This window comes from Neisseria sp. (assembly GCF_030523955.1).
In the GTDB taxonomy this organism is placed as follows: domain Bacteria; phylum Pseudomonadota; class Gammaproteobacteria; order Burkholderiales; family Neisseriaceae; genus Neisseria.
The window spans coordinates 1-54,317 of record NZ_JAUNHL010000017.1; the positions used below are offsets into that span (position 1 = coordinate 1).

The following is a 54,317-nucleotide window of genomic DNA, read 5'->3' on the forward strand; positions in this document are numbered from 1 at the left end:
TCGTCGTCGCGGCCGATAACGGGGTCGAGCTTGCCTTCGCGGGCGCGCTGGGTTAAATCGAGGGTGTATTTTTTCAGGGCTTCGCGTTGGTCTTCGGCGTTGGGGTTATCCACAGCCGCACCGCCGCGCACCGCATCAATAGCGGCATTGATGTTTTGTTCGGTGGCACCGGCGTTTCTCAGGATTTTGCCGGTGGTGTCGTTCTGCTGCACCAGCGCCAGCGGGAAGAGTTCGCTGGCAATATAGGCATCACCGCGTTTGGTGGCGGCTTTATCCATCAGGTTCAGCACGGCCTGCAATTCGCGGCTGGGCGGAATTTCGCCGCCTTGGCCGGACACTTTGGGCAGGCTGTTTAAGGTTTGCTGCAACTGCTGTTTCACTTGGGCCACGTTTACGCCGGCGTGGGCGAGCAAGGCGGTGATGCCGCTGTCGTCATCCAGCAGGGCTTTGAGCACGTGGCCGGCTTCGAGATAGCTGTTGTCAGCGGCAAGCGCCAAGCTTTGGCCGTCGGCAAGGGCTTGTTGGAATTTTGCGGTTAATTTATCGAATCTCATGTTTTTTATTCTCCATCCAATATGATTGGAAATTTGCCGGAATATGGGGATAAACGGCAAATTGTTTATTAATTAAAAATACTGTTGCACTGTATATGCGGCGCCTGTGGATAACTTCAACGGCATAGGGCAATTATTTTTATAAATATTTGACAAACAAAAAATTATTTTCGATTGGTTAACGGCATTGCCCGTTGCGGCAAACATTGGTAGAAGGTGAGGTCGAAATGCGCGGCGTACCGGCCGGCGGGGTAGTTTGCCGGTTATTGTTTAACTGCGGCGGCGGATAGGCAATGCGGCCTCCTGTTTCGTTGCGCGGGCGTGAGGAAGGCGGTTGGCGGCTGTCTTCGCGCCGCAGAATATCGTTTTGCCGGCGCATATTTTCGCGTTGCCGTTTCAGCTGCTCACGCCGGCGCAGTTCGTTGCGCAAGCGTTGGTTTTCCAATCTTTCTCGATTCACCAATTGATCGTCATAATAGCGTTGGCGCTCACGCTGCCGCTCCTCCCATTCCCGCTCGGCGCGTGCGCGTTGTAGTTCGTTCAAACGGCGTTGCTGACGGATAAGATCGTTGTTTACGCCTTCATCGTAAATAATGATGGAAGCGGGCGGCACGGGATAATAATCGCGGTAAATCACGGTATTACCTTCATAAACGCGGCGCACGGGTTGCGGATAAAGCGGCTGTTCGCCGGCAACGGTGTCCGGCGGCACCACCACACAGGCGCTCAGGGCGGCGGTGGCACACACCAGCAGGGTGTGGCGGATGGTTTTCATGATGATTTCCTCCCGGGTTGATAATTTATCATGCGCCAGATAGCGGATAACTGGCAAGTAAAGGAATGCAAGCTTTGTCTAAAATCCGTGTACGCCATTTGGGTTTTCTTGAAAACAGCCGGTTGCTGCCGGAATGCCTGTCTGAAAATGTTACAATCGCTTTTTTCAGACAGGCATTCTGTTTGTATCGAACTTCTTCCCAGCAAAATTTTTTCAGACAGGCATACGAACATTATGGCAAAAGCCCCGAAAACCGTTTACCAATGCAGCGAATGCGGCGGCACTGCGCCCAAATGGCAGGGTAAATGCCCGCATTGTGGCGAATGGAACACGTTGCAAGAAAGCCTCGCCGCACCCGAGCCGAAAAACGCACGTTTCCAATCGTGGGCGGCGGATACGGCGCAGGTGCAAGCGCTCTCCGATGTTACTGCCATCGAAGTGCCGCGCAATCCTACCGGTATGGGTGAACTCGACCGCGTGTTGGGCGGCGGTTTGGTGAACGGCGCGGTGATTCTGCTCGGCGGCGATCCGGGTATCGGCAAATCCACTTTATTGCTGCAAACGGTAGCGAAAATGGCGCAAAGCCGCAAAGTGTTATACGTATCGGGCGAGGAATCGGCGCAACAAGTGGCCTTACGCGCCCAGCGTTTGGAGTTGCCCACTGAAGGCGTGAACCTGTTGGCCGAAATCCGCATGGAAGCGATTCAGACGGCCTTAAAACAGCACGAGCCTGCGGTGGTGGTTATCGATTCGATTCAAACCATGTATTCCGACCAAATCACTTCCGCACCCGGCTCGGTGTCGCAGGTACGCGAATGCGCCGCCCAGCTTACCCGCATGGCCAAACAGATGGGCATTGCCATGATATTGGTCGGCCACGTTACCAAAGACGGCGCCATCGCCGGCCCGCGCGTGCTGGAGCACATGGTCGATACCGTGCTGTATTTCGAGGGCGACCAGCATTCCAACTACCGCATGATACGCGCCATCAAAAACCGCTTCGGCGCGGCCAACGAATTGGGCGTGTTCGCCATGACCGAACACGGCTTGAAAGGCGTGTCCAACCCCTCGGCCATCTTTCTGGCCAGCTACCGCGACGATGTGCCCGGCTCGTGCGTGTTGGTTACGCAGGAAGGCAGCCGCCCGCTGTTGGTGGAAATTCAGGCGCTGGTGGATGACGCGCACGGCTTCACGCCCAAGCGGCTCACCGTCGGCCTCGAACAAAACCGCCTCGCCATGCTGTTGGCCGTTTTAAACCGCCACGCGGGCATCGCCTGCTTCGACCAAGACGTGTTTTTAAACGCGGTGGGCGGTGTGAAAATCAACGAACCGGCCGCCGACTTGGCGATTATCCTCGCTATGCTCTCCAGCTTCCGCAACCGCCCGCTGCCCGAAAAAATGGTGGCTTTCGGCGAAATCGGTTTGAGCGGCGAAGTGCGACCCGTCGCGCGCGGGCAGGAGCGGCTGAAAGAAGCCGAGAAACTGGGGTTCAAACGCGCGGTGGTGCCGAAAGCGAATATGCCGCGCAATCCGAAAGAGTTTTCCGGATTGCAGATTTTCGGCGTAGCCAGTTTGCAGGAAGCGGTGGATGTGTGCAGAAATGCGGATTCGTGAAGGCTTTTTATGGTGGCTGCGTTTGATGTTCGACAAGTCGGTATAGCGGATTAACTTAACTTTCGCGAAAGCGCTGCCGCGCCTTGCTCTACTATAGTCGATTCAAATAAAATGTCCGGTAGAGCGCGGACGTTTTCGTCCGCTTTTTATGTAGGATTCTGGATATTTTACGGACGGGGACGTCCGCGCTCCAATATCGGAGTTTTATTTTAAATCCACTATACTTGTATTGTCTGCGGTTTGCTGTCTTGTATCGCAGTCATTCAACCCGCTATAGTGTTGAAATGAAATTTCATCGCAAGAAAAAACGCATCCTTTCGGATGCGTTTTTCGGTTTCAGACAGGCATTCAACAGCATTTCCCGCCGTTACTGCCGCAACGGCGTTTGCTGCAATAGTCTTGAAACTGCTGCTCGCTCATCACCGGCGCGTTCGGATTGTGTCGGCGCTGACGTGCCACATAATTGGCATAATCCGGCAGGCCGGCCATCAGATTGGCGGCTTGGCGCAGAGCCTGCCAGCGTTGGCTGAGCTTTTGCTTAAGACTCATGCTGTCCGACCTCGTTGCGGAAGGTAGCCGGTACTTCTTTCGAAGTCGGCCAAGCCACTTTGCGGGCTTTTAACGCCACGCGCAGGCCGTGGAAGGCGACGATGACCACAACTGATAAGAACAACACGGCCAATCCGGAATTAACGTAATCGTTAAAAATAATACGCGACATTTCGGCGGCATTCTTGGCCGGAGCCAATACTTTGCCTTCGGCGGCGGCGGCACTGTATTTTTGTGCGTGTGCCAGGAAGCTGATGCGCGGGTCGCTATGGAACAGTTTTTGCAAACCGGCGTAACAGGTTACGAACAGTACCGCGCAAGCGGGCACCAAAGTCACCCATACATAACGCTCGCGTTTCATCTTCACCAATACCACGCTGCACATAATCAGCGCCACGCCCGCCAGCATCTGGTTGGCGATGCCGAACAGCGGCCATAAGGAGTTGATGCCGCCCAGCGGATCGGTTACGCCTGCATAGAGGAAATAACCCCACAGGGCAACGCCGAGGAAGGTTGCTACCAAGTTGGCCGGCAGGCTGTCGGTATTGCCGAACGGTTTATAGAACACGCTACCCAAGTCTTGAATCATAAAACGGGCGACACGGGTGCCCGCATCGACTGCGGTTAAGATAAACAAGGCTTCAAACAGCAACGCGAAGTGGTACCAGAAGGCCATCATGCCGGGGCCGGAAACCAGTTGGCTCATGATGTGCGCCATGCCGACCGCAAGTGTCGGCGCACCGCCGGCGCGGGAAAGAATGGTGTTTTCGCCCACGTCTTTGGCCATTTGCAACAGGGTGGCTTCGGTAACCGGGAAGCCCAGTTTATTGGTAATCACCGCAGCGGCTTGCGCGGCATCGGTACCGATTAAGGCTGCCGGGCTGTTCATGGCGAAGTAAACACCGGTATCCAGTGAAGCGGCCGCTGCCAGCGCCATGATGGCGACAAAGCTTTCCATCAGCATACCGCCGTAACCAATCATGCGCACATGGGTTTCGTTTTCCACCATTTTAGGCGTAGTACCCGAAGAAATCAGCGCATGGAAGCCGGAAACGGCACCGCAGGCAATGGTAATAAACAGGAAGGGGAACAGTGCGCCGGAGAATACCGGGCCGGTACCGTCGATAAATTTGGTTACCGCCGGCATTTGCAGCGTCGGATTCACCACCACGATACCGATAGCCAGCGCCACGATGGTGCCGATTTTCAGGAAAGTAGAGAGATAATCGCGCGGAGTCAGCAAGAGCCAAACCGGCAATACGGCGGCGACAAAGCCGTAAATCATAATCGCCCAAGTCAATTGTACGCCGTCCAAATCAAACCAATGACCGAACGAGCTGTGCGCCACGTCTTCGCCGTAGATAATCGCCAGCATCAGCAAAATCACGCCGACAATCGAAATTTCGCCGATTTTGCCGGGGCGGATAAAACGGGTATAAATACCCATAAACAGTGCGATCGGAATGGTGGCGGCGATGGTGAAGGTACCCCACGGGCTGTGAACCAAAGCTTTCACCACAATCAGCGCCAATACCGCCATGATGATGATCATAATCATCAGAATGCCGATGGAAGCGATTACGCCGGCTACCGGGCCGAGCTCTTGTTTCACGATATCGCCCAAGGATTTGCCGTCGCGCCGCATGGAAACGAACAGCACCACCATATCTTGCACGGCACCGGCAAACACCACGCCGAAAATAATCCATAATGTTCCCGGCAGATAGCCCATCTGAGCGGCCAATACCGGGCCGACCAGAGGTCCGGCACCGGCGATGGCGGCAAAATGGTGGCCGAACAGCACGCCTTTGCTGGTCGGCACATAATCCAAGCCGTCGTTATAGCGTTCGGCTGGTGTTAAGCGGTTGGGATCGAGTTGCAAAACTTTTTTGGCGATATAGAGGCTGTAATAGCGAAACGCGATGCAGTACACCGAAATGGCGGCACTCACCATCCAAATCGCACTGACCTGTTCGCCACGGCTGAGCGCCAGCGTGGTAAAGGAGGCAACACCCACCAATACCACGAGCCCCCACACCACAACGGATCGAAGCATATTCATGAATATATCCTTGGCTTGTATCGTAAAATAATGTTGAGAAAATGGTTTTGCGGGTTGTAATTGAATGTAACCGCAAAACACGCCGCCAGATTAACATAAACGGCGGAAATGTTAAATATGTCTTTACATTGAAGAATGCCTGTCTGAAAGCCTTGCAGCCCGCAAATGTTTTCAGACAGGCATTTAGTTTTCAGACAGGCATTTAAAGCAGATTTTGATATAATGGCGCACTTTTCCGCTTGGTTGCCTTTCGCATGAACAAATCCTTACCGTCCCGCCGTTTATCGGTTGCCCCCATGCTCGACTGGACCGACCGTCATTACCGCTATATGGCGCGCCAAATCAGCCGCCACACCTGGCTTTACACCGAAATGATTAATGCCGGTGCGATTATCTATGGCGATCCCGAGCGTTTTTTATTGAAAAACGACTGCGAAAATCCGGTGGCGTTACAACTGGGCGGCAGCGAACCGCAAGCGCTGGCCGCCGCCGCGCAAAAAGCGGCGGCTTGGCATTACGATGAAATCAACCTCAATTGCGGCTGCCCCAGCCCGCGCGTGCAAAAAGGCGCGTTCGGCGCCTGTTTGATGAACGAAACCGCTTTGGTGGCCGATTGTCTGAACGCCATGCAGGATGCGGCACCGGAATGCGTGGTTACCGTCAAACACCGTATCGGCGTCGATAAGCAGACCGATTATCAGGTAGTCGCCGATTTTGTCGGCACTTTGCGCGAGAAAACCGCCTGCCGCACCTTTATCGTGCATGCCCGAAACGCTTGGCTCAACGGTTTGTCGCCCAAAGAAAACCGTGAAATTCCGCCCTTGAAATACGATTATGTATACCGCTTAAAGCAAGAATTCGCCGACTTGGAAATCATCATCAACGGCGGCATCAAAACCAACGAAGAAATCGCACTTCATTTAAACCACGTAGACGGCGTGATGATAGGGCGCGAGTGTTACCACAATCCCATGATCATGCGCGATTGGGATAATTTATTTTACAGCGATACCCGGCCGGCAATTGAATACGAAGAGTTGGTATTACGCTTGCAAGACTATGCCGCCGTTCAAATCGCCGCCGGTCGCGGTACCATCTTGCGCCATATGGTCCGTCATTATTTGGGGTTGATGCATGGTTTGAAAGGTGCGCGTCAATGGCGGCGTATGTTGTCGGATGCCCAATTGTTGAAACCCAACCGCCCGGAATTGATTGCCCAAGCATGGGCACAAGTGGTGCAGGCCGACGGGCGCTTTGCCTCATAGAGAATAGCGCGGAATGTTTTCAGACAGGCATAGGCAAGAAAAATACAGCGGTCGGCAGAATACCGGATATTTTGCCCACATCATCAGGAAAAATCACATGAAACAATATCTCGACTTAATGCGCCATGTCATGAAGGAAGGCCACGACAAATCCGACCGTACCGGCACCGGTACCCGTTCGGTATTCGGTTATCAAATGCGTTTTGATTTAAGCGAAGGCTTCCCTTTGCTCACCACCAAAAAATTGCACCTGCGCTCGATTATTCACGAATTGTTGTGGTTTTTAAAAGGCGACACCAACATCAAATATTTGAAAGACAACCAAGTATCGATTTGGGACGAATGGGCCGACGAAAACGGCGATCTGGGCCCGGTTTACGGCTATCAATGGCGCTCTTGGCCCACGCCCGACGGCCGGCACATCGACCAAATCCAAAACATCATCCGGCAAATCCAAAGCAATCCCGATTCGCGCCGCATCATCGTTTCGGCCTGGAATCCCGCATTGGTCGACCAAATGGCGCTGCCGCCTTGCCATGCGCTGTTTCAGTTTTATGTGGCCGAGGGCAAATTATCCTGCCAGCTTTACCAGCGCAGCGCCGATATTTTCCTCGGCGTACCGTTCAACATCGCCAGCTATGCTCTGCTGACCATGATGATTGCACAGGTATGCGATCTAGAAGCCGGCGAGTTTATCCACACCTTCGGCGACGCCCATATATACAGCAATCATTTCGAGCAAGTGGCCTTACAGCTTAGCCGCGAACCGCGCTCATTGCCGCAAATGAAGCTTAATCCGGCGGTAAAAGATTTGTTTGACTTCAAATTCGAGGATTTCGAGCTTACCGGTTACGATCCGCATCCGCATATCGCCGGCAAAGTAGCCGTATAACCAACACTAATAATCTGCAAAGGAGAGACTTAATGACCACCAAACCCCGCACGCTCGCCTTATTCTGTACGCTTGCTTTTCTCGCTGCATGCGGTCAATCGGAAACCGCCGATAAACAAAAAGGCCTGTCTGAAAACCCAAATACCGGCAATACGATTACCCGTAACAACACCGCCGAGCCGCAGTCTTTAGATCCGCACCAGATTACCGGCATTCCCGAAATCAACATCATCCGCGATTTGTTCGAGGGTTTGGTGCAAACCGATGAGAAAGGCGGGATCCAGCCGGCCATCGCCAAATCATGGGAGAGCAAAGACAACAAAACCTGGCTGTTTCACTTGCGCGAAGACGCCAAATGGAGCAACGGCGAGCCGGTAAGCGCCGAAGATTTCGTTTACAGCTGGCGCCGTTTGGTCGACCCGAAAACCGGCTCGCCTTATGCCTCTTACCTGCAAGCGGCCAAAGTGGCCAATATCGACGACATCATCGCCGGCAAAAAATCGCCCGATACCTTGGGCATCAAAGCACTGGACGCGCATACGTTCGAAGTAACGCTGGATGCGCCGGTACCGTATTTCCCGAAACTGCTGTTTCACGCCGCCACCAAACCCGTGCCGAAAAAAGCCGTCGAACAATTCGGCAACAAATGGACGCAACCGGAAAACATGGTCAACAACGGCGCCTACAAACTGAGCAAATGGGTGGTGAACGAACGCATCGAACTGGTAAAAAATCCGCAATATTATGATGCGGCCGCGGTAAAAACCGACAAAATCGTTCATCTGCCGATTAGCTCGCAAAGCGAAGACGTGGCGCGCTATCAGGCCGGCGAAATCGACATCACCGATGCCTTGCCGCCCGAGCAATACGCCAAAATCAAAAGCGAGCATGCCAACGAGTTGAAAACCAGCCCGATGCTGTGTACTTATTATCTGGAATTGAACAACAGCAAAACGCCGTTTAATGATGTGCGGGTACGCAAAGCCTTGTCCTTAGCGTTGGACAGAAACACGCTTGCCGAAAAAGTGCTCGGCCGCGGCGAAGAGCCTGCTTATAACTACACCCGCGTCGGCACCGCAGGCTTCGTGCCCAACGTGCCCGAATGGAGCCGCTGGGATTACGCCCGCAGAGTTGAAGAAGCGAAGAAACTGCTGCAAGAAGCCGGTTACAGCGAAGCCAAACCGCTCACCTTCAGCTATCTTTATAATACTTCCGAACAGCACAAAAAAATCGCCGTAGCCATCGCCTCGATGTGGAAGCAAGCCTTGGGCAATGTGGATGTGAAACTGGAAAACCAGGAATGGAAAACCTATACCGACAGCCGTCGCAACGGCAACTACCAATTGGCGCGCGCATCTTGGTGCGGCGACTATAACGAACCCTCCACCTTCCTGAATACTTTAAGAAGCGGGCACAGCAGCAACCGTGCCAAATACAGCAATCCCGCCTACGATGCCTTGCTGGACCAGACCCTGCAAGCTGGCACGGATGACAATACGCGCAGCAAGCTTTATACCGAAGCGGAAGCCGTTATCGACAAAGATACCGCCATTATCCCCACCCACGGTTTTGTCAATTCGCGCTTGGTTAAAGAACGTATCGGCGGCTATTCGACTGAAGACGTATTAAACGAATTGCCGAGCAAGAGGTTGTTTGTGAAATAAGTTTTCAGACAGGCATGGCATAGATGGAATGATTTCGGTGCAAAACGCAAAAATAAGATTTAGATTTTTATAATGATTTTTGTGTTTTGCAGAAATCTTTGCCTGTCTGAAAAAACATATCCGTTAAAAAAAACATATCCGTTTAAACCTCAATAAAAAACCGCTTCGTATCAAACGAAGCGGTTTTTTGCTTAGAAAGCTTCCGATTACAGTTGCGGAGCAGAAGCAGGAGCCGGTTGTTCAGCGCCTTGAGGTGCAGCAGCAGGACGCTCGAAACCTTTAGCTTTCATACAAGCGTCAAATGCAGCGCGGTCGGCAGTTTCGCCAACGGTTTGACGGCACTCTTGCAGCGCAGTTTCAACGCTGGCATTAGCTTGCGGAGCAGCTTGAGTGTCTTCTTGCGGAGCAGAGCTGCTTGAACAAGCGGCCAACATCATAGCGGCAATAGAGGCAACCAATAATTTTTTCATGATTAACAACCTTTCTCTCTAGTTTGGGATTTTTTCTCGTCTACGGCCAATAGAGGCCGGCAAACAAAAAAGCATTCAAGTGTTTCTCTAGCGTTCTGATAGGTTGAAAGGCAATTTAGTTTCAAAAAACAAGTGTAAAGGCGAGATTATGCTATTTGAAAATCGCTTAAGTTGATGCAATTTCTGGAAATTTCTACCATTTTCATTCAATGAAAACATTTGTAAAGGAAGAGGGCATGCAACGGCGCTGCCTGAAACTTAGCGTTTTATGGCATAATGCCGTTTCAACAAAATACACGACGAAATACCTTTCAGACAGGCATTGTCTACCGGTCTGAAATAAATAAACGGAGAACCTCTGTGAACCAATTTTCCAACCTCGGCCTGGGTAACGAAATCGTATCCGCCTTAACCGAGCAAGGCTATGAAACGCCCACGCCCATCCAAGCTGCGGCGATTCCCAAAGCATTGGCAGGGCACGATCTTTTGGCCGCCGCGCAAACCGGTACCGGCAAAACCGCCGCCTTTATGCTGCCCAGCCTCGAGCGGCTGAAGCGCTACGCCACGCCCAGCACCTCGCCGGCCATGCATCCCGTACGCATGCTGGTGTTGACGCCCACCCGGGAATTGGCCGACCAAATCGACCAAAACGTACAAAGTTATATTAAAAACCTGCCGCTGCGCCATACGGTGCTGTTCGGCGGTGTCAATATGGATAAGCAAACCGCCGATTTGCGCGCCGGCTGCGAAATCGTCGTCGCCACCGTCGGCCGTCTGCTGGATCATGTCAAACAGAAAAACATCAACCTGAACAAAGTCGAAATCGTGGTACTCGACGAAGCCGACCGTATGTTGGATATGGGCTTTATCGACGACATCCGCAGTATTATGCAAATGTTGCCCAAGCAGCGCCAAACGCTGTTGTTTTCAGCTACTTTTGCCGATCCCATCCGCAAACTCGCCCGTGATTTCATGCACAATCCCGAGCAAATTGAAGTGGCTGCGCAAAATACTACTAATGCAAATGTAGAGCAGCACGTGATTGCGGTGGATACCGCCAAGAAGCGCCATCTGCTGGAGCGGCTGATTCTGGATTTAAACATGAATCAGGTCATCGTGTTCTGCAAAACCAAGCAGAGCGTTGATCAGGTTACCCGGGATTTGAAACGCCGCGAAATTGCCGCGCAAGCGATTCACGGCGACAAATCGCAACAAACCCGCCTGGAAACGCTAAGCGCATTTAAAGAAGGCAGCCTGCGCGTTTTGGTGGCGACCGACGTGGCAGCACGCGGTTTGGATATTGCCGAATTGCCGTTTGTGATCAACTACGAATTACCGACCCAAGCCGAAGATTATGTGCACCGTATCGGCCGCACCGGCCGCGCAGGGGCAGACGGCGTGGCCATTTCGCTGATGGATGAAAACGAGCAGAAAATGTTTGAATCCATTAAGGAATTAACCGGAAATGATATTCCGCTGGAACGCATCGAAGGTTTTGAACCCCGTTGGTGGCAACAGGAAGAGGGCGGTAGCGTAGCAACGGCATCTGCCCGTGAAACCAACCGCGAACGCGGTAACCGCAATACCGCGAAAACCGCTGCCGGAAAAGAAGGTCGCGAAAACAACCGCCGTGAACGCAACAGCGAACCGAAAGACGCCGGCGATGCCTGCGGCAAAATTGCCGGCCGCAGCCGCAGAAGCCGTCGGGAGCGCCCGAAATGTGCGTTGGTGCAACCGAATTACGGCGCATAAGCCAAAATCTAAGCAAACAAATGCCTGTCTGAAAACAAAGCGTTTTGTAACGCTGCTTTCAGACAGGCATTTTTTAATCACGGCGTGGAAAACCGAAACCGATTGTTTGTTAAACTTCCAAGCCATTCAAGCATGAATTTTTATATTTCCCCATGATTTGCCAACGGAAAATAACACGTAGGCAAGCTTACAGCATCAGCGCTCTGTGTTAAAATCCCGCCCTTTCCATCCGCCATTTTTCTGGTCGAACCATGCAAACTTCCGTACAAAATATAGTAGTCGGTTTATCCGGCGGCGTTGATTCCTCTGTTACCGCTTATCTTCTGAAGCAGCAGGGGCATCAGGTGCGCGGAGTATTCATGCAAAACTGGGAAGACGATGATAATGACGAATATTGCAGCATCAAGGAAGATTCTTTCGATGCGATTGCGGTGGCCGATATTGTCGGCATCGATATCGACATCGTCAATTTCGCCGCGCAATACAAAGACAAGGTTTTTGCCTATTTCTTACAGGAATACCGCGCCGGACGCACACCGAATCCGGATGTGTTGTGCAATGCAGAAATCAAATTCAAAAGTTTTCTCGATTACGCGCTCGCAGAAGGCGCGGATGTGATCGCTACCGGCCACTATGCGCGCAAAGAAGTACGCAACGGCATACATTATCTGCTCAAAGGGCGGGATGCCAATAAAGACCAAAGCTATTTCCTCTACCGCTTGCAACCGCATCAGTTGGCACGTGCCATTTTCCCGCTGGGTGATATGGAAAAAGGCGAGGTCAGACGGCTGGCCGCCGAAGCCAAACTGCCGACCGCAACCAAAAAAGACAGCACCGGCATTTGTTTTATCGGCGAGCGGCCGTTTAGGGCGTTTTTACAGCAATATCTGCCGACCGAACCCGGCGATATGGTAACGCCGGAGGGTAAAAAAGTCGGCAGCCATGTCGGCCTGATGTTTTACACTTTGGGCCAGCGCAAAGGCTTGGGCATAGGCGGGGCGGGCGAGCCGTGGTTTGTGGCGGGGAAAAATCTGAAAAGCAATCAGTTGATTGTGGTTCAGGGGCACGACCATCCGCTGCTCTATAGCAACAGCCTGACCATGAACGATTTGAGTTTTACCTTGCCCGAGAGGCCCGCTCCGGGGCGCTACAGTTGCAAAACCCGCTACCGCATGGCCGATGCGCCTTGCCAGTTGCGCTATCTCGATGAGGATACGGCGGAGCTGATATTTGACGAACCGCAATGGGCGGTTACCCCGGGCCAGTCGGCGGTGTTGTACGACGGCGATATCTGCTTGGGCGGCGGCGTGATTATGGCTACCGACAAACCGGCTATCGTAGAATAATCTTTATTTAAGCAAAACATATGCCTGTCTGAAAAACAGGAAAACACATACAGGAAACATTATGGAAAAAATCTGGCTCCAAAGTTACGAAGCAGGTGTAGAAGCAGAAATCGATGAGAAGCGTTTCCACTCGATTGTAGACGTGTTCGAACAGAGCGTGGAAAAGTTCGGCAGCAAACCCGCCTTCCAAAACATGGATAAAACCTTAAGCTACACCGAAACCGGAAAATTGGTGACCGATTTTGCCGCTTATCTGCAAAATGAATTGAAATTACCGCGCGGCGAGCGGGTAGCCATCATGATGCCCAACGTGCTGCAATATCCGATTGCCTTATTCGGCGCACTCAAAGCCGGTTTGGTGGTAGTCAATACCAATCCGCTCTATACCCCGCGCGAACTCGAACACCAGCTCAACGACAGCGGCGCCACCACCATTATCGTGCTGGAAAACTTTGCCAATACATTGGAATTGGTGCTGCCGCGCACTCAAATTAAAAACGTGATTATTGCCAGCGTCGGCGATATGTTCGGCTTATTCAAAGGCGCTTTGATGAATTTTGTGATTCGCAAAGTGAAAAAAATGGTGCCGCAACATCAAATTAGCGGTTTTATTCCTTTCAGACAGGCATTAAAAGCAGGTGCTGCACACACCTTCCAACCCGTATCGATCGATTTGGACGACACCGCTTTCCTGCAATACACCGGCGGCACCACCGGCGTGGCCAAAGGCGCGATACTCAGCCACGGCAATATCTGCGCCAATATGCAGCAGGCTGCCGAGTGGATTAAAAACCTGTTGAAACCCGGCGAGGAAACCGTTATCGCCGCACTGCCGCTTTACCATATTTTCGCTTTAACCGTAAATCTGATGATTTTCACCCAAGCCGGCTCGCGCATTTTGCTGATTACCAACCCGCGCGACATGAACGGCTTTATCGGCGACATGAAGAAAAACCGTATCAGCGTGTTTATCGGTGTCAACACGCTGTTTAACGGCCTGGTTAACCAAGCGGCTTTTGCCGAAGTCGATTTTTCCAAACTGAAGCTGACCTTGGGCGGCGGCATGGCTACCCAACGCGCGGTTGCGGAAAAATGGAAAACAGTTACCGGCACGCCGATTGTCGAAGCCTACGGTTTAACCGAAGCCAGCCCCGGCGTGTGCTGCAATCCTTTGAATATTCCCGCCTATACCGGCAGCATCGGCCTGCCGGTACCGTCTACCGAAGTTGAATTGCGCGATGCCGAGGGCAGCGAAGTGCCGCAAGGGCAGCCGGGCGAGATGTGGATACGCGGCCCGCAGGTGATGCAGGGCTATTGGCAGCGGCCGGACGAAACGGCCAAAGTTATCGACAGCCGCGGCTTTCTAGCCACCGGCGACATTGCGGTTATGGATGAAAAAGGCTGGTTCAAACTGGTGGACCGCAAAAAAGATTTGATTGTGGTTTCCGGCTTTAACGTCTATCCCAATGAAATCGAAGATGTGGTGGCCGCCCACCCGAAAGTAATGGAAACCGCCTGCATCGGCATTAGCAGCGAAAAAACCGGCGAAGCGCTCAAGCTGTTTGTGGTGCGTAAAGACCCGAGCCTGACCGCCGAAGAATTGATCGACTACTGCCGAACCCAGTTAACCGGCTATAAAGTACCGCGCGATATCGAGTTCCGCGACGAGTTGCCGAAATCCAATGTGGGTAAAATCCTGCGCCGCGAACTGCGCGATTCGGTGCAAAAGAAATAAATAAAAATATTGGATAGTCGAAAATGCCTGTCTGAAAAACAAAAAAAGGTTTTCAGACAGGCATTTTGCTTCTTTAATCATCAATAAAAGTTATGCCGAGACCTTTGCAAAATTCAAATTGCTATCTAAAAAATCTGAACTCCGTCATTCCCGCGCAGGCGGGAATCCAGACGCTTGGCATCCAAGTATTTGTTTAATCAATGCTTCAATATTTCCATCTGGATTCCCGCCTGCGCGGGAATGACGGGATTTAAGCATTTCAGACGGCTTTAAAGTATTTTTGCAAAGGTCTCATGCCGTCTTGGCAATTAACCGTTAAAACTATAAGATTAAATTCATTTATCCGAATAGAAGGGGAATGCGATGAGTTCGGAAAACCGCCGGCCGATTGCGGCGCGGCAAAACCGTTTGAGTCAGCGTTTTGCGCATTGGCTGGCGGTGAAAAAAATCTTAACGCCCAACCAAATTTCGCTGTTAAGCATCGTGTTTGCAGCAATCGGGGCGCTTTGTTTATGTTTGAGCGCTTATCCGGCTGCATTGGTTGCGGCGGCGTTGTGCGTGCAGTTGCGGCTGTTGTGCAATTTGTTTGACGGCATGGTAGCGGTGGAGGGCGGCATGAAAACGCCCGGCGGCGAACTTTTCAACGAATTTCCCGACCGTGTGGCCGACAGCCTTCTGCTGGTGGCCTTGGGTTATGGTGCAGGTTTGGGCTGGCTCGGCTGGCTCTGTGCTTTGTTGGCCGCCTTGACCGCTTATGTCCGCATTTTCGGCGGAAGTTTGGGTTTGGTACAAAGCTTTCGCGGGCCGATGGCCAAACAACACCGGATGGCGGTGCTTACCGCCGCCTGCCTGCTGGGTGCTTGGGAAGCAGCAGCCCATCAGAGTGTTTATACTTTGCAGGTTGCCGCCTGCCTGATTGCCGTCGGTAGTGCGGCGACTTGCTGGCTGCGCAGCCGCGATATCTACCGCGAACTGCACCGCCGTGCAGCCATTGCTCCGCAGGAGGCCGCCGAATGAAAGCGCGTGTCAAAAAACATCTGGCTTGGTTAGTCGACCAAGCATTGTGTCTATTCGTTTCCTTTATCACCGGCGTGCGGCCCAAGCGGGCGGCTGCTCTTTCATTTGATACCCGGCAAAAAGTGTATTACGCCAACCACGGCAGCCACGGCGATTTTGTGTTGGTATGGATTTCGCTGCCGCGCCGCTGGCGCATCCATACCCGACCGGTGGCCGGTGCGGACTATTGGCTGACCGGCCGTTTCAAGCGTTTCATTATCCAGCAGGTATTCAATGCCTTATTGATTCCGCGTAACAGCGACAATCCACGCGCGATTACCGACCAGATGCGCGAAGCGCTGGAAGCGGGCGATTCGCTGATTATTTTTCCGGAAGGCACCCGCAATACCGACGATCAAACGCAATTGCTGCCGTTTAAAACCGGCATTTACCATTTGGCCGCCAGCCGGCCGGATACCGAGTTTGTACCGATGTGGATACACAATATCAACCGTGTGCTGCCCAAAGGCAAGGTCTTGCCGGTACCCTTGCTGTGCGATGTACGCATCGGCGAGGCGTTGCGCCTTCAGGAAGGCGAGGGCAAAGAAGCTTTTTTGGAACGCAGCCGCAATGCCTTGCTGGCGCTGGCACCGCATGATCCGCGCCCGTCGGCACCGGCGCCTGCATTAAAAGAAGGGGGAGAGCGTCATGAATAATTCGCACGCAGTACTGGATGCCGCCAGCCAGCCGCCGCAAATCGCCACGATTTTTAGTGCCGTTTTTGCGGTATTGTTACTGGCCAGCGTAATCGGCCAGTTGCTCAAACGCCGCCACGGTGCCAACAATGAAACCATCAGCAATTTGAACAGCCGCATTTACGCTTGGTGGTTGATGAGTTTAGTGCTGCTGTTTGCCTTCTGGCTCGGTCGTATCGGTACCACCATTTTATTTTTCCTGATTTCTTTTGCTGCGTTGCGCGAATTCATGAGCTTGGTATACAACCGGCGCAGTGATTACAACAGCATGGTGATGTGCTTTTATGTACTGTTGCCGGTGCAATATTATTTTGTACTCGACCAATGGTACGGCATGTTTTCCATTTTTATTCCGGTATACGGCTTTTTAGTGCTGCCGATTATCGCCAGTATGAGCGGCGACACTTCCGCTTTTCTCGAACGTACCGCCAAAACGCAATGGATGGCGATGGTTTGCATTTTCTGCCTGTCGCACGTACCGGCACTGCTGTTTCTGAATCTGGACGGATTCGATAATGCAAATAACATTTTGCTGTTGATTTTTATGATAGGCGTGGTACAAGCCAGTGATGTGTTGCAATATGTGTGGGGCAAATTGGTGGGCGGGCCCAAAATTATGCCCAGCCTGTCGCCCTCGAAAACCGTTTCCGGCACCGTCGGCGGGATTGCTTCGGCAACAGGACTGGCCGCATTAATGGCACCGATTACTCCGTTCTCTACCGGCGAAGCTGCGATAATCGGCCTCATCATCTGCCTGATGGGCTTTTTCGGCGGGTTGGTGATGTCGGCCATCAAACGCGACTACGGCGTAAAAGACTGGGGACAAATGATACAAGGCCACGGCGGTATGCTGGATAGGGTGGATTCCATCTGCTTTGCCGCACCGGTGTTTTTTCATATCGTGCGTTATTTTTGGCACGGATAAAAGCTACAAATGAAATGCCTGTCTGAAAAGTTTTCAGACAGGCATTGTTTTATGAGAATGTTTGCATTTAACACAAAACGATTCATTATGGATACCTATTTGAAAGAGCGGCGGCATTTATTGTTTCCAAACGGCTCCGTGCCATTTCGGTTAAAATACTGCTTTTCCCCATTAACCTGCGCCATCCCCATGATCGAACTGAAAAACCTCACCCTGCAACGCGGCCTGAAAGTGCTGCTCGACAAAGCCAACCTCACCGTCAACCCCAGCTGGCGCGTCGGCCTGATCGGCAAAAACGGCACCGGCAAATCCAGCCTGTTTGCCCTGATTAAAGGCGAAATCACGCAGGACGGCGGCGACGTGCTGGTGCCCAAACATTGGAAAACGGCGGCGGTGGCGCAAGAAACGCCCGCGCTGGATATTTCCGCACTCGATTATGTGTTGCAGGGCGATGCCGAATTGCAGGCTTTTCAGACGGCCTTGGCGCAAGCCGAAGCGCAAAACGACGGTATGAACATCGCCGAATACCACGCCAAACTGGAAGAAATCGACGCCTATACCGCGCCCGCACGCGCCGCCAAACTGTTAAGCGGCTTGGGCTTTTCGCAGGAAGAACACGGCAAAAGCGTCAAAGCCTTTTCCGGCGGCTGGCGGATGCGCCTGAACCTCGCGCAGGCGCTGATGTGCCGCGCCGATTTGCTGCTGCTCGACGAGCCGACCAACCACCTCGATTTGGAAACCGTGCTGTGGCTCGAAAACCACTTGGCAAGCCTGCCGTGCACGCAGATTATCATTTCCCACGACCGCGATTTTCTCAATGCCGCCGCCAGCCACACGGTTGAATTGTCCGGCCAAAAACTCACGCTCTACGGCGGCAACTACGATTTCTACCAAAACGAACGCGCCCAACGCTTGGCGCAACAACAGGCCGCCTATACCAAACAGCAGGCGCACATCAAACACTTGCAATCGTTTATCGACCGCTTCAAAGCTAAAGCCACCAAAGCCGTGCAGGCGCAAAGCCGCATGAAAGCCTTGGCCAAGCTGGAGCGCATCGCCCCCGCACATCTCGACAGCGAATTCAGCTTCGAATTCGAAAGCCCCGCCCACCTGCCCAACCCCTTGTTAAAGCTGGATCAAGCCGATTTGGGCTACGGCGGCACCACCGTTTTGCACGGCATCAGCCTCTCGCTCGAAAGCGGTGCGCGCTACGGCTTGTTGGGCGTGAACGGCAGCGGCAAATCCACCTTCATCAAAGCCTTGGCGGGCGAACTGGCTTTGCAGGGCGGGCAGATGGTGAAGTCCGACAAACTCAATATCGGCTATTTCGCCCAACACCAGCTCGACACCCTGCGTGAAGACCAAAGCCCGCTGTGGCACATCCAGCAGCTTTCGCCCGAGGTGCGCGAGCAGGAAATCCGCAACTTTCTCGGCGGTTTCAACTTTACCGGCGATACCGCCCTGCAAAAAATCGCGCCTTTTTCCGGCGGCGAAAAAGCGCGGCTGGCGCTGGCGATGATTGTGTGGCAGAAGCCCAACCTGCTGCTGCTCGACGAGCCGACCAACCACCTCGATCTGGATATGCGCCACGCCCTCACGCTGGCCTTGCAGAGCTTTCAGGGCGCGCTGATTGTGGTGTCGCACGACCGCAGCCTGCTGGAAGCCACCACCGACAGCTTCCTGCTCATCGATAAAGGCCGTCTGAAACCTTTTGACGGCGATTTGAACGATTACCGCCTGTGGCGGCTGGCGCAGGAAAACACCGCCGCCGCGCCCGCCGCTTCCGCGCAGGCGCAAAGCCGCAAAGACACCAAACGGCAGGAAGCGCAGATGCGGCAGGAAAAAGCCCGCCGCATGAAGCCGATACAGCAGAAAATCGATAAAGTTGAAAAAGAAATGGCCGAGTTAGGCATTCGGCAATCCGAATTTGAAGCATTTTTGGCACAGGAAGAAGCTTATTCCGAGGAAAATAAAGTAAAATTACAGCAAACACTTAGCGAGTTGGCGGCGGTCAAAGTAAAATTATCCGAATTGGAAGAAAATTGGTTGATGTGGCAGGATGAAATGGAAACCGTTTTACGGGAAATCGGGGAGAATTTATCCTAAAAGCCGAAATTCAGCCGAATCACAAGCTGCTAAAAACAGTACTCAAATTCAATCAAATCAATAATAAGTAGGGAAAAATGAAGAAATTCAGTCAACTTTCACTGATTTTTGCGTCATTACTGCTCGGATGGTCTGCTCAGGTCGCAGCCGGTCAGATTTATGAATGCAACGGGATTTATACGGACAAACCCAGCGCCAGTTGCCGTAGCGGAGGCGCTGCCGATCTGCCGCCGATAGGCCGTTACAGCTCGGCGCCGGTGGAGCGGGTGCGCAGTAGCGTCCAGTTAACGGACAGCAGTAACAGTCCTTCTAAAAGCCAGGGCAACAGTGTACGCCGTGCAGTGGCAAATGCCGCTGCACCGGCTAAACAGAATGTGCGTCCGGCAAGCTATACCACTCCCGCAGTACCAACAGCCGCACCTGCTGCTGTTCCTTCCAATGCCAAACCCAGCGGCAGCAACGGCCGACGCATGATTCTGGAGCAGGAGTTGAAAAACGAGCGTTTGGCGCTGGCAGCTGCACAAGCCGAATTGATTCGTGCCCGTGCGGTAAAAAACGGCAGTTCGGTTGATGCGAACCGCGTAACTGGTTTACAAGGCAGCGTGCATGACCGTCAGCAAAATATTCAAGCCTTGCAGCGCGAACTGGCACGTTTGTAAAATAAGAGCGACAAAGATAAATGCCTGTCTGAAAAGCATAAATACTTTTCAGACAGGCATTTATCTTTGTAAAAAACGTCTCTCCAATCCAAAATGGAATTGAATCCGCTACAGTACGGAGCCGATTCTGTTGCCGCTTCAACGGCTTACGAAATCGGTCCTTTGGGCTAAGGCGGGGCAAAGCTTTCTGGCTACACGCCCCAGGGGCTGTTGACAATTAGCTAGCGAAGCGGTTTTTTGAGACAAAACCGCGTATGCAAGGCAAAAGCGCAGCAAGGTTTGAACACCTTGCGAGCATTTTCGCTTCGCAAGTCCGCTACGCTACCTAACGCGGCAGATGGGGATTTTTGACCAAAAACACCGCCGTTGCGTTGTGTCAACAGACCCTAAGCCACTATATAGTAGATTTAAAATAAAACTCCGAGATTGGAGCGCGGACTCCTTGTCCGCAAAATATCCAGAATCATACATAAAAAGCGGACGAAAACGTCCGCGCTCTACCGGATATTTTATTTGAATCGACTATAAAAAAGAAAAAGCCGTTTGAAGTTCATACTTCAAACGGCTTTTTGTCGTTTATTTCAAGCCATCCGGCACATCCGGTGCGGTTAAACGTTTGAGGCCGGTGCCGTTCAAATCGATTTCCTTGCCGAAACGCGGGCTGAAATTATTCCAATCGCTTACTGCGCGGCAGAGCGCGTCGCGGCTGTCGGCCACGAAATTCCACCAAATCAAAGTTGGGTGCGGCAGCGGTTCGCCGCCCAGCAGCATAATATGGGTGCCGGCTTCGGCGCTAAGGGTGAAGTTGCCTTCGTGCTGTTCGATAAACAGCAATTCGTCGGCTTCGGCTCGGATGCCGTCGGCGCTGGTAACGCTGCCGGCAATCACCAAAACGCCGTATTCCCAGCCTTGGTTGGCCGGAATATCTAAGGTTTTCGCGCTTTGGAATTGAATGTCTACGCCTACCAAGGGGCTGTATTGGGTGGTGGGGGCGGTGCGGCCGGCGAAGCTGCCGGTGGTCAGCACGTAGTCTGCGCCGTTTTCGCTCCATTGGGGCAATTCGGGATAATGCTCGAAATTCGGCTCGATTTCTTTATGGGTGGGCAGTGCAATCCACAATTGTACGGCGTGCAGACTTTTCATGCCTTCCGGCGTTTGTTCGGTGTGGGCGATGCCGCGGGTATCGCCGGTGCCGGCGGTCATCAGATTGACTTGTTTGGGGCGGATAAGCTGGCGGAAGCCCAAGCTGTCTTGATGCCATACTTCGCCTTCCAGCATCCAAGTAAAGGTTTGCAGGTTGGTATGCGGGTGCGAACCGACTTGCAGGCCGCGGGAGTCGGCGGAAAACTCGGCGGGGCCAGCATGGTCGAGAAAACACCAGGCACCGATGGTGCGGCGGGCACCTTGCGGCAACAGGCGGGCTACGGGAATGCCGCCTACGTCTTTGGTGTTGGCCGTAAGTTTGTGTGTAGTCATTTGTGGTTCCTAACGGGAAATTAAGTATAGGCCGGATTATAGCAAGTTTTTTCAGACAGGCATGGGCGCCGGTGCCTCCCTTTATATATCATTGTTTTACGATGCAAATGGGTGGCAGGCTATTTCGGTGAAGGCAAATGCCTGTCTGAAAATTAGGTGGCGCCCTATGACAGAAATAATCGGCTTTCTGCTAATCATTTGTTTGTACATATTTTTTATGTTTTTCTAAGCCGGATAATATCTTCTCAGACAGGCATCGGTTGTTCACGGCAAGTGTGCTATGGCGTTTTATTCGGCTTCGGCAACACCGCCGCCGGCGGCTTTATACAGCGACACCAGGCCGGTGCGCAGGCGGGTGGTGCTGGCGGTAAGCTCGCTTTCGGTTTGCAGCAGGGTTTGTTCGGCCTGCAACACCGGCAGCTGGTTGGTTAAGCCGTTGCGCGCCCGGGCCTGGGCGTGGCGCAGTGCTTGTTGCTGCTGGGCGTAGCGCGCTTTGAGTTGGCGGTTTTGCTGCTGTTCGGAAGCGTAGCCGGCCAAAGCGTCGTCCACTTCCCGCCAGGCCGACAAAACGGTTTTTTGGTAGGCAATGGCGGCTTCCTGCTGTTCGAGTTTGCGCAATTCGACGGTGGTGCGCAGGCTGGCGCGGTTGAACACGGGCAGGCTGAGCACGGGGCCGATCTGCCAGTTGCGCGCTCCCCAGTCGGTGAAGTTGCCGCCGCTCACGCTTTGCAGGCCGGCGCCGGCGCTGAGGGTGATGCGCGGGTAGAGGTCGGCCACGGCCACGCCGATGTTGGCGGTGGCGGCGTGCAGCTTGGCTTCGGCGGCGCGGATGTCGGCGCGGCGGCGCAGGATTTCGGAAGATATGCCGAGGGTGAGGCCGGGCAGTGCGGCGTTATCGGCGGCGGGCGCGGCCAGCCGTTGGTTCAGGCTGCCGGGTTCGGTGTTCACCAAGATGCCGATTTGATTGATGAGGCTGCCTTCCTGCGCCTGCAATTGCGGCAGGGCGGCGCGCAAATCGGCCAGCCGGTTTTGGGCGGACAATACTTTATCTTGATCAATCAGGCCGTTGCGGTATTGGCTTTGCAGCAGGCCGGTTTGGCTTTCGGCTAGGCGGATTTGGTCGGCGGTTTGTTTTTGCTGCTGCTGCACTTGGCGCAGTTGGAAATAGGCTTTGGCTAACTCGGCCGACAGGGTCAAGTGCACGTCGCGTACGGTGGCGGCGGCCGCGGCGCTGTCGGCGGCGGCGGCTTCGTTCAGACGGCGTACCCGCCCCCACAAATCCAATTCCCACGAGGCGTCGAAACCTGCCTGATACAGCGAATAGGGTTGGCTCACCAATTTGGTCAACGATTCGTTGCCTAGGGCGTTAATCATACGGGTTTCGCTGCCGTATTCGCTCACGCGGCGGCGGCCGGCCTGTGCGCTGGCTTCCACCTGCGGCCCGCTTTGGGCGGCGGTGATGCCTTGGCGGGCGCGGCTTTGGGCAAAGCGCAGGGCGGCGGTTTGCAGGTCGGGGCTGCCAGCGAGCAGTTGTTCCTGCAAGCCGTTGAGGGTGCCGTCGCCGAACACCGTCCACCATTTTTCAGGCAGGCTTTGATTGCTGATGTTTAGGGTGCGGGTTAAGGCGGGCGCGCTGCTGCCTTGGGTCGGCACGGCGGTGGCGGCGTTCGGGGCTTTGAAGTCGGGGCCGACGGCGCACGCGCCAAGCAATAGGGCGGTGCAGATGATATTCAAACGGGCAATTCGGGTAGTCGGTTTCATGGTTTTTCGCATATTCAGTTCAAACGGTTACGGAACAGCCAGGCGGCCAGCGGCATGGACAGCACGGCGATGCAGAAGAGCGGCAGGAAGTTGTGGCTGATGTCGGCGAGCGACGCACCTTCCAGATAAATGCGGCGCACCATGTCGATGGCGAAGCGCAGCGGGTTGGCATAGGTGGCCGTCTGTAAAATATCGGGCATGTTTTCCACCGGCGTGGCGAGACCGGAAAGCAGCGTCATCGGCATAATCAGCACGAAGGTGTAGAGCATGGCCTGCTGCATATTGAGCGACAGCGCGGAAATCGACAGCCCCACGCCCACCACGGCGATATTGAAGGCGGCCAGACAGCCGTACAGCGTGAGCAGGTTGCCGGCGAACGGCACGCCGAACCAGAAGCGTATCAGCAGAAAAACCAAGGTGGACTGCATCAGTCCTACCGCCACCGAAGGCACGGCCTTGCCGAGCATAATCTGCGCCGGTGTGGCGGGGGTAACCAACAATTGGTCGAACGTGCCCTGCTCACGTTCGCGCGCCACCGAAAGCGCCGCCAGCATAATCACCTGCATCATGCTCAGCGAGGCAATCAGCGCGGGCATAATCGTCCAGCGTGATTCCTGATTGGGGTTGAACCACACGCGGCTCTGCACGGTAAGCGGCGCCGCTTGGGTATGGGGCAGCGTGGCATTGAATTCGCCCACCACCGAGCCGAACTGCGACAGCGCATTGCCGGCGGTGGTGGAATTGCGCCCGTCCACAATCGCCTGCACCGGCGCGCTTTGCCCCGCCGCGAGCCTGCTTTCGAAGTCGGCGGGAATGTGCAGCACCAGCAGCGCCTTGCCGTCGTTAATCAGCTCCGCGCCCTGCTGCGGGTTTTGCAGGTTGGCGATGCGGTGGAACGAGCCGGTGCCGTCCAGTTTGGCCAGCAGTTGGGTGGACATCGCGGCGCGGCTTTGGTCCAGCACCGCATAAGGCACGTCTTTCAAATCGTAGGTCGCCCCGTAGCCGAACAGCAGCCCCTGCATCAGCGCCGGCGCAATCAGAATCGCGCGGTTGGCCGGGTCTTTGAAAATCACCAGAAATTCTTTGTGGCACAGATTGAGAATCTGGCGCCAATAATCACGCAGGCGTTTCAGCATCATCGCTCCTTAATCCAGGCGTTTGCGGGTAACGCGCACCGCCAGACCCAACAGCAGCACCGCATAAACGGCCAATACCGTGCCGTTTTTGATAATCGTCGGCCAGTGGTCACCCGCCAGAAACAGCGTTTTCACCAGTTCCATAAAATAAGTGGCGGGCAGCATATGGCCAACCACGTTGATGGCTCGGGGCACGTTGCGCAGGTCGAACATAAAGCCCGACAGCATCATAGCCGGCAGAAAACTGGCCAACAGCGCCACCTGGCTGGCGACAAACTGGTTTTTGGTGGCCGCCGAAATCAACAGCCCCAAGGCCAGCGACACCAGCATATACAGCATGCCGCTGCCCATCACCAGCCACAGCGAACCCTGTACCGGCACATGAAACAGAAAGCGCGCCGCGGCGAGGCACATCACCAGCCCCACCATGCCCACGCAGAAATAAGGCACGATTTTCGCCAGCAGGATTTCCACCGGATGCACGGGGGTCACGAACAGCGATTCCAGCGTGCCGCGCTCCCATTCGCGTGCCATCACCAGCGCGGTGAGGAACGCGCCCACCAAAGTCATAATCAGCACAATCAGGCCGGGTACCAGATACCAGGTGCTCGAATTGGCGGCGTTGAACCAGATGCGGTCGACCACCGTTACCCCGCCCGAGCCGCCGGCAAGCCCCTGTTTTTGCAGCCAGAGGTTGACCGCACCGTTAACATAAGCAAGCAAGGCCTGCGCGCGCGACTGGTCGCCGCCGTTGACCAAAAGCTGCACCTTCGCCGTGCCGGCCGAAAGCTGCGGTGCGAAATCGGGCGGGATATACAGCATACCGCCCGCCTGATGGCTGCTGATCAGTTCCTTCGCAGCCTGCTGCGAGGCGACTTGCTTCACGGTGATATACGGCGAGCCGTCGACCGCCTCGATCATCTGCTGGCTGACGGCCGACGGGCTTTGCGACACCACCGCCAGCGGCACGTTTTTCACGTCCAGCGTGATGCCGTAGCCGAAAATCAGAATCAGCACCGCCGGCAGACCCAAGCCCACCATCAGGTTACTTTTGTCGCGCACCAGCTGGCGGAATTCTTTTTTAATCAGCGCGGATAAACGGCGCACCATGCCGTGGAAGATAAACGGTGTCATGGGAAACTTTCCGTGGTTTTGTTTTTTCAGACAGGCATTCGATATCTTTTCAGACGGCCTTTGGTTTTTCAGACAGGCATTTCAGGCTGCCTGAAAAGCTTGTTGCGGTTTCAGCAAACCATGCAAGCCTTGCGGCTTGCCGCCCTCTCCCTAACCCTCCCCCGCAGGGGAGGGGACGGCGCACTGTCGGGTTTGCGTTAACAGGCTGAAACAACCGTTTGGGTCTGCCTGTTATCTCTAAATCACACCTGTAATCTCACCCCCTCCCCCGTGGGGGAGGGCCGGGGAGAGGGCCTGCCTGAAATTCAGTTATGTTTTTTGCGGTAAAACATAATTCCGTACACGTTAAACACAGCTTATCGGCATCAAAACGCCCACCTTTCAGGCCGTCTGAATCATGTTGTGTTTGTTTTTCAGACAGGCATTTCAGGCTGCCTGAAACATTACTGTTTCCGCTCCGCACGGGCTTTTTCAACGATACCGATAAATGCCTGCTCCATATCCAGTCGCTGCGCATCGGTTTCGCCGGCCTGACGGCGCACTTCGGCGGGTGTGCCCAGCGCGAGGATTTTACCGGCGTCCTGAATCACCATGCGGTCGCAGTATTCGGCCTCTTCCATAAAGTGGGTGGTGATCACAATGGTGGTGCCGCTTTGCGCCAGCGCGGTGATGCGTCGCCAAAATGCGCGGCGCGCCAGCGGGTCGGCGCCGCTGGTCGGCTCGTCGAGAAACAGGATTTCCGGCTCGTGCAGCAGGCCCACCGCCATCGCCAGCCGCTGCTTCAGGCCGCCGGCCAGCTCGCCCGCCCGCTTTTGCTCCCAGCCGCGCAGGTCGAGCTGGCGCAACACGGTTTCGCTGCGTTCGCGCAGGCGTTTACCGCGCAAGCCGTAGGCCTGGCCGAAAAAATGCAGGTTTTCCAGCACGCTCAAATTGCCGTAGAGCGCGAATTTCTGCGACACATAGCCGATGCGGCGGCGTGCGTCTGCGGCGGCGGTGCGCATGTCCAGCCCGGCCACTCTGGCTTCGCCGCTGCTGGCGGGCAGCAGGCCGCACAACATGCGGAAAGTGGTGGTTTTGCCCGCGCCGTTGGGGCCGAGCAGGCCGAAAATTTCGCCGTGCGCCACGTCGAAGGTGGTGTGGTCCACCGCCACGAAATCGCCGAAACGGCGCACCAAATCGTGGATGGCAATCGCGGGGGCGTCGTCGCGGGCAAGCGGTGCGCCGCTGTTTTCGATGGCGGACACATCGGCGCCGGCATCGTTTTCCTGCCGTGCGCGCAACAGCATCATAAAGCTGTCTTCCAAGCCCGCCGCCACCGGCGTCACGCGTTCGGGCGCCAACCCCAGGCTTGCCGGCACCTGCGTGCCGCGCACGATAAAGTGCACCTGCCCGGCGTGAGGCACGGCGTCGATGACTTCGGCGGTGTTGTCGAGCAAGGCTGCCTGAACGGTGCGCGGCGGCACGTCGGGCGGCGGCGTGTAGCTGAAACAATGCCCTTCGGCCTGCCGGCGCAGGCTTTGCGGCGTGCCTTCGGCCAAGAGCTGCCCTTCGTGCATCACATACACTTGGGCGCAGCGTTCGGCTTCGTCCATATAGGCGGTGGCCAGCACCACCGACAGCGATTCTTCACCCACCAGTTGGGCGATGATTTCCCATAATTCGCGCCGCGATAGGGGGTCGACGCCCACCGTCGGCTCGTCGAGCAGCAGCAGGTCGGGCGAACGCACCAGCGTGCAGGCCAAACCGAGTTTCTGCTTCATGCCGCCTGAAAGTTTGCCGGCCGGCCGTTCGGTAAAACGCGCCAGATCGGTCATTTCCAGCAGGCGCGCAAAGCGTTCGCGGCGCACGTCCTGCGGCACGCCGTGCAGGTCGGCATACAGGTCGAGGTTTTCCTGCACGCTCAAATCTTCATACAGGCCGAACTTCTGCGGCATATAGCTGATGCGGTTCTGGATTTCCTGCGGCGAAGCGGCGGCGTCCACTCCCAACACGGTGAGGCTGCCGCTGTCGGGCAGCAGCAGGCCGGCAATCAGACGCAGAAACGTGGTTTTGCCCGCGCCGTCCGGCCCCACCAGCGCGGTTACGGCGCCGTGCGGCACGGTCAGGCTGATGTCGCGCAAAGCCTGCGTGGTCTGCTTGGTTTCTTTGGTGTAGAAGCTGCGGCTGATGCCTTGCGCCTGCACCGCCCATGCGCCTGCGTCCATCAATGCGCTCCCGAAGCGGCGCGGCTTTCAGACGGCCTGTTGCCGGCGCTCTGCTGCAAATCGATGTCCACCGTGGCAGGCATGCCGGGGCGCAGACTGTCTTGCGGGTCGTCCACCAGTACGCGGATTTCATACACCAGATCGGTGCGCAAATCGGTGGTCTGTACGGTTTTCGGCGTAAATTCGGCCACCGACGAAATGTAGCCGATGCGGCCGGCAATGGGTTTGTCCGGCGCGCTGTCGGTGCGCACTTGCGCCTTCATGCCCGGGCGGATTTTGCCCAGCTGCGGCTCGTTGACATAAGCGCGCACCCATTTCGGCTCGGTCAGCGCCAGCGTATAGGCGGGGCGCTGCGGCGAAGCCATATCGCCCGGCTCCAGCAGGCGCGCGCGCACCACTGCGTTTTGCGGCGCTTTCAATTCCGACTGGTCGATGTTGTATTGCAACAGCGCCGCTTCGGCCTGTGCCGCCTTCAGCTGCGCCTCGGCGCGGGCGACATCTTCTTTACGCGTGCCGACGCGCATCAGCCGCAAACTCTCGCGGCTGGCCTCCAGCCTCGCCTGCGCCTCTTTATATTGCGCCCGGGCGGCATCCAAATCCTGCTTGCTGACCGCACCCTCGCTGTCGGCAGCCGTGTTCTGCAAACGGCGCAACTGCAACTGCGCCTGCTCGGCCTGCGCCTGCGCCGCTTTCATGTTGGCATCTGACTGGCGGATTTCTTCCGGCCGGTTGCCGTTGCGCAAGGCCGCCAAACTCTGCTTCAAGGCTTCGGCCTGCGCCTGTGCCTGCGCCAGCTTCAGTTTGTTATTTTGCGAATCCAGCACCGCCAACACTTGGCCGGCCTTCACATGATCGCCTTCATACACGCGCATTTCCGCCACGCGGTCGCTGCCCTCGAAAGCGAGCGAAATCTGGCGGATATCGACATTGCCGTACAAAGTTAAATGATTTTCCGCATCGCCTGCCTGCCAATACGGCCGGCCAAACCACACGCCCGCCGCCACCAAAGCCAGCACGCCCAAGCCCAAAGCCGTTTTTTTGATATTCATTGCAAAACCTTTATCGATTGGATGGGCGGAAACCCTTTGCAGATTTCCGCCTTGGTTGGAAACGGTATTTCACGATTTTTAAAATTGTAATTTGAATTTAAATTTAAAACAATGAAAATTTAAATTTGAATTTAAATTTTTGACTGAAATCAGGGAAAGCTTGTTAAAATAGCGCGGTCACACCGCCGATTAACCGCCCCGCACAACCCAACCATGAACATCACCGCAACCACCCGCCAAGCACGCAGCGACGGCGACCAAACCCGCGCCGCCATCATCGAAGCCGCCGGCATCCTGTTCGGCGAGCAAGGCTACGACCGCACCACCGGCAAAGCCATCTGCGAGCGCGCGCAAGTGAATATGGCCGCCATCAACTACCACTTCGGCAGCCGCGACGGCCTCTATCTGGCCGTGCTTAAAGAATTCCACCAGCGCATGTTCAGCATCGACATGCTGCGCGAACTGCTCGACCGCGACTTACCGCCCGCCGAAAAACTGCGTATCCTCATCCGGCAGATTACCGGCTACGTTACCGACCGCCAGCATTGGCCGATGCGCGTTTGGCTGCGCGAAGTCATCAACCCGTCCCCGCTGTGGCCGCAGATAGTGGAGGAAAACCTGCAACCCAAAGTCGATTTGGCCTTCGGGCTGATGTCCGAACTCACCGGCCTGCCCGCCGACAGCCCGGATTTGAAACCGCTGCTGCTCGGCACCATCGCCCCGTTTATAGCCTTGGTGGTCGTCAGCGGCTCGCCCGGCCATCCGTTGCAGGAATTGCAGCACAGCAACAGCGAACAACTCGCCGAACAGATCTGGCGTTTTATCATGGGCGGGTTGATGGCGGCGGGGAGTGTTGTTGCTGAGCAGAAATAAAAGAATGCCTGTCTGAAAATTTTTTCAGACAGGCATTTTCTTCAGGTATATCCAAGCGGGCCGTGCATGGTTACCGGAGCAATCATGGGTATTTCAAACGAATAATCCCGATTCGTCCCAATCGGCTTCTTGCAAATACGCACTCAAGCGGTTGCGTATCCATCGTGCTGCGGGAGCGATTTCGCCGGCCAACATGCCGGCGGGACCGGTTTGGCAGTCGCGTAACACATCTACCGCCGCCGCTGGTCAGGCCAAATGGTTTCCGACGATGCCGGCATCGTGCTGTTGCCCTGTTCGACAACATGCTGCTCGAAGACTGGGTGCGGCTGCTGTCCGCAGGGGTGCCTGTCTGAATTCGGGTGGTGGGATTTTTTTAATGAAAATTAAACAAAAAGCCCGAAAAACAGTTAGTTAAAGGCTGTGCAGCGCCAAAACGGGGATCACCAAATCTTCTTCGTCGGCCAAATGGCGGTAGAGCCATTGGCCGCCTTCTGCTACCGATGCGGCCAGTTTTTCCGCCAGCTCGGGATCGGCTTCGGGGCGGTTTTTCAGCTGCAAGAGCAGGGCTTCGGTTTCGTGCAGCAGGCGGTTGATGTGCGTGTGGTCGCTGTCGAGCACGTCGAAGCCTTGCGCCAGCTTGGGTTCGAGCCGGCGGAATTTGGGGAAGTAGTGCGCATCTTCGACGCGGTGGTGGCCGTGCAGGTGGCCGTAGTGCAGTTCGGCGGCGGTAAGCAGGCGCGTGCGGTAGTCCGACCATTCGAGGCGGTGGTTTTGGTATTCGCGGTTGAGGTGGTCGAGTTCGCCTTGCCCGCGGCGCAGGCTGTGGTGCATGCCGAGCCAGGAGGTGGCGGAGCCGAAGCTGGGCAGGGCGTACCATTTGGCGGGCGGCATTTGTTCGTGCAGGTAGAGCCAGCCGCTTTGTAGTTTGCTGTTGATGTGGGTGGGTTTGAATACGGTGTTGCTCATATTATTTTTTCAGACAGGCCTTTCTGAAACCTTTCGTGCAATAGATGGCTTATGTTTGAAGGTTCGGGCGGTGCGGCATGGAAGATTTTTTCTTGCGATTGCACCGGATTTATACGTTTAATATAATTGTTACATTATTATTTAACAAGTACGAACATTTTTTATACTGTTAAGTGCAGAAAAGGCCTCTGAAATACCCATCGCCGTTATATGGATTCACTTAACTTTCTCTACGGCTCTGCTGACGTTTTAGTTTGAAGAGAAAGATTTTGTCAGCCGCTAAAACAGCCACAGAATCGGTTCCGTACTTATTTATGTACCGCCTGCGGCTTGCTGTCTTGTATCGAAGTATAGTCGATTCAAATAAAATGTCCGATATAGCGTGGACGTTTTCGTCCGCTTTTTATGTATGATTCTGGATATTTTGCGGACGAGGACGTCCGCGCTCCAATCTCGGAGTTTTATTTTAAATCTACTATAATTAAACCCGCTATATTATTTATGTTTTATTTTTAAGGCATGCAGCCTGTCTGAAATCATTGTAATGATAAATTTTTTCAGCAGATGCCGACTTGGGATTTGTGCGTTTAAACCGCGGGTTTACAAACCGAAAATCAGCTGTTCGGTAAATTTTTTACGTGCGGAAGGCAGGCTGTCGAGCAGGCTCATCACGCCGCTGCGGCCGAGTTTGAGAACGAGGTCGGGATGGTCGAACAGGGTGACCAAGCTGTGGGTGAAGCCGACGATAGCATGGGCATCCAAACGGCGACTGGCGGCGTAGTGTACGGCCAAGTCGGGTTGGTTTAAGTTGCGTGCTTCGCCGAGCAGGCGGGAGACGGCCAAGGCATCGCGTACGCCCAGATTCAAGCCTTGCGCGGCGACAGGGTGCATGGTTTGAGCGGCATTGCCGATGCAGATAACGCGGCCGCTGTATACTTTGTTCAATTGTTTGAGTTGCAAGGGGAAAACTGCTGCTTCGCCACGCGATTGCAGTGCCCCCAAACGGCTTCCGAAAGCCGCTTCGAAACGGCTGGCAAATGCTTCGAAGGGCATATCTTTGAGGGCGATTGCATCCTCGGGGCTGCGGGTCCAGACCAAGCGCCAGGCATCGTGATAGGGCAACAGGGCAAACGGGCCTTCGTCGGCAAAACGTTCGTAAGCGGTGCCGTTGCCGGCTTGTTCGAAGGTGAGCGTGGTAACCAAGGCACTTTGACGGTAATCGTAGCTGTGCCGTTGCAGGCCGGGCAGGCCGTCGGTCAGGTGGCCGCCTTCGGCGAGGATTACCCAGTCTGCGGTGAGTTGGTGGCTTTCGCCGTTATGCTCCAGCGAGAGTTCGGCGAAATGTTTTAGGGTGCGCACCCGGCGTACTTGCGTATCCCATAATACGGGCGTTTCCTGTTCAATAAGCGCGGCTTCGCATTGGCGCATCAATACCGCATAATCCACCGTGCGACCGAGTGCGGCCACGCCCATATCGGCGGCGCGCAAAAGGGTGCGGCCGAACAAGCCTTGTTGGGAAATATGCACATCGATAATCGGCGTGCTCTCATCTTGCGGTAATTCGATGCCCGCTGCGGCAAAGGCGGCCACGCTGTTAAAGGATAAAGCCAGCGTGCGCTTGTCGCGGATAACGGTGTGCTGCGGTCGGGCCTCGATCAACAAAACCTGTTTGCCTTGACGTTGCAGCGCCAAGGCGGCAAGTACGCCGACGGGGCCGGCGCCGATAACGGCGATTTGGGTATGCAGGGGCGGGGTATGCATGGTGGTCGGAGCCTGTCATTAAGTTGTGCCGCTATATTTTAATGGATTTTGTATGGCAGGCGATACGTTCGGAATCAATAAAATCTTTGCTGCGGGTGCAGTTGGTGTGTGAAATGGTTTGAATTGCATATTTAAATGCCTGTCTGAAAGTATTTTCAGACAGGCATTTACTTTTGCGAGGTAGGGTGACGGAAAGCTATTTAAGGTTTAACCGTTTTACCGTTGATTTTGATGGATTTCAGCTGTAGGTCATAAGTTTTACCGTCGTCGGTATAACTGATTTGCGCCGGTACGTTGCCTAATGCTGGAGCAAATGAATAATTAACAGTGCTGTCGCCGCGCTGTACGCGATATTTGTTAATGGTGGTGGAGCCGCCGCCTATGCGGTATTTGGCGCTACCGGCGCTGCTTAAGCTGCCGGCATTGTACAATTTTTTGCCGTTGGTGATTTTCAGGCCGCCGGGAAGTTTGCCGTCGCTGGCTGCAAGTTGCCAAGCCAGGGTGAATAAGTCTTGGATGGGACCGCTTACGCTTTCGGTTTTTTGCTCGCCGGGCTTGCCGTAGGTAACGCGGTTGCCGCTGAATTTGGCTTCAACATAGGTTTTGCCGCCGCGCACGTCGCGATAGTAGCTGGGGGTGAGGGTGTTGCCGTTGATGATACCGCCGCTTTCGAAGCGGATGTTGTAGATCGGCACTTTGATATTGGAAACGATTTTGTAGTTGTTGCCGCTGCGGGTGAAGGTCATGGTGGCGGGAATGCCGTAAGAGCCGGAATATTGCAACTCGGCAGATTGCGGCAATTCGGCGGCATAAAGGCCGGAAGAGGCGGCGGCCAGTGCGCCGAACATCAGGGGGCGAATCGATTTCATCATTATCCTTTCTGAAAGGGCTTATCCGGTTGTTGGCGGAGAAAATCAGGCAAGGAGTCGGGCGCTGGCGGTAGCTGTGTTGCCGCTGCCGTTCACTCGGTGGCCTTGTATATGCAGTTTGCCGTTAACAAAATCGGCAACCGCTTGGGGAAACAATTGGTGTTCGACTTCTAATACGCGCGCGGCGATATCATCGGCGCTGTCGCCTTCGAGTACAGGTACGGCGCCTTGCGCAATAATCGGCCCGCAATCCAATTCGGCGGTTACAAAATGAATGGTGCAACCGGCGATGCGGCAGCCGGCTTCCAGCGCGCGCTCGTGGGTGTGCAAGCCGGGAAAGGCCGGCAGCAGAGAGGGGTGGATATTGATTAAACGGCTTTCGTAATGCTTGCAAAATTCGGGCGTGAGAATGCGCATAAAGCCTGCCAATACTACCAAATCGGGCTGGTAACGATCGATCAGCTTAATCATTTCGTTATCGAAAGATTGGCGGTCGGCAAAATCTTTGTGGTTGAGCGCTTCTGTGGCAATGCCGCGCTCGGCCGCCCAAGCAAGGCCTGCGGCATCGGTTTTATTGCTGAGCACGGCTGCGATGCGGGCGTTCGGAATCTGGGCGTTGACGATGGCTTGCATATTGCTGCCGCGGCCGGAAATCAAGATAACAATGTTTTTCATGATGGCGGATCGAATCGGATTGGTTATAAAGGTAAGGCTGCCTATCTTGCCGAACAAGCACTTTAGCGTGATTTAACCGGAATTTAGGCGGTCTGCATAATCAGGTATGTTAGGGGAACGATTGTAAAGGAAAAGACGGTTTGGTGTAACCGCCTTTTCCATTCATGTTTTTCTATTATTGGCCGTACCAAGCCTGGCACAGTAGCATAACGGCCAGATACAACATCATCAGTGCAATCAGGCTGTCGAGCAACTGCCATACCTGTTCGCGTTTGAACAGCGGCAGCAGCAGGCGGGCACCGTAGCCCAGCAGCGAAAACCACAGGCCGGAGGCCAGCACTACGCCGGTTAGATACTGCCATTTGCCGGTAAGGTCGAAATTGGCCGAGGCGCCACCGATCAGCATCACGGTGTCGATATAAACGTGCGGGTTGAGCAAGGTCAGCGCCAGAGTGGTGGCTGCCGCTTTGCCGGCGCTCATGCCGGGGGCATCGGGTTGCGATGCTTCCAAATGGCCGCCGCCTAGCCAGGCGCGGCGGGCGCTTTTGGCAGCGTAGGCCAAAAGGAACAAGCCGCCGGCCAAGGCAAGAAAGCGGGAAGCGCTCGGATGGTCGGCAAACAGCCGGCTTAAACCGAACACGCCTGCGCTGCTGAGCAGGCAGTCGCACAGCCAGCAGAGAAAAATCACCAAACCGACATGTTGGCGCAACAGCCCTTGGCGTAATACGAAAGCATTTTGTGCGCCGATGGCGACAATCAAGGCCATCATCAGGCTGAAACCGGAGAAAAACGGATACATATTAGTCAACTCTTGCTGGCAGTGTTGGAAAATGCTGCGTATTATGTCGGCAGCCCGGATGGTGGGCGAGCAATTTAAAAAAATTTCAGGGTAGTTTAATTTTTTTCAGACAGGCATGGCAGGCATGTGGGACAGCAAACAATTGGATGCTTTGGCGGCGGTGGCTTCGCAAGGCAGTTTCGAGCAGGCGGCGGAAAAACTGGGTTTGACCGCTTCGGCGGTATCTCAGCGGATACGCGCTTTGGAAGAGGAAACCGGGTTTCCGCTGGTTACCCGTACCCGCCCGTGCCGGCCGACGGTGCAGGGGCAGAAGTTGCTTCGCTACATCCGCAGTTTGGAATGGCTGGAGCGTGAAACGCGCAACGAATTGGAACAAGCCGGCCGCCCCTATATCTGGCCGATTGCCACCAACTACGATTCGTTGGAAAGCTGGTTGCTGCCGGCGTTGGCCAAAGTGGCGGAAACGGAAAACCTGTTGCCGGATATTCAGGCCGATAATGAAGAGCATACCCACAAATGGATGAACGAAGGCCGGGTGATGGCGGCGGTGAGCACCCGTGCGCAGGCGCTGGCCGGTTGCGAAGTGCATCTGCTCGGTTATCTCGAATACCGCCTGATGGCCGCCCCTTCGTTGGTAGCACGCTATTTCGCCGACGGTGTTCAAAAAAGCAGTTTGAAGCGTGCGCCGTTATTGGTGTTCGACCGTAAAGACAATATGCAAACAGAGTTTCTGCGTCTCTATTTCGGCCTCAATGCAGAGCGTTGCCCTACGGTTTATATTCCGGCTTCCGCGCCGTTTTATCAGGCCGCACGCTTGGGCTTGGGCTACGGCATGATTCCGGACGGGCAGGGAGCCGCTTCGCTGGCGGAAGGGAAAATGGTGGATTTGTGCCCCGGTAAAAGCATGCGGCAGAATCTGTATTGGCATTGCTGGCCGGCGGCTTCGCCCCGCTTGGCGGCGTTGAACCAAAAATTGGTGGCGGCTGCCAGAAGCTTGTTGCAACAGCCGTGATTTTTTAAAACATCAAAATGCCTGTCTGAAAACTTTTTTCAGACAGGCATCGTTTTGTGTTAAAGGTTTACTTCAATACTTCGGCAAAAGCGTTGGCCACATAATCGATGTTCGCTTCGTTCAAGCCGGCCACGCACATGCGGCCGGAGGCAACCAGATAAACGGCGAATTCGTCTTGCAGGCGCTGCACTTGCTCGGGCGTTAGGCCGGTATAGCTGAACATGCCGCGTTGTTTGATGAAATAATCGAAGTTTTTCTGCGGCAATTTGGCGCTTAAAACGGCGTGCAATTTTTGGCGCATGGCGCGGATACGGTCGCGCATTTCGGCGACTTCGTTTTGCCAGCGGGCGAACAATTGCGGATCGTTCATCACTTCGGCGGTGATGAAGCCGCCGTGCGCGGGCGGGCTGGAATAGATGCGGCGTACGGTGAATTTGAGTTGGCCGAACACCAGCGCCGCTTCTTCGGCATTCGAGCAGACCACGCTCAAGCCGCCGACGCGTTCGCCGTAGAGCGAGAGGTTTTTGGAAAATGAATTGCTGACAAACAGCGGCAAATCCATCGCCACGGCTTTGCGAATGGCATAGGCGTCGTGATCCAAATCTTCGCCGAAACCTTGGTAGGCAATATCCATAAAGGGAATCAGCTTGCGGGTTTGCACCACTTCCAACACGGCATCCCATTGGGCATGGGTTAGATCCACGCCGGTGGGGTTGTGGCAGCAGGGATGCAGCAGCACCACGCTGTTTTCAGGCAGGCCTAATAAAAAAGAGAGCATTTCTTCGAATTTCACGCCCACGGTTTCGGGGTCGTAATACGGATAAGTGCCGACTTCAAAACCGGCGCCTTCGAAAATGCTGCGGTGGTTATCCCATGTGGGGTCGCTCACATAAACCTTGGCCTGTGCAAACCAGCGGCGCAGAAAATCGGCACCCACTTTCAGCGCGCCCGAGCCGCCCAGTGTTTGGATGGTGGCGATGCGGTTTTCGGCCAGCGCCGGATGGTCTTGGCCGAACAACAGGTTTTGTACCGCGCTGCGGTAAGCCGCCAAGCCCTCCATCGGCAGATAGGGGCGCGGCAGCGCTTGGGCGGCACGGCGTACTTCCGCCTCGCGCACGCTGCCCAATACCGGCAGTTTGCCTTCGTCATCAAAATAAATGCCGATGCCGAGATTCACTTTTTCGGCGCGATTATCGTTGTTGAAGGTTTCGACGAGACCCAGTATCGGGTCGCCGGGATAGAATTCGACGTGTTGGAACATGGGAAGTCTCCTGAGAAAAGCGGGAAATATATAGCGGATTAACTTAACTTTCGCTACGTCGTTGCTGCGCCTTGCCGTACTACTTGTACTGTCTGCGGCTTGCTGCCTTGTATCGAAAATTAATTAATCCGCTATAGTAGCTTAAATTCACAATAGTACAGCGTTGCCTCGCCTTGTCGTATCATGAGTTTAAGCCACCATAACAGTAACGATTTTACGCGATTAAAACCGTTTTTGCAGAATGCCGCCGCGATTTTTTGCGCTGCCGGTTAAACACAATGCCTGTCTGAAAAAGATTTCGCGCGGAAAGTTTTTCAGACAGGCATCTTCATACGGCTAAGCGTGGTTTGTTATTCGTAACGCAAGGCTTCGGCCGGGCGGGTTTTGGCGGCGCGCCAGCTCGGGTAAAGCGTGGCAACAAACGACAAAAACAGCGAAAAGGCGGCTACAGTGAGCACATCGGGCAGATTAACGTCACTGGGTAGATAGTCGATGAAATAAATTTGCGAATTAATCAGCTTGAAGTCGAATGTTTTTTCGAAAAAGCCCAACACCGTGCCGATATAGTTGCCGAATAAAACGCCGATAATCACACCGAACAGGGTGCCGAAGAAACCGGCGACCATGCCTTGCACAATGAACACACGCATCACACCGCCGGGTGATAAGCCCAAGGTACGCAAGATAGCGATGTCCGCCTGCTTGTCGGTAACCGCCATCACCAAGGTGGAGACCAGATTAAAAGCCGCCACGGCGATAATCAGCGTGAGGATGACAAACATCATTTTTTTCTGGAATTCGACGGTGGCGAAGAAGGAGTTGCTGCTTAAGGTCCAATCACGCACCCACACGGCGTTGTCGCGATCACGGGGCAGATTCAGGCTGCCGGTAAAAGCGGCGGCTTCCAGCGGATGGGCGAGTTTCAGGCGGATGCCGCTGATCCGGTTGCCCATTTGGTATAATTCTTGGGCATCCTGAAGGTGGATAAGCGCCAAGCCTTTGTCTACCTCGAAAACACCGGTTTTGATAATGCCGGCTACGTGAAATTGCTGCAACTGAGGTTCGACGTTTTCCGGATTGGTATCCCGCGAAGGGGTGATTACGGTAATCGTATCATCGACTTTGGCATCCAGTTGTTTGGCCAGCTCCGCTCCCAAAATGATGCCGGACTCGCCGGGTTTCAGATCGTCAAAGCTGCCGCCGGCCATTTTCTGCCAGTAATCGACCACTTTTTTTTCTTGAACCGGATCGATGCCGTTGATTTGTGCGCCTTGCACTTCGCCGGCGTTTGCCAGCAGCGCATAATCGGAAATATAAGGTGCATCGGCCACTACTTCGGGGTTGCCGGCGTAGATTTTGCGCAAATCCTGCCAAGGTTTGGTGTAGTCGGGCGAATAATAGCCAAGCTCCGCATGCGGGGCGACATTGAGCAATTGGGTGCGGATTTCTTTTTGGAAACCGCTCATCACTGCTAATACGGCAATCAGCGCCATCACGCCCAAAGAGATGCCGGCAATCGAAATTAAGGTGATGAACGATAAAAAACCGTTGCGCTTTTTGGCACGCAGATAGCGCAAACCTATCCATGTTTCTAATGAAGCCATTGTTCCTTTTCAGACAGGCATGGCGCCCGTCGCATCATTCATTTGCAAACAAAACCCGTATTCTATCGCAAAACAGGTTAAATCGTTTTTATAGAGTGTATTTATTTCAAAGGCGAATCATAAAATGCCTGTCTGAAAGTTTTCAGACAGGCATTTGCACGGAACTCGTCATTTATTTCTTTTTCAAAATATATTCGCGCACCGCAGCATTGTGTTCGTTTAAATCGTGGCTGAACTTGCTCTTACCGGTACCGTCCATTTTGGAGACGAAATAGAGGTATTTTTCATTGCTCGGGTGGGCGGCGGCTTCGAGTGCGGCTTTACCGGGCAGGGAAATCGGCGTGGGCGGAAGGCCGGCGCGGGTATAGGTGTTATAGGGCGTGTCGCGCTGCAAATCGGATTTGCGGATATTGCCTTTGTAGGCAGCGCCCATGCCGTAAATCACGGTGGGATCGGTTTGCAGGCGCATGCCGATATTAAGGCGGTTGACAAATACGGCGGCGACATGCTCGCGATCGTCTTTGTGTGCGGTTTCTTTCTCGACGATGCTGGCCATAATCAGCAATTCGTAAGGATTTTTATACGGCAGGCCGCTTTGGCGCTCTTCCCAAGCGGATTTCAGATTGCGCTGCATGGTTTGGTAGGCCAGTTGGTACAGTTTGAGATCGCTGCTGCCGGCATCGACTTCATAGCTGTCGGGCGCGAACAGTCCTTCCGGTTGGCGGATTTCGCCGTCGGGCGCCACTTTGGCCAGTAATTCGGCATCGCTTAGCTTTGAGGTGTCATGCACGAGATCGGGCGACTGGTTGATGATGCTGCGCATTTGTGAGAAACGCATACCTTCGATAATCCGTATGGTGATCGTATCGGGGCGGCCATCTTTCAGGCGCTGCAGAATTTGCCAGGTGGAAACGGTTTTCGGAAGTTTGTAGCTGCCGCTGCGCAGTTTGTCGTGTATACCCAAAACATAGGCGGTACCGAGCATCACATAACGGCTGTGAATGATGTCTTTATCGGCCAGCGCGCGTGAGGCGGAAGCAATGCCTTGCCCTTTTTCGATGCGCAAGCGGTAGGGTTCGGCATTGTTCTTCGGTACGAATAATAAGGTGCACCAAGCGCCGAGGGCGAGCAGCGTGAGCCCGCCCGCTAGGATTAACGGTTTTTTCAACTTCATGTGTGGATTTCAAATGGCTGGAAACAAAAAGTGCCGCCAGTATATATAAAAGGTGTTCAGCGTGTCATTAGATGCACAACGATAACGGCATGGCAGAGAGTTTGGGACAGCCGAAAAAACGGATGGTTCGTGATACAATGCGGCGAACTTGGCAAATGCCTGTCTGAAAAAGGATTGACATGGAAAAAGTGAAAAAAACGGCGGAACAATGGCGTGCCGAATTATCGCCCGAGGTCTTTTACATCACCCGTGAAGCGGGTACCGAGCGCCCTTACAGCGGGCAGTACAATGATTTCCACCAAACCGGTGACTACCGCTGCGCATGCTGCGGAGGTTTATTGTTTCGCTCGCAACACAAATTCGACAGCCATTGCGGTTGGCCGGCGTTTTACGAACAGGCCGAACCCGACAGCACTTACCGGGTTCGCGATACCAGCCACGGCATGATACGCGAAGAGGTGCGTTGCAGCCGTTGCGACGCGCATCTGGGGCATGTGTTTCCCGACGGCCCCAAGCCTACCGGCGAGCGCTACTGCATCAATTCGCTGGCCATGGTGTTCGAAGCCAAATGAGCGCGGATGTAAGCAACTGGCGGCAAGGCCGCTGGCAGGGCGCACGCCAGGCGGTATCGCCCAATTGCGAGGCACGGGCGCCGGGCGAAACGGTTAATCTGGTGGTGTTGCACAATATTTCGCTGCCGCCTTTCGAATACGGCGGCGGTGCGGTGGAAAAGCTGTTTACCAACCAAATCAGGGCGGAAGAACATCCTTTTTTCAGCGTCATCGAACATTTGCGGGTATCCAGCCATTTTTTTATTGCCCGAACGGGTGAGACGGTACAATTTGTCTCTTGCGACGAAATGGCTTACCACGCCGGGGGCTCTTCGTTTCGCGGCCGCGAAAAATGCAATGCTTTTTCGATCGGCATCGAATTGGAAGGCTGCGATTTCGAACCTTTCAGCGAGGAACAGTATCAAAGCCTTCATACGCTTCTGCACGCTTTGCATCAGGCTTATCCGATTGAAGCGGTAACCGGCCATCAGGATATCGCGCCCGGCCGCAAGAGCGACCCCGGCCATTTTTTCGATTGGGTACGCCTGCAAAACGCCGGTTTTACCGTCGAGCGCTAAGCGGAAAATACAACGGCAGGCATTAAGTGGCCTTTTCAGACAGGTCGGATAAAATTGAGTATAATGCCGGCTTGATTTATTGCCCGCTTAAAATAAAACCAACCACAGCTTTTACGGAATCTTTTCTAATATGAGCACTTCCTTGTTGATTTTTCTGGTGCTGGCCGCCGCAGTAATTGCCGGTGTCATCGCCTACAATATGTACCAAGAAAACAAATACCGCCAGCAGGTACGCGCCCAATTCGGCCATTCCGATAAAGACGCCTTGCTGGAAAGCAATACGCAATCGGTGCGCGACGGCCGCTTGCCCGGCCATCAGCCGGTTAAAGAGGCGCCGGCAAAACCGCTGCGCAGCAAAGATGTCTCCGAATCAGCCGTACAGCCGAAAACGGATGCGCCGCCGCGCCGTACGCCTGCCGCCGCAGCGGTACCGAAAAAGACGGCTCGGTTGCGCCAACCGGTGTTCGACAAAGTCGACGACGAACCGGAAGAGGATCCGTTCGGCGCGGCTTTTTCTTTGGATTTGGATGCGGAGTTAGAGCGCGAAGCACGTGAAAAAGCGCGTTTCCAGTTTGAAGAAACCCAGGTGCCGGTGCCTTCGCAAACCAAACTTAAAGGCAATAAAGGCTTGCTGTTGGATTTAGATGATATGTCCAAGCAGCAACTGCCGTGGTTTGATCCCAATTTCGACTACATGGCTTATGTTTCCCTGAAAGAGCCGCTGGAATTGAATACTTTGCCGCGTTTTTCCAGCCGCCACCGCTTCCAGATTGCCGGCTGCACCATGGACGACCGCTGGCAAATCGCCGAGCCGATTCCCGGCGTTTATTACCAAGGCTTTATTATCGGTTTGCAAGCGATCAGCCGTAACGGCTTGGCGACGACGCAGGAGTTGGAAAACTTCGGCAACAGCGTCAACCAGTTTGCCGAACAATTGGATGCCGGCTTGCTGCTGATGGATGTGCCCACTTTCCTCAACGTGGCGCGCCCGTTAGACGAACTGTGCGAACGTGTCGACCAAACCATCACCATGCATCTGGTTTCCCGCGCCAGCATCAGCGGCATGGAATTACGCGCCGCGCTGGAGGGCAACGGTTTCCAACTGCATCATGACGGCGCATTTCATCTTTTTACCGATGGCGGGGAACCGCTGTTTTCCATCATCGCGGTGGACGGCAGCCCGTTTACCCCCAGCTTGCTGAGCAGCCAAGCCTATAAAGGTTTCAGCATGCTGTTTGATATTACCCGTGTGCCGCCGGGCGAAAAATATTTCAACCGCTTTATGGATATCGCCGTGAAACTATCCGGCACCCTCGGCTTGGATTTGGTCGACAGCAATATGGAAGAATTGTCGACCGAATGGCTCAAGGGCGTGCGCAGCTTCGTACTGGCACGTCAAGACGAAATGAAAAAAGTGGGCATTGTGCCCGGTGGTGATTTGGCGGCGCGCCTGTTCTCCTAATCTTTCCGCTATAATGTACGGACACTTTAGCTTAAGTGTCCGTTTTCTTTTTCAGACAGGCATAATTCCTCAAATGCCTGTCTGAAAACCATCCCGATATCGAATACGAATTATGAACGAAACCGCACGCATTCAAACGCTGACCGAACAGCTCAACCGCTACGCCTACGAATACTACACGCTCGATAACCCCAGTGTCCCCGATGCCGAATACGACCGATTATTCCGCGAATTGGAAGCGCTGGAAGCGGCCCATCCCGAGCTTCGGCTGCCCGACAGTCCTACCCAGCGGGTGGGCGGCGCACCGTTGGAAGGATTTGAGAGCGTACGCCACGAAGTGCCGATGTTGTCGCTCTCCAACGCTTTTTCGCCGCAAGACGAACACGGCGTGTTCGACCACAGTGAAATGCTGGCGTTTGACGAGCGCGTGCGCAGCGGTTTGGGCGGCAAAAAACCGGCTTATGTTATCGAACCCAAATTCGATGGTTTGGCAGTCAGCCTGTTGTACCAAAATGGCGTGCTGGTACGCGGCGCTACCCGCGGCGACGGCGAATCGGGCGAAAACATCACCCGCAACGTGAAAACCATCGCCAATATTCCTCTGCGCCTACACGGCAGCCAGACGCCCGAATTAATCGAAGTGCGCGGCGAAGTGCTGATGCTGAAAGCCGATTTTCTGGCCCTGAACCAACGGCAGCAGGCCGCCGGCCAGAAAGTGTTTGCCAATCCGCGTAATGCCGCGGCCGGCAGCTTGCGCCAGCTCGATTCGCGGATTACCGCCCGGCGGAAACTGTATTTCTTTGCCTACAGCATCGCGCGACAAGAGGGCGGCGCGGTATTGGAAGAACATATTCAGGAATTGGCTTATCTGAGCGAGCTTGGCTTCAGTTTGCCTAACGGTAACTTCGGTTGTTTTGATAATATCGGCGAAGTTTTAAAATTTTACGAGCAAATGCAGCAGAAACGCCCCGATTTGCCATATGAAATCGACGGAATGGTGGTGAAAGTCAACAGCCTGGCGCAACAGCGCGCACTCGGTTTTATTTCGCGTGCGCCGCGTTGGGCGGTGGCACACAAATTTCCGGCCGAAGAGGCTTTAACCGTCGTCGAGGCGATAGACGTACAAATCGGCCGTACCGGTGCGGTAACGCCAGTTGCGCGATTGCGTCCGGTTGTGGTCGGCGGGGTAACGGTAACCAACGCTACCTTGCACAATCAAGACGAAATCAGCCGTAAAGACGTGCGGATAGGCGATACCGTGGTGGTGCGCCGGGCCGGAGACGTGATTCCCGAAGTGGTGCGGGTGGTATTCGAGCGCCGGCCGATGCAAGATGCCGTTTCAGACAGGCATACTTCTGATTATGCCGCCGTACAAAACGATTTGTTCAGTGAGGTGCCAAGCGGCCAAGCAGTTGCCCTGTATCCGCCTTATCGCTTGCCCGTGAGCTGCCCGATCTGCGGCAGCGACATCGAGCGGGAGGCGGGCGAGGCGGTGGCACGTTGCAGCGGCGGCATGCTGTGCCGTGCCCAACGCGCCCAAGGCTTGATTCATTTTGCTTCGCGCAAAGCGATGGACATCGAGGGCTTGGGGCAAAAACAAATCGAAGCCTTGGTGGCCCAGGATTGGGTACGCCATTTTGCCGATGTTTACCGGCTGGACATCGCCACTTTGCAGAAAATGAAAGAAAAAGCCGGCGAAGCAGTAGCCGAAGAGGGAAAAAATAAAAAGCAGTCGCCCACCAAATGGGCGGAAAACATTCTGGATGGCATCGCCGCCAGCAAACAGCCCGAACTGGCGCGTTTTTTGTTTGCCTTGGGGATACGCCATGTCGGCGAGCGTACCGCCAAAATACTGGCGCAGGCTTTCGGCAGTTTGGATGCCGTGCGCCGGGCGCCCGAGCCGGTGCTGGCCTGTTTGCCCGATATCGGCAGCGTGGTGGCGCATTCTATCGCCCATTTCTTTTCTCAAGCGGAACAGCAGGCGATGATAGATGAGTTGCTGGCTGTTGGTGTCGCGCCCAAAACGCAGCCGGTGAGCCTGCCGCCGTCGGAATACGCGCAAGCGGCCAAATGGATTGCGCGCCTGCCCGGTTTCAAAATCAGCGAGAGTAAAGCGGCCGCACTGTGGGACTTGGCCGGCCAAAGCATTACCGGTTTGTTGGAAGATAAAGCCTTGAGCAAGGAGTGGCAGCAATGGCGAAGCGGCGTGGACAATCAGGCACTGTTGCGGCAGATGCAGGCATTTTTCGACCGTTTGCCCGCAGCCGGCGAAGAGATGACGGCAACCGCGGCCAACAGCGCGGTTAGCGGCAAAACCTTTGTGTTAACCGGCACGCTGCCCAGCCTGAAACGCGATGAGGCCCAGGCCATGATTGAAGCGGCCGGCGGCAAGGTTTCCGGCAGCGTTTCCAAGAAAACCGATTATGTGGTGGCCGGCGAGGCGGCGGGCAGCAAGCTGGATAAGGCCAATGATTTGGGCGTAGCGGTATTGGATGAAGCCGGTTTGCTGGCTTTGTTGGCAAATACGGAATAAATGGCAATGCCTGTCTGAAAGCTTCTTTTTTCAGACAGGCATTCGGTTATAATCCTTTCTACCTAACACTCGCGAGAATAACCAGATGGCTGATATCAAAACCATACGCAAAGCCGTTTTCCCCGTTGCCGGTATGGGAACACGCTTTCTGCCGGCTACCAAAGCCAGTCCGAAAGAAATGCTGCCTATTGTCGACAAGCCCTTGATTCAATATGCGGTGGAAGAGGCGGTGGCAGCCGGTTGCACCGAGATTATCTTCGTTACCGGCCGTAACAAGCGCAGCATCGAAGATCATTTCGACAAAGCTTACGAATTGGAGGCCGAGCTGGCTTTGCGCAATAAAGATAAGCTTTTGATGCATCTGCAAGATATCGTGCCGAAAAACGTGAGCTTTCTCTATACCCGCCAGCCGGAAGCCTTGGGCTTGGGGCATGCCGTATTGTGCGCACGCCCGGCGGTGGAGCAGGAGCCGTTTGCGGTATTGCTGGCCGATGATTTGATCGATGCGCCGCAAGGTGCGCTCAAGCAGATGGTGGAGATTTATCAGCAAACCGGCAGCAGCGTATTGGGCGTGGAAACGATAGACCCTTCGCAAACCGGTTCATACGGCATTGTGGAAACCGAAGCGCAAGACGGCCGTCAGCGGGTAAAAAGCATTGTGGAGAAACCCAAGCCGGAAGAAGCGCCGTCTAATCTCGGCGTAGTCGGCCGCTACATTCTTACGCCGCGTATTTTCGATTTGCTGGTTAATTTGCCGCGCGGCGCCGGTAACGAAATCCAGCTTACCGATGCGATTGCCAAATTGCTGGAGGAAGAGTGCGTACTGGCACATGCTTTCAGCGGCACACGTTACGATTGCGGCAGCAAAATCGGTTATTTGGAAGCAACGGTGGCTTATGGTTTGAAACATCCGGAAACCGGTGCGGCTTTTGCCAAATTGTTGCGGCGTTATGCGAAGTAAGCGTTTTGATTAAAAATGCCTGTCTGAAAAAGTTTTCAGACAGGCATAGACCTTTGCAAAAAACTTTTTAATCCTGAATTTATTGATATAGCAGATTTAATTACTTCGATACAAGGCAGCAAGCCGCAGACAGTACAAGTAGTACGGCAAGGCGCAGCAACGCCGTAGCGAAAGTTAAGTTAATCTGCTATATCTCGTCATACTCGGGCTTGACCCGAGTATCTGCTTTTTCTTTCAAAACAAAAAGATGCTCGGGTCAAGCCCGAGCATGACGAAAGTATTTTCAGGTATCGAAAAGAATTTTGCAAAGGTCTCAGGCATTTTTCTGTTTCATGCGGTTTATAGGCGGGTAACGCTTAATACACCTTTTACGTCACCCAAACTCACCAATACGCGCGGTAATTCGTTTACCTGTTTGACTTCCAGCGTAAAACGCATGCTGGCTTCCAAATCGCGCGATTGGGTTTGCACGGCGGTAACGTTCAGCTTGTGGCGTGCGAGCGCATCGGAAACGTCGCGCAACAGTCCGCCACGGTCTTGCGCGCGGATTTCGATGTCAACGGCAAACACTTGGCCTTCTTGTGCACCGGCCCAAGAAGCCGGCAACACTTTATCGGGCGACTGTTTGGCCAGATGCTCGAAAGAAGGGCAGTTGCGTCGGTGTACGGAAATGCCACGCTCACGGGTTACAAAGCCGATAATGTCGTCCGGCGGTGCCGGTTTGCAGCATTTGGCCAAGGTGGTGTACAAGCCTTCTTCGCCGTCTATCAGCACGCCGCCTTGGCTGTGCCCTTTGATTTTGGATTGTTTGATGATGCTGGTTTCATTTACCGGCTGCGGCGGCGGTTCTTTTAAGGCGCCGCAGGCTTTCTGCACCGCACGCGGCGTAACTTCACCTTGGCCGATGGCGGTGTATAAGTCTTCCAACTTGGAGAAACCCATTTTTTCATGCAGGGCGTGCAAGTTCGGTTTGGGCGAAACTTTGGCCAGCACTTTTTCAAATTGCGCCTTGCCGTTTTCACGTATTGCTTCGGCGTTTTGCTGGCGGATATAAGCACGGATTTTGCTGATGGCCCGGTGGCTTTTCACCCAACCTTCATACAACCAGTTAACCGAAGGCGAGCCTTCCTTGGCGGCAATAATTTCCACGCGCTGGCCGTTTTCCAGCGGAGTGGAGAGCGGCACGATCTGGCCGTCGACCTTGGCACCGCGGCAGCGGTCGCCCAAGCTGCTGTGCAAAGCATAGGCAAAGTCGATGGGCGTGGAGCCTGAGGGGAGAGAAAATACCTTGCCGTGCGGGGTTAGTACATAGATGGTGTCGTTGAACAATTCGGTTTGAAAAGCGTTGGCCAAATCTTCGCGGTCGCTCTCCCCCATGTTTTCGCGCCAATCGAGAAGCTGGCGCAGCCAGGCGATTTTCTGTTCGTAAGCGCTGTCGCTGCTGTTGCCGCCTTCTTTGTAGCGCCAATGAGCGGCTACACCGAACTCGTTGAATTGGTGCATATCGAAAGTGCGGATTTGTACTTCCACGCCTTTGTCTTGTGGGCCGACAATAACCGTATGCAGGCTTTTATAGCCGTTGCTCTTCGGATTGGCAATATAGTCGTCAAATTCGCCGGGAATAGGCTGCCACAGGCTGTGGACGAGGCCTAAGGTGGTGTAGCATTCGGGAATGGTGTCGACCAGAATGCGCACCGCGCGGATATCGTAGAGGCCGTCGAAATCCAGTTTTTTCTTTACCATTTTTTTGTAAATGGAATAAATATGTTTGGGACGGCCGGCCACATCGTAGTGAATGCCGTATTTGTCTAACTCGCGGCGCAAGGTGTTGAGAAAATCGTCAATATATTCCAAGCGCTCGGTACGCTTTTCATCCAGCAGCTTGGCGATACGTTTGTATTCGGCGGGATTTTGGTGTCGGAAGCCCAAATCTTCCAGTTGCCATTTGAGTTGCCATACGCCCAAGCGGTTGGCTAAGGGTGCGAAAATATCTAGCGTTTCTTTGGCAATATCACGCTTTTCGGGGTTGTCGGGCAGGGTGCCCATAAACTGCATGGTGCGTGTGCGCAGCGCCAGTTTGATCAATACCACGCGAATATCGGATACCATGGCCAACAGCATTTTACGCATGGTTTCCGCTTGTTCGGCGCGCTCTTCGGCAGTATCAAGGTTATCCATGCTGGCAAAGCGGGTGAGTTTTTGTACTTCATAAAGCCCGCGGATGATGTTGACCACGGTTGAGCCGCATTTTTCGGCGACGACTTCTTGCCAGTTTTGCAACGTATCGGGAATTTCCAGCAATATGGTGGCTGCCACCGCTTCGGAAAGCAGATCCATATCGGCTACCATTTGCGCAGCCCCCAACACATTGCTGAGTATCGGTTCGCCGATGGTGGTGGTTGCGTTTTGGGGGTAAGAGGCTAGGGCCAATTCCAGAGCTTGGCGCAACATGGTTTGTTCTGCTGCTGTTTGGGCGGCAGCGTAGCTTTCGTACCATTGTAGATAGGGCTCTAAGTCAGGCAATTTATCAGAAGAGTTTTGCTGTAAACCGGCCATAATCGTTTTCCTGATGGAGAGGGATGTGTGTGGGTTCTATTGTAGCGGTGGGTGTGGTGATTTGAAATAGTTCGGCAACAAATAATAGGGTGCTAAACAGAGGATAAAATTAATTTCAAGATATTGCTTTGTTTGATTGAAAATAGCAGAAACGAGCGGGCAGCAAAAAACCGGCTTTTCAGCCGGTTCTGGTATCGGGAATTAGCCCAAGTTGCGTTCGGTTTCAACCAGAGCGCGGCGAGCCAGAGCCAAGTTGGATTTCGATTTGTCCAATACTGCGTACAGGAACAGACCATCATGTTTGCTCAGGGGACGCAGCAGATGGTATTGGGTACCCAAGGTAATCAAAATGTCTTCGATGGTGTCTTTCAGTCCCAGCATTTTCATGGTTTTCATTTTGGCGCTCATTACTTCGGTATTACCGGCAGCGGCAATTTCCAAGTCAACGGCAGGCGAACCGCCGCCGGCCAACAACATACCACTGGAAAAATCCACTACTGCAGCAGCAATGGCTCCATCAACGTTCAGCATTTCTGATACGGCTTTATCGTAGTTCATATTTATGTCTCCAAACAACTGTTTAAGTTAAATTATCAATTACCAAGTAGTAGAATTAAGCTTAAGTTGCTTTTAAACTTAGTTCCCCGCAAAGGTCGATTGCCCTTTAAGTTTGTATCTTGGTTTGCTCTTGGGTTTTGATTGATTTTTAGTATAGGACTGGGTAGCAAGTTTGTAAACTTAAATTCTGATTAAAAAATAAGCAATAATAGGCGCTAAATGTTATTTTTATTGGCAAACCGCTCGTCTTTTAAATTCGCCGCTTGTTTTTTATTGAAATTTTATAAAGAAAACAATGACAAAGATAATTGCTTAAATTTTAATCAATAAAGTGTAAAGAAATTATTTTTTTCGTGTTCTGAAACAACACTTTGCCAAAGTGTTGTATATTGGCAATATATTGGTAATTAAATCAAATAATTCTGAAACTGATAGTTAATGTAATAAAGGAATTCAATATGAAGCTCTATGTTTATGACCATTGTCCGTTTTGTGTGCGTGCACGGATGATTATAGGTTTGCACACTTTGCCGGTTGGACTTGAGATTTTATTAAACGACGATGAAGCAACCCCGATCGGGCTGATCGGCAGCAAAATGGTACCGATTTTGGTGAAGCCGGACGGTACGGCAATGGGCGAAAGTTTAAATATCGTACGCTGGTTGGACGAATATGCCGGTAAGCGAAAACTGGATGAAACGGTCAACCCTCAAATACAGGCTTGGTTGGATAAAGTAGGCGAATACGTCAATAAATTGATTATGCCCCGTGATATCCAATTGGGATTGCCGGAATTTGCCACTCAGTCAGCGATTGATTATTTTGTTGAAAAAAAAGAGAAAAATATAGGCAGCTTTGCGGATAATTTGAAAGATACGGCTAAGTACTTGGCGCAACTGCATCAGGATTTACAAAAGTTGGAACACTATGTGCCGGCCGATCGGGTGAGGGCAGGAGATTGGAGTATGGAAGATATTCTGCTGTTTCCGATTTTGCGTAATCTGACCATGGTAAAAGATTTGCAGATGCCGCACAAAGTGCGGGAGTATGTGGAATATGTGGCACGGGAAACTAGAGTGCCGCTGTATTTTGACCGTGCCTGTTAGGGTCTGTCGACATTCAAGTTTTCAGTGTATCCTATCCTCATGACCAGATACATTCTTACCGATGCACAGTGGGCAAAAATTGAGCCTTTATGCCAAGGAAAAGTTTGCGATGCGCGCAGAAAAAACCGACCAATCTTTTGCTGCCAATATTTACCTTGCGGCTGCCGTATTGAAATTAAGGTAAACTTGAATGTCGACAGGCCCTAGAATTAAAGAAAAATATTTTCCTTATCTTGATAGTTTCTTTTCGATTGATGATTTATGGTTTTATTCCAATTCTTTTTAATAAAAATTAAAATAATCATGGCCTGATAATTTGAAGCTGAAATTGAAATTCCCAAAGGGCAAACGGTTAATATTGGCAAAGTAGGACAGCAACCACCTGAAAGTGCAACCTCTAAATATAGAGGCGGAGAGGATCAAATTCTAATGCCACGAAATTATCCTATATCTTGGGTTAAATCAATTCGAGATGGGAAAACAGGTAAATCTTATAGAGTAGAAGAATTTATTAAAAAATTCCTTAATCAAGTAAAATAAAGGTAAAGAATGGATATTATTAATAAAATTACAAACAGAATGGCAGATTTAGCAAGCCGTAGCCTGCATCAAATGCCTATTCAAGTTGTAGGGTGAGTGCCTTTGGGCACGCACGCGTTGTTAACCCTCAATGCCTGTCTGAAAAGTAAAAATATATTTTTCAGACAGGCATTTATTCTGATTACCGCCACCATCGGCCAACAAGTCGGCCACGGCGAAAATAAAAACGAAGTTGCGCAGGCAGTTGGCCATTTCGTATTGGGCGCTACCTTGGCCTATATCAACGGCGGCGACCCGCTCAGCGGAGGCGGCGCGGCGGTAGCGGCGGAAACAGCTGCCCAATATCTGAGCCGTCAATATGACGACGGCCAGACCGCCCGCGACCCGGTAACGGGCGAATTCAACCCCAACCTGCTGCCCGAAAGCGAGAAAGAGGAAATCCGCGCCACCACCGGCGCGATAGCCTCAATATGGCGAGGGAGTAACACCATTTGCAGAAATGCTTGTTGGTTCGACTTCGCTTCGGCGGATGAGTCTAAAAAAGCTGGTTGGGAAGTGCAATCATGGTTACAGCAGAGTAGTGCAGCCCGGCAAGAAAACCTAATGGCTTGACAGAAGGGAAAGAGAGTATTTTTAGCGATACTAATGAGGAATTAAAATAGCAGCTTTATTTTAAATCCCCCAACACTCTCTCTAACGTATTATGACCATCTTCAAAAAAGCCAGTGATTTATCACTGGCTTTTTTCTGGTACACAATAAGTATATAAAATATTTATAACCTAAGATTAATATAAATATCAAAAAGTTATAATTAATATGGCGGAGTAGGAGGGATTCGAACCCTCGATCCAGGTTTTAGCCCAGATGCACCCTTAGCAGGGGTGTGCCTTCAGCCTCTCAGCCACTACTCCTTGAAAGATGCGTATCATACCCAAGCTGTTATTTGCCGTCAATGAATTTGCGTTTGAATTATCGGAAAATTAATTGAAATCGATGAATTTAAAAACAATTAAATTATTCCACAGATCCCAAATTATAATTCTTAAATTTGATGTAAAACTCTTATCTTAAAAATAATAAACATCATCATGAAATCTACAACGTCATCGGAAAATTGTGTCATAATTGCAGAAGAGCTTGGTTTCAGGCACTTACAAAGAAAATTGAGTTGATTGACTTTATCAGGAAAAGAGAGTGAACGATATGAGCAGTAAAGCAACCATCATCTATACCCATACCGACGAAGCACCTGCTTTGGCCACTAAATCGTTTCTGCCGATTATCCGCGCTTTTACGCAAAGCGCGGATATTAACGTAGAGACTTCAGACATCTCTTTAGCCGGCCGTATCTTGGCCTTGTTTCCCGAATATTTGACCGAAGATCAGCGCGTACCCGATGCATTGGCACAATTGGGCGAATTGGTGAAACAACCTGATGCCAATGTAATCAAATTGCCTAACATCAGCGCTTCGGTACCACAATTGACTGCTGCCATCAAAGAATTACAAGCTCAGGGTTATAAATTGCCCGACTATCCTGCAGATGCCCAAACCGATGAAGAAAAATCAGTGCGTGAACGTTACGACCGTGTCAAAGGCAGCGCAGTGAATCCGGTATTGCGCGAGGGCAACTCCGACCGCCGTGCGCCCAAAGCAGTGAAAAATTTCGCTAAAAAATATCCGCATAGCATGGGTGCCTGGGGTAAAGATTCCCAATCACACGTATCTACGATGCAGGGTGGGGATTTCTATTCGAACGAACAATCTGTTACCGTTGCAGATGCAACTACCGTTTCTTTTGTATTCACAGGTAAAGACGGTAACAAACAAGAGCTACGCAAACCGATCGCACTGAAAGCCGGTGAAATCATCGATGCTACCGTAATGAGCAAAAAAGCCTTGTTATCATTCTTGAAAGAACAAGTAGCCGATGCCAAAGCCAAAGGCGTATTGTTCTCGCTGCACATGAAAGCCACCATGATGAAGGTATCCGATCCCATCATCTTCGGCCATGCAGTGAAAGTTTTCTTTGCCCCGGTATTTGAAAAATATGGCGAGCAATTGGCCGCTGCCGGCATCAATGTTAACAACGGTTTCGGCAATCTGCTGGGCAATCTCGACAAACTGGACGAAACCACGCGCACTGGAGTAGAAGCCGAAATCGCAGCGGTTTATGCCAATAATCCGGATCTGGCGATGGTAGACTCCGATAAAGGTATTACCAATCTGCATGTACCGAGCGACGTGATTGTCGACGCTTCCATGCCGGCGATGATCCGCAATTCAGGCCGTATGTGGGATAAAAACGGCGAAGCGCGCGACACCAAAGCAGTCATTCCCGATAGCAGCTATGCCGGTATTTACGAAGCGGTTATCGATTTCTGCCGCGAAAACGGCGCTTTCGATCCAACCACAATGGGTACCGTGCCCAATGTCGGCTTGATGGCACAAAAAGCGGAAGAATATGGTTCGCATGACAAAACTTTTGAAATCGCTGCCGACGGCGTGGTACAAATCATTGACGACAAAGGCAACGTATTGACCGAACATCAAGTAGAAGCGGGCGATATCTGGCGTGCTTGCCAAACCAAAGACGCACCGGTGAAAGACTGGGTTCAATTGGCGGTAAGCCGTGCCCGTTTGAGCGAAACTCCCGCAGTATTCTGGCTGGATGAAAAGCGCCCGCACGATGCTTCGCTGATTGCCAAAGTGAACACCTATTTGGCTGAATTGGATACCAACGGTTTGGACATCCGCATTCTGGCTCCGGTCGATGCCTGTCTATTCAGCCTGAAACGTCTGAAGGACGGCCAAGACACCATCTCGGTAACCGGCAATGTATTACGCGACTATCTGACCGATTTGTTCCCGATTTTGGAATTGGGTACCAGTGCCAAAATGCTGTCTATAGTTCCCCTGATGAACGGCGGCGGTATGTTTGAAACCGGTGCCGGCGGTTCGGCTCCGAAACACGTTCAGCAATTTCTGGAAGAAAACCATCTGCGTTGGGATTCTTTGGGTGAATTCTTGGCACTGGCCGTTTCATTGGAACATCTGGCTCAGAAAACCGGCAATCAGAAAGCACAAGTCTTGGCCGATACGCTGGATGCGGCGACCGAGCAATTGTTGTTGAACGATAAATCACCTAAGCGTAAAGCAGGTCAACTCGACAACCGTGGCAGCCATTTCTATATCGCGCTATATTGGGCGCAAGCGTTGGCCTCACAAGATAAAGATGCGGCATTGCAAGCTCAATTCAAACCTTTGGCCGAAGCGCTGGCAGCTAATGAAGAAGCTATTTTGGCTGAACTTAATGGCGTACAAGGCCAAGCAGTGGATATTCAAGGTTATTACTCACCGAATGAAGAGCTGGCTTCGCAAGCCATGCGCCCGAGTGCAACTTTTAATCAGGCGCTTGCGAGTCTAAACTAATTATCTATAAAGGTATTTGAATATACTGATACCGCTATGGTGTTATGCCATAGCGGTATTTATATTTTAATTTCTTGGGTTGGAAACCGCAGGTGGGCGATGTTCACGCAAAGTATAGTCAATTAAAATAAGAACTCCGTAGTAATGCAGTCATAAAATCTCCCA

General features: G+C 53.3%; 44 protein-coding genes and 1 tRNA gene. 22 read left to right on the forward strand and 23 right to left on the reverse strand.

Annotation, left to right across the window (positions count from 1 at the left end):
* Both Q4C79_RS05090 and Q4C79_RS05095 read right to left on the reverse strand, forming a co-directional pair.
* Window positions 1-554 (reverse strand): Clp protease N-terminal domain-containing protein (locus Q4C79_RS05090; RefSeq protein WP_303089945.1); only part of this gene is annotated, 554 nt, incomplete at its 3' end.
* A 178-nt stretch (window positions 555-732) separates the two neighbouring features.
* On the reverse strand, window positions 733-1,329 hold the full coding sequence (locus tag Q4C79_RS05095; protein WP_303089946.1) for a hypothetical protein: 597 nt from the start codon (window positions 1,327-1,329) through the stop codon (window positions 733-735).
* A gap of 234 nt (window positions 1,330-1,563) precedes the next feature.
* On the opposite strand from Q4C79_RS05095, the gene radA reads away from it, so the two are divergent.
* The gene (gene radA, locus Q4C79_RS05100; RefSeq protein WP_303089947.1) at window positions 1,564-2,943 is read left to right on the forward strand and encodes a DNA repair protein RadA; all 1,380 of its coding nucleotides are present in this window, start codon (window positions 1,564-1,566) and stop codon (window positions 2,941-2,943) included.
* Window positions 2,944-3,291: 348 nt separating this feature from the next.
* On the opposite strand, the gene Q4C79_RS05105 is transcribed toward radA, so the two are convergent.
* Window positions 3,292-3,492, reverse strand: a complete 201-nt coding sequence (locus tag Q4C79_RS05105; protein ID WP_303089948.1) for a YbdD/YjiX family protein — start codon at window positions 3,490-3,492, stop codon at window positions 3,292-3,294.
* Entirely contained in the window at window positions 3,482-5,554 is a 2,073-nt protein-coding gene (locus Q4C79_RS05110) for a carbon starvation CstA family protein (protein WP_303089949.1), read from the reverse strand. Before Q4C79_RS05110 ends, Q4C79_RS05105 begins: the two co-directional genes overlap by 11 nt.
* Before the next feature lie 254 nt (window positions 5,555-5,808).
* On the opposite strand from Q4C79_RS05110, the gene dusA reads away from it, so the two are divergent.
* The 3 genes from dusA to Q4C79_RS05125 all read left to right on the forward strand — a co-directional run bounded on the left by dusA (window position 5,809) and on the right by Q4C79_RS05125 (window position 9,375).
* A complete protein-coding gene (dusA, locus tag Q4C79_RS05115) occupies window positions 5,809-6,819 on the forward strand; it encodes a tRNA dihydrouridine(20/20a) synthase DusA (protein WP_303089950.1) in 1,011 nt (336 codons plus the stop codon).
* 97 nt (window positions 6,820-6,916) lie between these two features.
* Complete coding sequence (locus Q4C79_RS05120; RefSeq protein ID WP_303089951.1) at window positions 6,917-7,711, forward strand: thymidylate synthase; 795 nt, start codon at window positions 6,917-6,919, stop codon at window positions 7,709-7,711.
* Window positions 7,712-7,743: 32 nt separating this feature from the next.
* A complete protein-coding gene (locus tag Q4C79_RS05125) occupies window positions 7,744-9,375 on the forward strand; it encodes an ABC transporter substrate-binding protein (RefSeq protein WP_303089952.1) in 1,632 nt (543 codons plus the stop codon).
* A gap of 206 nt (window positions 9,376-9,581) precedes the next feature.
* Here Q4C79_RS05125 and Q4C79_RS05130 read toward each other — a convergent pair whose 3' ends face one another.
* A complete protein-coding gene (locus Q4C79_RS05130; RefSeq protein ID WP_303089953.1) occupies window positions 9,582-9,845 on the reverse strand; it encodes a hypothetical protein in 264 nt (87 codons plus the stop codon).
* 360 nt (window positions 9,846-10,205) lie between these two features.
* On the opposite strand from Q4C79_RS05130, the gene Q4C79_RS05135 reads away from it, so the two are divergent.
* The 8 genes from Q4C79_RS05135 (at window position 10,206) to Q4C79_RS05170 (ending at window position 20,119) form a co-directional block, all read left to right on the forward strand.
* Window positions 10,206-11,597, forward strand: a complete 1,392-nt coding sequence (locus Q4C79_RS05135) for a DEAD/DEAH box helicase (RefSeq protein WP_303089954.1) — start codon at window positions 10,206-10,208, stop codon at window positions 11,595-11,597.
* A 251-nt stretch (window positions 11,598-11,848) separates the two neighbouring features.
* Complete coding sequence (mnmA, locus tag Q4C79_RS05140; protein ID WP_303089955.1) at window positions 11,849-12,943, forward strand: tRNA 2-thiouridine(34) synthase MnmA; 1,095 nt, start codon at window positions 11,849-11,851, stop codon at window positions 12,941-12,943.
* 61 nt (window positions 12,944-13,004) lie between these two features.
* Window positions 13,005-14,678 (forward strand): AMP-binding protein, encoded by a 1,674-nt coding sequence (locus Q4C79_RS05145; RefSeq protein WP_303089956.1) that lies wholly within the window; start codon window positions 13,005-13,007, stop codon window positions 14,676-14,678.
* Between the two features lie 363 nt (window positions 14,679-15,041).
* Window positions 15,042-15,695 (forward strand): CDP-alcohol phosphatidyltransferase family protein, encoded by a 654-nt coding sequence (locus Q4C79_RS05150; RefSeq protein WP_303089957.1) that lies wholly within the window; start codon window positions 15,042-15,044, stop codon window positions 15,693-15,695.
* Window positions 15,692-16,390, forward strand: a complete 699-nt coding sequence (locus Q4C79_RS05155; RefSeq protein WP_303089958.1) for a lysophospholipid acyltransferase family protein — start codon at window positions 15,692-15,694, stop codon at window positions 16,388-16,390. The genes Q4C79_RS05150 and Q4C79_RS05155 overlap by 4 nt, the downstream gene beginning before the upstream one ends.
* Window positions 16,383-17,354, forward strand: a complete 972-nt coding sequence (locus tag Q4C79_RS05160; protein ID WP_303089959.1) for a phosphatidate cytidylyltransferase — start codon at window positions 16,383-16,385, stop codon at window positions 17,352-17,354. The genes Q4C79_RS05155 and Q4C79_RS05160 overlap by 8 nt, the downstream gene beginning before the upstream one ends.
* 189 nt (window positions 17,355-17,543) lie before the next feature.
* Complete coding sequence (locus tag Q4C79_RS05165) at window positions 17,544-19,460, forward strand: ATP-binding cassette domain-containing protein (protein WP_303089960.1); 1,917 nt, start codon at window positions 17,544-17,546, stop codon at window positions 19,458-19,460.
* Between the two features lie 77 nt (window positions 19,461-19,537).
* Entirely contained in the window at window positions 19,538-20,119 is a 582-nt protein-coding gene (locus Q4C79_RS05170; RefSeq protein ID WP_303089961.1) for a hypothetical protein, read from the forward strand.
* Between the two features lie 576 nt (window positions 20,120-20,695).
* Here Q4C79_RS05170 and Q4C79_RS05175 read toward each other — a convergent pair.
* From Q4C79_RS05175 to Q4C79_RS05200, 6 genes are all read right to left on the reverse strand, one after another.
* Complete coding sequence (locus Q4C79_RS05175) at window positions 20,696-21,595, reverse strand: pirin family protein (RefSeq protein WP_303089962.1); 900 nt, start codon at window positions 21,593-21,595, stop codon at window positions 20,696-20,698.
* Between the two features lie 288 nt (window positions 21,596-21,883).
* Entirely contained in the window at window positions 21,884-23,368 is a 1,485-nt protein-coding gene (locus Q4C79_RS05180; RefSeq protein WP_303089963.1) for an efflux transporter outer membrane subunit, read from the reverse strand.
* A gap of 2 nt (window positions 23,369-23,370) precedes the next feature.
* Window positions 23,371-24,495: an ABC transporter permease gene (locus Q4C79_RS05185; protein ID WP_303089964.1), complete on the reverse strand. Its 1,125-nt coding sequence runs from the start codon at window positions 24,493-24,495 to the stop codon at window positions 23,371-23,373.
* Window positions 24,496-24,501: 6 nt separating this feature from the next.
* Window positions 24,502-25,626 (reverse strand): ABC transporter permease, encoded by a 1,125-nt coding sequence (locus tag Q4C79_RS05190; RefSeq protein ID WP_303089965.1) that lies wholly within the window; start codon window positions 25,624-25,626, stop codon window positions 24,502-24,504.
* A gap of 443 nt (window positions 25,627-26,069) precedes the next feature.
* Window positions 26,070-27,830: an ATP-binding cassette domain-containing protein gene (locus tag Q4C79_RS05195; RefSeq protein WP_303089966.1), complete on the reverse strand. Its 1,761-nt coding sequence runs from the start codon at window positions 27,828-27,830 to the stop codon at window positions 26,070-26,072.
* Window positions 27,830-28,879, reverse strand: a complete 1,050-nt coding sequence (locus tag Q4C79_RS05200; RefSeq protein ID WP_303089967.1) for an efflux RND transporter periplasmic adaptor subunit — start codon at window positions 28,877-28,879, stop codon at window positions 27,830-27,832. The genes Q4C79_RS05195 and Q4C79_RS05200 overlap by 1 nt, the downstream gene beginning before the upstream one ends.
* Window positions 28,880-29,092: 213 nt before the next feature.
* Here Q4C79_RS05200 and Q4C79_RS05205 point away from each other — a divergent pair, with 213 nt between their 5' ends.
* Entirely contained in the window at window positions 29,093-29,752 is a 660-nt protein-coding gene (locus Q4C79_RS05205) for a TetR/AcrR family transcriptional regulator (protein ID WP_303089968.1), read from the forward strand.
* A 93-nt stretch (window positions 29,753-29,845) separates the two neighbouring features.
* On the opposite strand, the gene Q4C79_RS05210 is transcribed toward Q4C79_RS05205, so the two are convergent.
* The 6 genes from Q4C79_RS05210 to Q4C79_RS05235 all read right to left on the reverse strand — a co-directional run bounded on the left by Q4C79_RS05210 (window position 29,846) and on the right by Q4C79_RS05235 (window position 34,822).
* A complete protein-coding gene (locus Q4C79_RS05210) occupies window positions 29,846-29,980 on the reverse strand; it encodes a hypothetical protein (protein ID WP_303089969.1) in 135 nt (44 codons plus the stop codon).
* 183 nt (window positions 29,981-30,163) lie between these two features.
* The gene (locus tag Q4C79_RS05215) at window positions 30,164-30,718 is read right to left on the reverse strand and encodes a hemerythrin domain-containing protein (protein WP_303089970.1); all 555 of its coding nucleotides are present in this window, start codon (window positions 30,716-30,718) and stop codon (window positions 30,164-30,166) included.
* 600 nt (window positions 30,719-31,318) lie between these two features.
* Window positions 31,319-32,479, reverse strand: a complete 1,161-nt coding sequence (locus tag Q4C79_RS05220; RefSeq protein ID WP_303089971.1) for an FAD-dependent monooxygenase — start codon at window positions 32,477-32,479, stop codon at window positions 31,319-31,321.
* A gap of 200 nt (window positions 32,480-32,679) precedes the next feature.
* Window positions 32,680-33,348, reverse strand: a complete 669-nt coding sequence (locus tag Q4C79_RS05225; RefSeq protein ID WP_303089986.1) for a DUF3108 domain-containing protein — start codon at window positions 33,346-33,348, stop codon at window positions 32,680-32,682.
* A 45-nt stretch (window positions 33,349-33,393) separates the two neighbouring features.
* Complete coding sequence (gene purN, locus Q4C79_RS05230) at window positions 33,394-34,023, reverse strand: phosphoribosylglycinamide formyltransferase (protein WP_303089972.1); 630 nt, start codon at window positions 34,021-34,023, stop codon at window positions 33,394-33,396.
* A 175-nt stretch (window positions 34,024-34,198) separates the two neighbouring features.
* Window positions 34,199-34,822, reverse strand: a complete 624-nt coding sequence (locus Q4C79_RS05235) for a LysE/ArgO family amino acid transporter (RefSeq protein ID WP_303089973.1) — start codon at window positions 34,820-34,822, stop codon at window positions 34,199-34,201.
* A gap of 124 nt (window positions 34,823-34,946) precedes the next feature.
* On the opposite strand from Q4C79_RS05235, the gene Q4C79_RS05240 reads away from it, so the two are divergent.
* The gene (locus tag Q4C79_RS05240) at window positions 34,947-35,834 is read left to right on the forward strand and encodes a LysR family transcriptional regulator ArgP (protein ID WP_303089974.1); all 888 of its coding nucleotides are present in this window, start codon (window positions 34,947-34,949) and stop codon (window positions 35,832-35,834) included.
* 67 nt (window positions 35,835-35,901) lie between these two features.
* On the opposite strand, the gene Q4C79_RS05245 is transcribed toward Q4C79_RS05240, so the two are convergent.
* The 3 genes from Q4C79_RS05245 to mltG all read right to left on the reverse strand — a co-directional run bounded on the left by Q4C79_RS05245 (window position 35,902) and on the right by mltG (window position 39,873).
* The gene (locus Q4C79_RS05245; protein WP_303089975.1) at window positions 35,902-37,095 is read right to left on the reverse strand and encodes an amino acid aminotransferase; all 1,194 of its coding nucleotides are present in this window, start codon (window positions 37,093-37,095) and stop codon (window positions 35,902-35,904) included.
* 350 nt (window positions 37,096-37,445) lie between these two features.
* On the reverse strand, window positions 37,446-38,699 hold the full coding sequence (locus Q4C79_RS05250) for a lipoprotein-releasing ABC transporter permease subunit (RefSeq protein WP_303089976.1): 1,254 nt from the start codon (window positions 38,697-38,699) through the stop codon (window positions 37,446-37,448).
* A gap of 172 nt (window positions 38,700-38,871) precedes the next feature.
* Window positions 38,872-39,873, reverse strand: coding sequence for an endolytic transglycosylase MltG (mltG, locus tag Q4C79_RS05255; protein ID WP_368492209.1), 1,002 nt, complete (start codon window positions 39,871-39,873; stop codon window positions 38,872-38,874).
* 179 nt (window positions 39,874-40,052) lie between these two features.
* On the opposite strand from mltG, the gene msrB reads away from it, so the two are divergent.
* The 5 genes from msrB to galU all read left to right on the forward strand — a co-directional run bounded on the left by msrB (window position 40,053) and on the right by galU (window position 45,958).
* The gene (gene msrB / locus Q4C79_RS05260) at window positions 40,053-40,445 is read left to right on the forward strand and encodes a peptide-methionine (R)-S-oxide reductase MsrB (RefSeq protein ID WP_303089977.1); all 393 of its coding nucleotides are present in this window, start codon (window positions 40,053-40,055) and stop codon (window positions 40,443-40,445) included.
* Window positions 40,442-41,002: a 1,6-anhydro-N-acetylmuramyl-L-alanine amidase AmpD gene (gene ampD / locus Q4C79_RS05265; RefSeq protein ID WP_303089978.1), complete on the forward strand. Its 561-nt coding sequence runs from the start codon at window positions 40,442-40,444 to the stop codon at window positions 41,000-41,002. Before msrB ends, ampD begins: the two co-directional genes overlap by 4 nt.
* A gap of 130 nt (window positions 41,003-41,132) precedes the next feature.
* Window positions 41,133-42,464, forward strand: a complete 1,332-nt coding sequence (locus tag Q4C79_RS05270) for a cell division protein ZipA C-terminal FtsZ-binding domain-containing protein (RefSeq protein WP_303089979.1) — start codon at window positions 41,133-41,135, stop codon at window positions 42,462-42,464.
* 112 nt (window positions 42,465-42,576) lie between these two features.
* Window positions 42,577-44,997, forward strand: a complete 2,421-nt coding sequence (ligA, locus tag Q4C79_RS05275; RefSeq protein WP_303089980.1) for an NAD-dependent DNA ligase LigA — start codon at window positions 42,577-42,579, stop codon at window positions 44,995-44,997.
* A gap of 94 nt (window positions 44,998-45,091) precedes the next feature.
* Entirely contained in the window at window positions 45,092-45,958 is an 867-nt protein-coding gene (gene galU, locus Q4C79_RS05280) for a UTP--glucose-1-phosphate uridylyltransferase GalU (RefSeq protein ID WP_303089987.1), read from the forward strand.
* Window positions 45,959-46,297: 339 nt separating this feature from the next.
* Here galU and Q4C79_RS05285 read toward each other — a convergent pair whose 3' ends face one another.
* The gene (locus Q4C79_RS05285) at window positions 46,298-48,514 is read right to left on the reverse strand and encodes a bifunctional (p)ppGpp synthetase/guanosine-3',5'-bis(diphosphate) 3'-pyrophosphohydrolase (protein ID WP_303089981.1); all 2,217 of its coding nucleotides are present in this window, start codon (window positions 48,512-48,514) and stop codon (window positions 46,298-46,300) included.
* A 201-nt stretch (window positions 48,515-48,715) separates the two neighbouring features.
* Window positions 48,716-49,072 carry a hypothetical protein gene (locus Q4C79_RS05290; protein WP_303089982.1) on the reverse strand — a complete coding sequence of 119 codons (357 nt, stop codon included), beginning with the start codon at window positions 49,070-49,072 and terminating at the stop codon, window positions 48,716-48,718.
* Between the two features lie 458 nt (window positions 49,073-49,530).
* Between Q4C79_RS05290 and grxB the strand changes: the two genes are divergently transcribed.
* Both grxB and Q4C79_RS05300 read left to right on the forward strand, forming a co-directional pair.
* Window positions 49,531-50,178 carry a glutaredoxin 2 gene (gene grxB, locus Q4C79_RS05295; RefSeq protein WP_303089983.1) on the forward strand — a complete coding sequence of 216 codons (648 nt, stop codon included), beginning with the start codon at window positions 49,531-49,533 and terminating at the stop codon, window positions 50,176-50,178.
* A 642-nt stretch (window positions 50,179-50,820) separates the two neighbouring features.
* Entirely contained in the window at window positions 50,821-51,330 is a 510-nt protein-coding gene (locus Q4C79_RS05300) for a hypothetical protein (RefSeq protein WP_303089984.1), read from the forward strand.
* A 207-nt stretch (window positions 51,331-51,537) separates the two neighbouring features.
* Here Q4C79_RS05300 and Q4C79_RS05305 read toward each other — a convergent pair.
* A tRNA-Ser gene (locus tag Q4C79_RS05305) sits at window positions 51,538-51,631 on the reverse strand.
* Between the two features lie 292 nt (window positions 51,632-51,923).
* On the opposite strand from Q4C79_RS05305, the gene Q4C79_RS05310 reads away from it, so the two are divergent.
* Window positions 51,924-54,152 (forward strand): NADP-dependent isocitrate dehydrogenase, encoded by a 2,229-nt coding sequence (locus Q4C79_RS05310; protein ID WP_303089985.1) that lies wholly within the window; start codon window positions 51,924-51,926, stop codon window positions 54,150-54,152.
* Window positions 54,153-54,317: the final 165 nt, after the last annotated feature.

Excerpts from the sequence above, each read along its gene's own strand:
- mltG (WP_368492209.1), bottom strand. The coding sequence starts at position 39,873 with ATGAAGTTGAAAAAACCGTTAATCCTAGCGGGCGGGCTCACGCTGCTC.
- Q4C79_RS05310 (WP_303089985.1), top strand. The coding sequence starts at position 51,924 with ATGAGCAGTAAAGCAACCATCATCTATACCCATACCGACGAAGCACCT.
- ampD (WP_303089978.1), top strand. The coding sequence starts at position 40,442 with ATGAGCGCGGATGTAAGCAACTGGCGGCAAGGCCGCTGGCAGGGCGCA.
- Q4C79_RS05245 (WP_303089975.1), bottom strand. The coding sequence starts at position 37,095 with ATGTTCCAACACGTCGAATTCTATCCCGGCGACCCGATACTGGGTCTC.
- purN (WP_303089972.1), bottom strand. The coding sequence starts at position 34,023 with ATGAAAAACATTGTTATCTTGATTTCCGGCCGCGGCAGCAATATGCAA.
- Q4C79_RS05110 (WP_303089949.1), bottom strand. The coding sequence starts at position 5,554 with ATGAATATGCTTCGATCCGTTGTGGTGTGGGGGCTCGTGGTATTGGTG.
- Q4C79_RS05145 (WP_303089956.1), top strand. The coding sequence starts at position 13,005 with ATGGAAAAAATCTGGCTCCAAAGTTACGAAGCAGGTGTAGAAGCAGAA.
- ligA (WP_303089980.1), top strand. The coding sequence starts at position 42,577 with ATGAACGAAACCGCACGCATTCAAACGCTGACCGAACAGCTCAACCGC.
- Q4C79_RS05220 (WP_303089971.1), bottom strand. The coding sequence starts at position 32,479 with ATGCATACCCCGCCCCTGCATACCCAAATCGCCGTTATCGGCGCCGGC.
- Q4C79_RS05285 (WP_303089981.1), bottom strand. The coding sequence starts at position 48,514 with ATGGCCGGTTTACAGCAAAACTCTTCTGATAAATTGCCTGACTTAGAG.
- grxB (WP_303089983.1), top strand. The coding sequence starts at position 49,531 with ATGAAGCTCTATGTTTATGACCATTGTCCGTTTTGTGTGCGTGCACGG.
- Q4C79_RS05160 (WP_303089959.1), top strand. The coding sequence starts at position 16,383 with ATGAATAATTCGCACGCAGTACTGGATGCCGCCAGCCAGCCGCCGCAA.
- Q4C79_RS05130 (WP_303089953.1), bottom strand. The coding sequence starts at position 9,845 with ATGAAAAAATTATTGGTTGCCTCTATTGCCGCTATGATGTTGGCCGCT.
- Q4C79_RS05150 (WP_303089957.1), top strand. The coding sequence starts at position 15,042 with ATGAGTTCGGAAAACCGCCGGCCGATTGCGGCGCGGCAAAACCGTTTG.
- Q4C79_RS05225 (WP_303089986.1), bottom strand. The coding sequence starts at position 33,348 with ATGAAATCGATTCGCCCCCTGATGTTCGGCGCACTGGCCGCCGCCTCT.
- Q4C79_RS05095 (WP_303089946.1), bottom strand. The coding sequence starts at position 1,329 with ATGAAAACCATCCGCCACACCCTGCTGGTGTGTGCCACCGCCGCCCTG.
- Q4C79_RS05240 (WP_303089974.1), top strand. The coding sequence starts at position 34,947 with ATGTGGGACAGCAAACAATTGGATGCTTTGGCGGCGGTGGCTTCGCAA.
- Q4C79_RS05290 (WP_303089982.1), bottom strand. The coding sequence starts at position 49,072 with ATGAACTACGATAAAGCCGTATCAGAAATGCTGAACGTTGATGGAGCC.
- Q4C79_RS05200 (WP_303089967.1), bottom strand. The coding sequence starts at position 28,879 with ATGAATATCAAAAAAACGGCTTTGGGCTTGGGCGTGCTGGCTTTGGTG.
- Q4C79_RS05205 (WP_303089968.1), top strand. The coding sequence starts at position 29,093 with ATGAACATCACCGCAACCACCCGCCAAGCACGCAGCGACGGCGACCAA.
- msrB (WP_303089977.1), top strand. The coding sequence starts at position 40,053 with ATGGAAAAAGTGAAAAAAACGGCGGAACAATGGCGTGCCGAATTATCG.
- Q4C79_RS05180 (WP_303089963.1), bottom strand. The coding sequence starts at position 23,368 with ATGCGAAAAACCATGAAACCGACTACCCGAATTGCCCGTTTGAATATC.
- Q4C79_RS05190 (WP_303089965.1), bottom strand. The coding sequence starts at position 25,626 with ATGACACCGTTTATCTTCCACGGCATGGTGCGCCGTTTATCCGCGCTG.
- Q4C79_RS05165 (WP_303089960.1), top strand. The coding sequence starts at position 17,544 with ATGATCGAACTGAAAAACCTCACCCTGCAACGCGGCCTGAAAGTGCTG.
- Q4C79_RS05125 (WP_303089952.1), top strand. The coding sequence starts at position 7,744 with ATGACCACCAAACCCCGCACGCTCGCCTTATTCTGTACGCTTGCTTTT.
- Q4C79_RS05195 (WP_303089966.1), bottom strand. The coding sequence starts at position 27,830 with ATGGACGCAGGCGCATGGGCGGTGCAGGCGCAAGGCATCAGCCGCAGC.
- radA (WP_303089947.1), top strand. The coding sequence starts at position 1,564 with ATGGCAAAAGCCCCGAAAACCGTTTACCAATGCAGCGAATGCGGCGGC.
- Q4C79_RS05250 (WP_303089976.1), bottom strand. The coding sequence starts at position 38,699 with ATGGCTTCATTAGAAACATGGATAGGTTTGCGCTATCTGCGTGCCAAA.
- dusA (WP_303089950.1), top strand. The coding sequence starts at position 5,809 with ATGAACAAATCCTTACCGTCCCGCCGTTTATCGGTTGCCCCCATGCTC.
- Q4C79_RS05175 (WP_303089962.1), bottom strand. The coding sequence starts at position 21,595 with ATGACTACACACAAACTTACGGCCAACACCAAAGACGTAGGCGGCATT.
- Q4C79_RS05235 (WP_303089973.1), bottom strand. The coding sequence starts at position 34,822 with ATGTATCCGTTTTTCTCCGGTTTCAGCCTGATGATGGCCTTGATTGTC.
- Q4C79_RS05215 (WP_303089970.1), bottom strand. The coding sequence starts at position 30,718 with ATGAGCAACACCGTATTCAAACCCACCCACATCAACAGCAAACTACAA.
- Q4C79_RS05155 (WP_303089958.1), top strand. The coding sequence starts at position 15,692 with ATGAAAGCGCGTGTCAAAAAACATCTGGCTTGGTTAGTCGACCAAGCA.
- Q4C79_RS05185 (WP_303089964.1), bottom strand. The coding sequence starts at position 24,495 with ATGATGCTGAAACGCCTGCGTGATTATTGGCGCCAGATTCTCAATCTG.
- Q4C79_RS05105 (WP_303089948.1), bottom strand. The coding sequence starts at position 3,492 with ATGAGTCTTAAGCAAAAGCTCAGCCAACGCTGGCAGGCTCTGCGCCAA.
- Q4C79_RS05270 (WP_303089979.1), top strand. The coding sequence starts at position 41,133 with ATGAGCACTTCCTTGTTGATTTTTCTGGTGCTGGCCGCCGCAGTAATT.
- Q4C79_RS05120 (WP_303089951.1), top strand. The coding sequence starts at position 6,917 with ATGAAACAATATCTCGACTTAATGCGCCATGTCATGAAGGAAGGCCAC.
- Q4C79_RS05170 (WP_303089961.1), top strand. The coding sequence starts at position 19,538 with ATGAAGAAATTCAGTCAACTTTCACTGATTTTTGCGTCATTACTGCTC.
- mnmA (WP_303089955.1), top strand. The coding sequence starts at position 11,849 with ATGCAAACTTCCGTACAAAATATAGTAGTCGGTTTATCCGGCGGCGTT.